General features: G+C 70.4%; 31 protein-coding genes (1 of these 31 cut by a window edge). 21 read left to right on the top strand and 10 right to left on the bottom strand.

Annotated features, from left to right (window positions below):
- The 9 genes from D4740_RS12970 to D4740_RS11880 all read left to right on the top strand — a co-directional run.
- A partial coding sequence (locus tag D4740_RS12970) for a hypothetical protein (RefSeq protein WP_182911414.1) occupies positions 1-285 on the top strand: 285 nt, incomplete at its 5' end.
- A gap of 12 nt (positions 286-297) precedes the next feature.
- Complete coding sequence (locus tag D4740_RS12965; protein ID WP_182911413.1) at positions 298-960, top strand: hypothetical protein; 663 nt, start codon at positions 298-300, stop codon at positions 958-960.
- Between the two features lie 14 nt (positions 961-974).
- Complete coding sequence (locus D4740_RS11910; RefSeq protein WP_147392918.1) at positions 975-1,535, top strand: hypothetical protein; 561 nt, start codon at positions 975-977, stop codon at positions 1,533-1,535.
- A 68-nt stretch (positions 1,536-1,603) separates the two neighbouring features.
- Complete coding sequence (locus tag D4740_RS11905) at positions 1,604-3,247, top strand: hypothetical protein (RefSeq protein WP_119837098.1); 1,644 nt, start codon at positions 1,604-1,606, stop codon at positions 3,245-3,247.
- A 117-nt stretch (positions 3,248-3,364) separates the two neighbouring features.
- Positions 3,365-4,345: a hypothetical protein gene (locus tag D4740_RS11900; protein WP_147392917.1), complete on the top strand. Its 981-nt coding sequence runs from the start codon at positions 3,365-3,367 to the stop codon at positions 4,343-4,345.
- The gene (locus D4740_RS11895) at positions 4,345-4,950 is read left to right on the top strand and encodes a YdeI family protein (RefSeq protein WP_119837096.1); all 606 of its coding nucleotides are present in this window, start codon (positions 4,345-4,347) and stop codon (positions 4,948-4,950) included. The genes D4740_RS11900 and D4740_RS11895 overlap by 1 nt, the downstream gene beginning before the upstream one ends.
- A 403-nt stretch (positions 4,951-5,353) precedes the next feature.
- The gene (locus D4740_RS11890) at positions 5,354-5,782 is read left to right on the top strand and encodes a hypothetical protein (RefSeq protein WP_119836218.1); all 429 of its coding nucleotides are present in this window, start codon (positions 5,354-5,356) and stop codon (positions 5,780-5,782) included.
- A gap of 319 nt (positions 5,783-6,101) precedes the next feature.
- Positions 6,102-6,593: an MAE_28990/MAE_18760 family HEPN-like nuclease gene (locus D4740_RS11885; RefSeq protein ID WP_259390742.1), complete on the top strand. Its 492-nt coding sequence runs from the start codon at positions 6,102-6,104 to the stop codon at positions 6,591-6,593.
- Positions 6,590-7,669: a DNA cytosine methyltransferase gene (locus D4740_RS11880; protein WP_119836220.1), complete on the top strand. Its 1,080-nt coding sequence runs from the start codon at positions 6,590-6,592 to the stop codon at positions 7,667-7,669. Before D4740_RS11885 ends, D4740_RS11880 begins: the two co-directional genes overlap by 4 nt.
- Before the next feature lie 143 nt (positions 7,670-7,812).
- Here D4740_RS11880 and D4740_RS11875 read toward each other — a convergent pair whose 3' ends face one another.
- On the bottom strand, positions 7,813-8,877 hold the full coding sequence (locus D4740_RS11875; protein ID WP_119836221.1) for a hypothetical protein: 1,065 nt from the start codon (positions 8,875-8,877) through the stop codon (positions 7,813-7,815).
- Positions 8,878-9,095: 218 nt separating this feature from the next.
- The gene (locus D4740_RS11870) at positions 9,096-9,668 is read right to left on the bottom strand and encodes a hypothetical protein (protein WP_147392863.1); all 573 of its coding nucleotides are present in this window, start codon (positions 9,666-9,668) and stop codon (positions 9,096-9,098) included.
- Between the two features lie 436 nt (positions 9,669-10,104).
- On the opposite strand from D4740_RS11870, the gene D4740_RS11865 reads away from it, so the two are divergent.
- The 11 genes from D4740_RS11865 (at position 10,105) to D4740_RS11815 (ending at position 25,811) form a co-directional block, all read left to right on the top strand.
- Positions 10,105-11,292, top strand: coding sequence for a thiamine ABC transporter substrate-binding protein (locus tag D4740_RS11865; protein WP_310732074.1), 1,188 nt, complete (start codon positions 10,105-10,107; stop codon positions 11,290-11,292).
- On the top strand, positions 11,289-13,124 hold the full coding sequence (locus D4740_RS11860) for an iron ABC transporter permease (protein ID WP_259390708.1): 1,836 nt from the start codon (positions 11,289-11,291) through the stop codon (positions 13,122-13,124). Before D4740_RS11865 ends, D4740_RS11860 begins: the two co-directional genes overlap by 4 nt.
- 2 nt (positions 13,125-13,126) lie before the next feature.
- Positions 13,127-14,434 (top strand): ABC transporter ATP-binding protein, encoded by a 1,308-nt coding sequence (locus D4740_RS11855; RefSeq protein ID WP_243106869.1) that lies wholly within the window; start codon positions 13,127-13,129, stop codon positions 14,432-14,434.
- 270 nt (positions 14,435-14,704) lie between these two features.
- On the top strand, positions 14,705-15,838 hold the full coding sequence (locus D4740_RS11850) for a hypothetical protein (protein ID WP_119836223.1): 1,134 nt from the start codon (positions 14,705-14,707) through the stop codon (positions 15,836-15,838).
- A 70-nt stretch (positions 15,839-15,908) separates the two neighbouring features.
- Entirely contained in the window at positions 15,909-16,628 is a 720-nt protein-coding gene (locus tag D4740_RS11845; RefSeq protein ID WP_119836224.1) for a DUF6620 family protein, read from the top strand.
- A 229-nt stretch (positions 16,629-16,857) separates the two neighbouring features.
- Positions 16,858-18,654, top strand: a complete 1,797-nt coding sequence (locus D4740_RS11840) for an HSP90 family protein (RefSeq protein ID WP_119836225.1) — start codon at positions 16,858-16,860, stop codon at positions 18,652-18,654.
- Between the two features lie 60 nt (positions 18,655-18,714).
- Entirely contained in the window at positions 18,715-21,936 is a 3,222-nt protein-coding gene (locus D4740_RS11835; protein ID WP_119836226.1) for a hypothetical protein, read from the top strand.
- A 103-nt stretch (positions 21,937-22,039) separates the two neighbouring features.
- Positions 22,040-22,903, top strand: coding sequence for a glutathione S-transferase C-terminal domain-containing protein (locus D4740_RS11830; RefSeq protein ID WP_119836227.1), 864 nt, complete (start codon positions 22,040-22,042; stop codon positions 22,901-22,903).
- Positions 22,904-23,201: 298 nt separating this feature from the next.
- Positions 23,202-24,563: a hypothetical protein gene (locus D4740_RS11825; protein WP_147392864.1), complete on the top strand. Its 1,362-nt coding sequence runs from the start codon at positions 23,202-23,204 to the stop codon at positions 24,561-24,563.
- A gap of 2 nt (positions 24,564-24,565) precedes the next feature.
- Positions 24,566-25,330, top strand: a complete 765-nt coding sequence (locus D4740_RS11820; protein WP_147392865.1) for a hypothetical protein — start codon at positions 24,566-24,568, stop codon at positions 25,328-25,330.
- Positions 25,331-25,334: 4 nt separating this feature from the next.
- Positions 25,335-25,811, top strand: a complete 477-nt coding sequence (locus D4740_RS11815) for a hypothetical protein (protein ID WP_119836230.1) — start codon at positions 25,335-25,337, stop codon at positions 25,809-25,811.
- Positions 25,812-25,991: 180 nt separating this feature from the next.
- Here D4740_RS11815 and D4740_RS11810 read toward each other — a convergent pair whose 3' ends face one another.
- The 4 genes from D4740_RS11810 to D4740_RS11795 all read right to left on the bottom strand — a co-directional run bounded on the left by D4740_RS11810 (position 25,992) and on the right by D4740_RS11795 (position 35,040).
- The gene (locus D4740_RS11810) at positions 25,992-26,969 is read right to left on the bottom strand and encodes a hypothetical protein (protein ID WP_259390710.1); all 978 of its coding nucleotides are present in this window, start codon (positions 26,967-26,969) and stop codon (positions 25,992-25,994) included.
- 252 nt (positions 26,970-27,221) lie between these two features.
- A complete protein-coding gene (locus D4740_RS11805; RefSeq protein ID WP_119836231.1) occupies positions 27,222-28,568 on the bottom strand; it encodes a DUF4921 family protein in 1,347 nt (448 codons plus the stop codon).
- A gap of 385 nt (positions 28,569-28,953) precedes the next feature.
- Complete coding sequence (locus tag D4740_RS11800) at positions 28,954-29,610, bottom strand: GPP34 family phosphoprotein (protein WP_119836232.1); 657 nt, start codon at positions 29,608-29,610, stop codon at positions 28,954-28,956.
- 285 nt (positions 29,611-29,895) lie between these two features.
- Positions 29,896-35,040, bottom strand: a complete 5,145-nt coding sequence (locus tag D4740_RS11795) for a DUF3418 domain-containing protein (protein WP_119836233.1) — start codon at positions 35,038-35,040, stop codon at positions 29,896-29,898.
- A 270-nt stretch (positions 35,041-35,310) separates the two neighbouring features.
- Between D4740_RS11795 and D4740_RS11790 the strand changes: the two genes are divergently transcribed.
- Positions 35,311-37,107 (top strand): ATP-binding protein, encoded by a 1,797-nt coding sequence (locus D4740_RS11790; protein ID WP_119836413.1) that lies wholly within the window; start codon positions 35,311-35,313, stop codon positions 37,105-37,107.
- A gap of 593 nt (positions 37,108-37,700) precedes the next feature.
- On the opposite strand, the gene D4740_RS12960 is transcribed toward D4740_RS11790, so the two are convergent.
- From D4740_RS12960 to D4740_RS11775, 4 genes are all read right to left on the bottom strand, one after another.
- The gene (locus D4740_RS12960; protein WP_162933759.1) at positions 37,701-37,865 is read right to left on the bottom strand and encodes a hypothetical protein; all 165 of its coding nucleotides are present in this window, start codon (positions 37,863-37,865) and stop codon (positions 37,701-37,703) included.
- A gap of 82 nt (positions 37,866-37,947) precedes the next feature.
- Positions 37,948-39,984 (bottom strand): BglG family transcription antiterminator, encoded by a 2,037-nt coding sequence (locus D4740_RS11785; protein ID WP_119836234.1) that lies wholly within the window; start codon positions 39,982-39,984, stop codon positions 37,948-37,950.
- A gap of 8 nt (positions 39,985-39,992) precedes the next feature.
- Positions 39,993-40,649: an AAA family ATPase gene (locus D4740_RS12955; RefSeq protein ID WP_119836235.1), complete on the bottom strand. Its 657-nt coding sequence runs from the start codon at positions 40,647-40,649 to the stop codon at positions 39,993-39,995.
- On the bottom strand, positions 40,636-40,922 hold the final stretch of the coding sequence (locus D4740_RS11775; RefSeq protein WP_119836236.1) for a class II fructose-bisphosphate aldolase. Its footprint extends 565 nt past the window's final position; only the last 287 of its 852 coding nucleotides appear in the window; its start codon lies off the right edge, out of view — the gene reads right to left on this strand; its stop codon occupies positions 40,636-40,638. Before D4740_RS11775 ends, D4740_RS12955 begins: the two co-directional genes overlap by 14 nt.

Genomic DNA, 40,922 nt, shown 5'->3' with positions numbered 1-40,922 from the left:
GGGGGGCCGGAGGACATCAACGTGGTGCCTATGCGCAGCAGCCTCAACCAGGGGACTGAGGGGATGTACCCGTACAGCTACAAGAAGCTCGAGGACGACATCGCCGCCAGCCGGGGCGCCTACGAGAGCATCGACATCCGGATCGAGTACGACGGCCCACCAGAGGCTCCTTCGGGCACGTCCCTGAAGGGCGTGCCCAAGACCGACCGGGTACCTGTGAAGTTTGAGGCCTGGTGGACCGATGCGAGCGGTGCAAGACAACGGCAGCCGTTTGAGAACTTCTAGGCCTGGAAGGGTGTGATCAGTGTGGGTGTGCGTGACATGAGCGCGGCGGAGGTCTTTGCCCGGGCTGAGGGGCTGCTGGCGGGGTGGCTACGTGAGGAGGGCGGCTCCCGCCTCGACAGTGAGATGGTAGGCATTGGGCTCGTCCAGCGCGGCACTATATGGATGACTGTTGACGGTGAGGCCAGGAGCGTTCAGCCGGAGTCCAGCGAGGTGACGTTTGCTGTGGATGACCTGCGTCGTGCGCAGGCTGTGCCTGGCCTGGGTGCGTGGACGTGGTGCCGGCTGTGGATGGTGGCGGGTGAGTGGGTGCTGCACCAGGAGTGTGACTGGATGCGCGAGCCGGTGCTCGACCCTCCTGGTGGTGGGCGGCCCGGCCCGGGTATCTGTGCCCTGGAGCTGGAGCGCTACCCCCGGGATGCGGAGAACGTCCCGGACTGGATGGCGGAGGGTGTGGCGGCCAACGAGAGACGCAAGGCTGCCAACGCGCGTCGTCGTGAGGCCAGGCGCGCCAAGAAGGAGAAGGAGCGTGAGCGCCAGGCGGCCAAGGCCCAGGCCGCTGAGGCCACCGACCGGCAGGGCGGGCAGGAGGCTGCCCAGTCCGCCGTCCAGGATGCTGCCCGGGGTGTGCCCGGTGCCGGGCAGGCCGGGGAGCCGTCCGGGGGCGAGCCGGAGTAAAGGGGGATGCTGCTGTGCGTTCGCGTGACATGGGGCCGGAGGAGGCGTTTGCCCGGGCTGAGGAGTTGCTGGCGAAGTGGCTGCGTGAGGAGGGGGGCTCCCGTCTCGAGATCGAGACTATTGGTATCGGGCTCGTCCAGAGGGACAAGATGTGGATGACTGTTGACGGGGAGGTCAAGAGAGTGCTGCCTGAGTCGAGTGAGACGGGGTTTGCTGTGGACCACCTGCGTGAGAAGCAGGTGGTTGCTGGGTGGGGTGCGTGGACGTGGTGCCGGCTGTGGATGGTGGCGGGTGAGTGGGTGCTGCACCAGGAGTGTGACTGGATGCGCGAGCCGGTGCTCGAGCGGCCCCCTATCGGGGAGGACGAGTACTCGATCGAGCTGGACCTCTATCCCCGGGATGCGGAGAACATTCCTGTGTGGCTGGCAGAGCGGGTGGCGGCCAACGAGAGGCGCAAGGCCGCTAACGCCCGTCGTCGTGAGGCCAGGCGCGCCAAGAAGGAGAAGGAGCGCCAGGCAGCCCAGGCCCAGGCCGCTGAGGCCACCGACCAGCAGGGCGGGTGGGAGACCACCTAGGCCATTAGTTTTTCTTCGCGTCAGGAAATAGACCGTGACAAGACAGAGAACAACCAGAAAGGACAGCCGTGACCCAGCACCCGGACCACCCCGCTGCGTCTGACTCCGCAGCGGCCAGCAGCCCGCAGCACCCGCCGCAGGAGGAGGCGGACATGGTTCTCCTGGAGGTGGAGCCCGGCGTGGCCGTGCTCGTGGCGCAGGCGGTGCCGCAGGGCTGGACGGTCGAGGTCTTCGGCCTGGGGGAGCACTCTGCCCGCCAGATCGTCCAGGCCCTGGACGACGCCGTGGGCGGGGCAGGCCTGGTGGCCCCGGGGGCCTCCACCCAGGGGCTGGTCCGGCTCTCGCCGGAGACGCTTGCCAGCCTTGCCGCCCTGCCCGCCCGGGCACAGGGTGGCAGCCTAGGAGTCCTCGACCAGGCGCGCGCTCAGGCGAGCCCGCAGACGAGCGGGGACGCCCTCCGGGTCTGCTGGCTGCCTGCGGGCAGCGCGCAGGCAGCCGACCTGCTTCAGGGACTCGGCCGCGCCCAGCCGCTGCTGAGGCTCAGCGCCCACATGACCTTCATCGTGCAGGCTCTTGAGGAGGGCGCGGGCCTGGTGCGCTCCGCGTTTGAGACCCGCTACGAGGACCACTGGCCCGCGATCAGCGACATGCGTGAGACCCTCCTGGGGATCATTGCCCGCTCCCGTGAGACCGGGGTCATCCCCAGGCTGTCCACCGTCGGCGCCATCGCCCCGGACAGAGTGGTCAACGACGAGCATGCCTTCTTTGCCCGCCGCGTCTACAAGCACCGGGAGCACCTGGACACTTACAGTGCCGCCCGCTGGGAGTACCTGAGGGGCAACATCGAGCAGATAGTTGCCGACTACCAGGGCTATCTCACGATGGAGACCATCGACAGCGGGAGGTGGATACTGAGCCCGGGCAGGTTCGCCACGATGACCAGCCGGCCTCCTGACATCGAGAAGACCATGACCTACCAGTCCGTCAACATGCCGGCCAGGTACCAGGAGAAGCTAGGCCACGTGGCCGAGGTCCTCACGATGATCGACGCCCAGCGCCACCTGTGCGCGGAGGTCACCGGTCGGTCCTGGCCCCCGCACGCCCCCGAGCAGCTGGGCGGCGCCACCCTTGATGAGACGGTTGCGGCGATGAGGCGCCACGTGGACCGCCTGCGCGGCAGGTCCGCGGAGGAGCCGCTGGCCGTGGCACCGGCGCTCCAGGTGGTCGGGCAGGAGGTGCCCGGCCAGGCCCTGGCAGCGCTGCGCTGGCTGCTGCCCGCCCCGGAGCCCCTCATCGCCCTGGCCGAGGTGGACCGGGGCAGCCTGACCGGAGCGGCCCAGGGCCTGCGGCCTGGCCCCGACGGGGGGCCGGCGGTGCAGGCGAGCACCTACCTGGGCGTCACCTCCACCCGACTCTTCCTCTCTTCGGTGCCTGCGCTGGTGGAGGAGGGCAGGATCGAGCTCAGCCTCCCTCTTGCCGACCTGCGCTACGTCCGGTTCAGGATGGTGGATCGCAGGGCCGTCATGGACATCACCATGAAGGAGGAGGACCTCAGCATCGGCTTCGCACAGTCGGCTGTCTCCTCCGGCTTCACCACCGGCCTCGCCCACCGGGTGGCGGACATCCTGATGACGGCGGCGAGCATCCCCGAGGAGGAGCAGCGCAGTGACCCGCTGTTCACCAGGGCAACCAGCCGTGAGCGCCGGGAGTGACGCTCCCGGTCGTGGCGGCACCCGCGAGTGACCTGCCGTGAACGGCGGGAATGACGGGCCGGGCGGCAGGCCCGGCCCGGCTGATCGAGCTGATGAGGAACCCGAGGAAAGACCATCATGACTCAGAACCCTCAACATCCCCACGACCCTGAGGCGTCAGGACCCCAGGAGCCCGGGACCGCAGGTTACGGGGCGGCTTATGGCGACACTGCTGGGCAGCAGCCCGCCTACCCGGGCGGCTACGGCACCGTAGCGCCGTCGGCACAGGGAGATGGCGACGGCTTTGCACTACCGTCAGTGCAAGCGAGCGGCTACGGTGCCCCTCCTGAGGGACTGCCTCCCGGCATGGGGCCGACGTCGGCTCCCGGCGGTGGAGGCATGGGCTTCCAGCCCTCGTCCCTCCCGCTGTACCCCCGTGTCCAGGTGGGGCCAGCATGGCGGTGGGCGTGGTCGCGGGTGTCGAGTAATCCCGCTGTCTTTGGCGGTGGTCCGCTGTTCCTGGTGGTTTTCTACCTCCTGATGGCGGCTTGCGTCTTTCCGCTGAGCACGGTGGTGGAGAACGCGTCAGATACTGTGGCCTGGGTTCTCCTGGTGCCGCTTTTCGCGGCGGTGCTGGCATTCCTGCTGGGGCTTATGACCGTCACGGTAGGCGCGTACCACGCGTGCCTGGTCGCGGCTCGCGGGGAGCGTGCGCGGCTGCGGGACTTCCTGGTCTTCCCCAACCGCTGGCGTACCATGGCCGTCTATCTTGTTGCCACTGTTCTTACTCTTGCCGGGTTGCTGGTTATCATCGGTACGCCGATCGTGGCCTACTTCTGCCTCTTTGCGATCTTTGTCTCCCTGGACCAGGGGACGCCCGTGTTCCGGTCTATCTCGCGATCCTTCTCGATGATGCGTCACGGCGCGAGTGGCGACATGGTGCCCCTGTTCCTGGTGATTCTGGTTCAAAATATGGTCGGCGCCTTTACTACAATTGGTAGTATTTTCACTGTTCCCGTGGGGATTCTCATGGCCGCCTACGCCTACGTGCGCCTGAGCGCGTCCAGCCCCGGCCAGCCCGCGTACGGCCAGCCGGGCCACTGGCAGGAGGGCTCCTGATGACTGTCACTAGTGAGGTCGTGGACGGCGTTCCGGTCGTGCGTGCCAGGAGCCTGCAGGAGTGGCGCGACTGGCTGGAGGAGAACGGCCGGCGTACCTCGAGGGTCTGGCTCATCGTCTACAAGAAGGGCGCCTCCCAGGCCAGCGTGCGCTTCCGTGACGCCGTCGAGCACGCGCTGTGCTTCGGCTGGGTCGACAGCAAGGCCGTGAGGCGCGACCGCGACAGCTGCTACCTGAAGTTCCACCAGCGCAGCCCCAGGAGCAGCTGGGGGCGGGCCAGCCGGGAGCGTGCCGAGCGCCTGACCAGGGCTGGGTACATGCGCCCGGAGGGCCAGAAGGTCATCGACGAGGCGAAGGCCTCCGGGAGGTGGGACGAGCACGCCGACGCCCAGAACCTGGTCGTCCCCGAGGACCTGCGGGCCGCGCTGGAGGCGGACAAGCAGGCGCTGGCCCGCTTCTCGGCCTTCCCCCCGTCCTCACGACGACTCATCCTGCAGTGGATATCCAGCGCAAAGAAGCTGGAGACACGTCAGCGCCGGATCACCAGGACCGTCGAGCTGGCGGCACACAACATCCGCGCCAACCACCCCAGCCATAGGTCGTGAGGCGGTGTCATCCCAGCGTGCGTTGTGCCATCCTGGCTCACGTGGATCGGGCTGAGGCGAACGACGTCGTAGGGGCCTGGAGCTGTGTCAGCCAGGAGCGACAGAATTCGGCGGCGCTTGCATCGCGTGAGACAGGCTGTCACCGTTCTAGCGCGGCTCACATCGCCATAACGCATATACCCGTCGTCCTCCCTCCGCCTCCCCCGCGCCCTGGTGTCCGTCACGCCGGGGCGGGACCGCCGACCTCTGAGCTCACATGCCAGGACAGGCGGGACGTATCCGGGAGATATTTCTGCGTTACCCGCCGGTGCTGCCTCTGGCTTGTAGGCTTGGGGACACAGGTTCCCAAGCGCCGCGGCAGAGGCGGTTTGAGCCCGGTGCGCCCGGGCGGATAGGAGATCTCATGCCCGAGTGGTCCTTTGAAGCCCAGATGGAGGCTGTTGACAGCCTGCAGACCCACCTGGCCGAGTTTATGCGCTCCGCAGGCGTGAGCGAGGTGGTGGTCGAGGTCCAGTGCGTGGGCACGCGAGCCGCCGCCCGCACCCGCGCTCTGCGCCCAGGAGGCGACTGGGAGGAGAACGTGGTCCCTGGCCCGATCGTGGAGGAGTCAGTGCGCCTGCGCTCGCCCATGGCCCGCCCCGGAGGAGGCGCGTGGACATGGGCGTCGCTGACCATGAGCAGCCGTGACTACCAGCTGGCCTCCGACTTCGACTACGACCACCAGCCCCAGCTCACCCCCCCCGTCACCGCGGACGACTGTGCCGAGGAGCTGCGTCTCTTCCCCCGTGACCCCCGGGCCACCCCCGACTGGCTGGCTCAGGGACGGCGTTGACAGTCTGGCCCAGGAGCGACGTTCTGACAAAGGGGCCTGGTCCAGGGGGCGACGCTGGCGGTCCCCGACCGTAGCGCATGATGGGGGTCACCCGGTTGCCGCCAGGTGACCCCCCGAGGCTGGCGGCTCAGATGAACTATCTGCCGAGGGTCTCAGGCGGACTCGGGCGGCCGGGTAGTTCCCTCCGCTTTGTCCAGGCTGCGATCCCATCGTGTCGTGTCGACAATACACAGCCCAGATCCAGGGTGTAGAAGGCGTCGGTATCTCCTGGTACTCTCCCGGAAACGGGCTTAGGGATCACCAGCCCGCCGTGTCGACGATGGCGCTCTCGCCACGATATCCTCAAGGCAGGCCTGTGCAGCCTGTCGGAAACGACCTCGGCCCTAAGAGACGGCTGGAGGCTGCTCTCGGCATGTGCGAACAGCTCCTGGACCAGGTGCCGGTCAAGGGCTTCAAGATCGACCCTGGTGGAGGAGGGAACTGGGATGACGTCTCTATCAAGGAGCTCTGCGAGCGCGTCGGTTGCAGGTTGGTGATCTCCCGGGATGTATCTCAGGCAGCCAAGCGCCATATCAGAGACAATATGGGTGCGTTGAAGCTTGTCAAGGACCGCCGTAACAGGCTGGCGCACGGCTCGCTGTCCTTTGTCGAGTGCTGTGGGGAAACCGTGACAGTCGGTGAGCTCAAGGAGGTTGCCGACGCGGTCAGTGACTACCTGCGAGAAGCCGTCGGCTGCTTCGATAGCTTCATCGCGCGTGAGATCGTAGGCAAGAGGAGACGGGAAAGAAGACGGGAGGTGCGAGTTTCGTGAGAAAGGAGGTCGGCACCCTCTCGATCCGTGCTGTTGATCTGTTCTGTGGAGTCGGTGGACTCACCCACGGCCTCGCCCGGGCTGGCATAGACGTCGTAGCCGGGATCGATATTGATCCCGCATGCAGGTATCCCTATGAGGCTAACAATGAGGCGAGGTTCGTTGAAGGCGACGTGAATGACCTTGAGGCGTCAGAGGTAGAGCGGCTCGTCGGTGGAGCTGATGTCAGCCTGATTGCCGGGTGCGCGCCCTGCCAGCCGTTCTCGACATACAGCCGCTCTGGCCGCAGCAAGAGGCGCGGTAGCGACTGGCAGCTTGTTGAGACGTTTGGCAGGCTGGTGCGAGAGGTCCAGCCTGACCTCGTGACGATGGAGAATGTGCCGCAGCTGCTGGACCATCCGGTATTTAGCCGGTTCGTGGAGGACCTGAGTGGCTACTCGGTCGGGTGGTCCGTAGTCCAGGCCGCTCGTATTGGTGTCCCGCAGACAAGAAAGCGTCTTGTCCTGGTCGCCTCACGACTCGGCGACGTCGGCCTTCCCCTCTCGCAGGAGGGGAAGGAAGCAAGGACTGTGCGTCAGGCTATCGGGGGACTCCGCCCCATCAGGGCTGGCGAGTCGGACCCCGAGGACCGGCTGCACGTAGCCTCTCGGCTGAGCAGGGTGAACCTGGAGCGGATACGTCATTCGAAGCCGGGGGGGACGTGGCGTGACTGGCCCGAGGACCTCCGAGCCGCGTGTCACCGCAAGACCAGTGGTGCGACCTACCCGAGCGTGTACGGACGCATGTCCTGGGATGAGGCGAGTCCGACCATCACTACTCAGTGCTTCGGATACGGCAACGGGCGTTTCGGGCATCCCGAGCAGGATCGGGCCATCTCACTTCGCGAGGCCGCGATCTTGCAGACCTTCCCGCCGAAGTACAAGTTTGTGCGGCCCGATGAGCCTGTCCGGTTCAACGTCCTGGGCCGCCTCATAGGTAACGCTGTTCCCGTGCGCCTGGGAGAGGCGGTGGGGCAGACGCTGGTGGCGCATGCCGCACAGTTCACTCGTCCAAACCACGCCGTGGAGGCGCACTGAGGGCGGCTGCGTCAGCGAGGGGCTCGTATGGCGTCAGGCTGGGAGCGGAACCGTGGCACGCGGCTTAACGACCGGGCGGCACATCAAGGTCCGTTCGTAAGCACCAGGTGTCTCACGGCTCACAGCTAGTAGCCCGCGATGCCCTAGCCCAGGGGGTAGCCGAGATCGGCGCCGTCGGGCAGCGGGGTGATGCTGGCAAACCTGCGGGCGGCCTGCACCCCGGTAGTCAGGCTGCACTCCGGGCTGCCCGCCAGGGCCAGCAGTGCCTCCTCGGTCAGGTCGGCTCCCTGGCTAACAGCACGGCGCAGGGCGTGCCTGCGGCAGGTGTCGAAGGCCTCCTCGACGTCACGGGCCAGGGCGCGTGCCTCCTGCCTCGGTCTGTGGTGGATCCGAAAGTCGTGCGCCATGTCCATCAGCTTCTGCAGGACAGGCCCGGGAATGTCCGGGACGCGTGCGAGGACCTCACGGACACCTTCCACGGTCATCAGCGGGTCCGCGGCCAGCGGGTCATCGGCGGGAGGCTCCTCAGGGCCAAGGCCGGGGCCAGTGCCGGGGCCGCCGCCAAAGAAGAACTCGTTGACGACCTCGTCCGTCAGTGCCCGCAGGCGCGCCTCCCTCTCATCGGTGGGAGGCTTTCTAGGGCTGAGGTCCACCCCGAAGAAGTAGTCGGAGAAGGAGTCGTCAGCGTACTGCTGCAGGCACTCATCACCCGCTGCCAGCATCTCCAGTCCGCTCAGCTCGACACCAGCGTCGTCGGTGTCAGGTTCCCACCACTGCTGCCCGTCGTAGAGCGCGGCAACAGTCCACCACTGGACGTGCCGGGTCTGTCTGTCCTGTGGTCTCCAAGGCAGGAGCCGGGCAGCCCACTCCGGCAGGCCCCGGCGCGGGTCCTCCTCGCCGGAGTAGCCGAAGGACACGTCCCGGTCGAAGCCCGCCAGCAGTGCCCGGCCACCAGTGAGCTGGATCAACTGCGCCCAGGAGCCGCCGCCGTCACTGTAGTACCACCCGTGGGGCTGCGCTCCGGTGTAGTGCGGAGGGACCAGCACGGTGTCCCCAGGCTCCCCGGTGTCCCCGGCGCGGGGGCCGCCGACCCTGTTGAGGGAGGCGTTCATGAGGGCTGCGTCCACCGCGATATGGCGGGTCATGGTCTCGACGTCGGGCAGGTCGCGGGTTCTCAGGCCAGGGCTGCTGGAGGCGTCGGTGCTCACCCCTCCAACCGTAGCAAGACGTGCCGCTGTCGCGGACGCCACCCCTACCACCCGCTACCATGGTCCCTGCGACAGGGGAGCGCCCTGTCACCGACTAGTGGAGCGCATGGGGTTGCTTCCTAGACGGGGTCATGTCATACTCTGTGTGCCGCTGCATTACGGTGCGGAGCGGAAGTAGACGCCGGGCGCCTGTGAGGTCATAGGGCCCGGCGTTCGCGCTACCTGGTGGGCTGCATCGTCTCCAGCCGGACGGAAGCAGCCAGCAGGTTCCAGTTTGTGGTTTTCCCTGTCCTCGCGTCGCCGTAAGCACCAAGAACCTGGTCAGGTACCCACAGATGCGGTTCTTCATCACCGTAGGCGTGCTGCAGGCTGAAGCGTGTGGAGATCATCCCGCTTTGACGAGCGATAGCGACAGTGGCTTGATCCTTGTCGTCCTGCTTCCGTTGCCTGTGCTCAAGCACCAACCTCCCGACATCGTAGTCACAGGCAAGAATTGTCACTAGCGTCATGAGCGCCTGCTGGCGTGCCTGCTCTTCGTGAGCACCATGCACCAAGGGAGAGGCGAGGACAATCAGATGGCGGGCAGAGGAGGAGCCGATGACGCGACACGCCTCTTTCCTGACGTGGGGCACGGAGTCCCGCCAGTGGAGCTTGGGTCCTCGCGCGAGTTTCTTCAGGGGGCTGATCGGGTCCGGGAGGGCGTCGTCATGAAGATAGGCGCCGAGCAAGTACATCGACTCGGGTACACCTGTGCGACGGATGCTCTCATCGCCGTAAGCCGTCACCGTCACGGATGAACAATAGCCGAACGGGCGGTGTTCTTCAGCGTCTGCGTCTCCAAGCCAGAACAGCCTGCCTACACCCACCACACGGCCCCGCCACCACCCGCTACCATGGACCCTGCGACAGGGGAGCGCCCCGCCGCCAGGCAGCCCGGGTCCGGCCAGCGTGCCAACCACCACGGCCAACCCGGCCCCGTCAGCGGCAGCGGCGCTGAGAGTGCGGGCACCCGCAGACCCTCGAACCTGCTCCGGCTAGCACCGGCGAAGGAAGTCGAGACATCTCCCTGGGCAGTGCGCGCAGCACCGTGGCCAGCGTGCCGCCTGCCCAGGCCCTCCGGACCACCATCCTGGAGGCACAGCCATGACAACCATGACAACAACACAGACACCCCAGAGCAGCCGACTCCGGCCGTGCGCTCACGCCCAGCCGTGCAGCCGTTCCCAGGTGCGCACTGGCCCCCGGCTGCTGGTTCCGCAGCCACTGACCCGGCTGGGGCCGGGACGCTCCCGTTCCCGCCTCAGCCCCGCCCCCACCTGCGCCGCCCGCCTCAGCCCCACCCCTTCCCGCCGCAGCCTTCTCACCGCCGGGGGCGCCGGGGCGCTGGCGGCCACGCTGTCGGCCGCCCTGGCCGCCTGCTCAGGCGGGGACCCCGGCGGCGCAGCCTCCGGCAGCACCGTCACTGTGGTCACCCACGACTCCTTCAGCCTCTCCGAGGACCTCCTCGCCGCCTTCGAGGCCGACACCGGCTACACGCTGACCACCCTGCCCTCCGGTGACACCGGCGAGCTGGTCAACCGGCTTGTTCTCACCAAGGACGCCCCCCTGGGCGACGCCGTCTACGGCATCGACAACACCTACGCCTCCCGAGCCCTGGCCGAGGGCGTCATCGACACCACCGCCGTCCCCGCCCTGCCCCCGGGGGCCGACGGCTACGTCGTCGAGGACACCCCTGCCCTGGCCCCCGTCGACGTCGGCGACGTCTGCCTCAACATCGACACCGCCTACTTCGCCGACCGCGACCTCGCTGCACCGAGCACCTTTGAGGACCTCGCCGACAGCGACTACGCCCCCCTCCTGGTGGCCATCGACCCCTCCACCTCCTCCACCGGCCTGGCCTGGATGCTGGCCACCGTCGGCCACTTCGGCACCGGTGCCGGCTCCGGCTTCGCCAGCTACTGGAAGACGCTGGTCGAGGGCGGGACCCGCATCGACGCCGGGTGGTCCGACGCCTACTACACCGACTTCACCGCAGGCGGCGGCCAGGGCTCCTACCCGGTCGTGGTGTCCTACTCCTCCTCGCCCGCCTACACCCTCACCGACGACGGCTCGGCCACCACCACCGCGGCCCTGCCTGCCACCGCCTTCCGCCAGGTGGAGTACGCCGGGGTGCTCACCGGGGCCGCCAACCCGGAAGGAGGCCGGGCCTTCGTGGAGTGGATGCTCTCCCGGGCGGTCCAGGAGGACATCCCCGGCCAGATGTACATGTACCCCGTGGATGCCGAGGCCTCCCTGCCCCCCGAGCTGGAGTCCTTCGGGCCGCTGGCTCCCGACCCCGTCACTGTCAGCCCCCAGGACATCACCGCCCACCGGGAGGAGTGGCTGAGCGCCTGGAGCGAGGCTGTCGGCGCGTGAGCCCGGCAGCAGGCGGGGTGCCCGAGCGCCCGGGGAACAGCGAGCCCGACAGCCTTGCCCCGGTCACGCGACGGGGCGGGCACGGGCGTACCGGTGAGCCCGGGCACCCCAGGTCCGGCGGTCACGTCGGCCGGGCAGGAGCGCCCCTGTCCCGGGCCGGCCCGCCCGGCCCGAGGCCCAGCTGGGCGGAGCGCCTGGGCTGGACCCTGGCGCTCGCCCTGCCTCTGGGCCTGCTCGCCCTCCTGTTCGCCTGGCCGGTGGCCACCCTGGTGGCGCGCGGCCTGGCCCCCGAGGGCGTGCCCGACCCCGGTGGTGTCGCCGAGGTCCTTACCCGGGAGCGCACCTGGCGGGTCCTGCGACAGACCCTGGTCCAGGCCGCCCTGGCCACCACCGCCTGCGTGGTCCTGGGCGTGCCCGGGGCGCTGGTCCTCTACCGACGCCGCTTCCCTGGGCGGGGCCTGCTGCGCGCCGTGGTCACCGTCCCCTTCGTGCTGCCCACCGTCGTGGTGGGCACCGCCTTCCACGCGCTGGTCACCACCGGCGGCCCCCTGGAGGCGCTGGGCCTGGACGGGACGACGACGGCGGTGGTCGCCGCCCTGGCCTTCTTCAACTACGGCCTGGTGGTACGCACTGTGGGCACCATGTGGTCCCGGCTGGACCCCCGCGCCGTGGAGGCCGCCCGGGCGCTGGGGGCCTCACCGGCCCGTGCCCTGGCTACCGTCACCCTGCCCGCCCTGGCTCCTGCCGTGGCCTCCTCCGCCTCGCTGACCTTCCTGTTCAGCGCCACTGCCTACGGGGTGGTCCTGGTGCTGGGCGGCCCGAGCACGGGCACCGTCGAGACCGAGATCTATGTGCTCACCACCCAGTACCTCGACCTGCGGGCGGCGGCCGTCCTGTCCATGCTCCAGCTCGGTGTCGTCGCTGCGGCCCTGTGGGTGGCCGAGCGTGCCCGACGGGCCACCCAGGTGCGCCTGCGCACGCGTACCGAGGTGAGGCCCACCCGCCTGAGCCCTGCCGACCTGCCCGCCCTCCTGGTCACCGCTGCCACCGTCGCCGGGTTGCTGGTGGCCCCCATGGCGGTCCTGGTGACGCGCTCCCTACAGCGCGACGGCGCCTGGACCCTGGCCAACTATGCCGACCTGGCCACCACCGGGGGGCGCAACGCGTTGGTGGTCACCGTGTGGCAGGCGGCCGCAGCCTCCGTGCGGGTGGCCGTGGTCGCCGCCATCATCGCCCTGGTGGTGGGGGTGGCTGTCAGCCTGCTCCTGTCCCGACGGCCCCGGGGGCGCTGGCTCGCCCGGGCGCTGGTCGTCCTGGACGCCGTCTTCATGCTGCCTCTGGGGGTCTCCGCGGTCACCGTGGGCTTCGGCTTCCTCATCACCCTGAGCCGCCCGCCCCTGTCCCTGACTCGCTCCTGGTGGGTGCTGCCCCTGGCCCAGGCGGTGGTGGCCGTCCCCCTGGTGGTGCGCACTCTCCTGCCGTCCCTGCGCGCTGTCGACCCCCGCCAGCGCCAGGCCGCCGCCGCCCTGGGAGCCGGGCCGGGCCGAGTGCTGCTGAGCGTGGACGGCCCCCAGGCGCTGCGCTCGGGCGGGCTGGCCGCAGGTCTGGCCCTGGCGACCTCCCTGGGCGAGTTCGGGGCGACGTCGTTCCTGGCCCGCCCCCAGGAGCCCACCTTGCCGGTGGTGGTCTACCGCCTCATCTCCAGCCCGGGGGCGCAGAACCAGGGGATGGCCCTGGCCGCCGGGGTCGTGCTCGCCGTGGGGGCGGGACTGGTCATGCTGGGATGCGAGGCGCTGGCGCGCGTGGCTGAGCTGAGAGGACAGGAGCGATGACCATGACCAGGACGATCATGACCAGGAGGATCATGACCAGCATGAGTCCCGGGACCAGCAGCAACGGTACGGCCGGTACGACTAGCGGTGCGCCCGGGACCAGTGGCGCCGCCACAGGTGAGGCCGCCGGTACAGCCAGCACGGCCGGCCCGGGCGCCAGGGGCCTGTCCGTACGCGGCCTCGCCGTGACCTATGGGGGGCGCACTGCTACCGGTGCCGTCAGCGGCCTCGACCTTGACGTGGCCCCCGGGGAGGTCGTCGCGCTCCTGGGTCCCTCCGGCTGTGGCAAGTCCTCGCTGCTGCGCGCCGTGGCAGGCCTGGAGGACCTGGCCGCCGGGGAGGTCCGCTGGGACGGTGAGGACGTGGTGGGCCTGCCTGTCCACCGGCGCGGGTTCGGGCTGATGTTCCAGGACGGGCAGCTCTTTGAGCACCGCGACGTGGCCGGGAACGTCGCCTACGGGCTGAGGCGGCTCCCGCGGGGCCAACGTGCCCAGAGGGTGGAGGAGATGCTGGCGCTCGTGGGGCTGTCCGGCCTGGGGCGGCGCCGGGTGGCGACGCTGTCGGGCGGCCAGGCCCAGCGTGTGGCCCTGGCCCGCTCACTGGCCCCCTCCCCACGGCTCCTCCTGCTGGACGAGCCCCTGTCCTCCCTGGACCGTGCCCTGCGTGACCAGCTGGCCGCAGACCTGCGCTCCATCCTGCGTGCCCAGGGAACCACCGCCCTCTATGTCACCCACGACCAGGACGAGGCGATGACTGTGGCTGACCGTGTCGGTGTCATGGGTTCGGGCCGCCTCCTGCGGCTGGACACCCCCGAGAGGCTGTGGGCGCACCCGGGCAGCGACGAGGTCGCCAGGTTCCTCGGCTTCGGGCCGTTCCTGGCCGCGGGGGCGGGGGGCGGGTCCTGCCTCGCCCTGGCGCCCGGGGCGCTGCGGGCACAGGAGTCCGGGGAGACTCTGAGGGTCTCACCAGGCACAGGCTCCGGGCAGGTCGGTGCCGGGGAGTCGGCAGCCACCGGGAAGGCAGGGGAGCAGACGGGAGCACCGGGTCTGAGGACGCAGCCGCCGGTCAGGCTGGTCGGCGCCACCCTGGGCTCGAGGGTGCGCCGGGGCAGGTGGGAGGTGGAGGTCCTCCTCGGGCCCGGCCAGGTGGTCACTCTGGGTGCCGACCGGTTCGTGACCACGGGGCGCGAGCGGGTTGCCGTCGTGGCCAGGGCTGCCAGTCAGCCAGGTGAGCCGGTGATCGCGCTGCTCGACCTGACAAGGACCGCGCTCCTGCCTCGGTACGCAGGGGGCGGGGAGCCGGCCTCATGACGGTGGGCCTGGCGGTGGACGCCGCGATCCTGTGCGAGGGGCGGGGACGTGGGCGGCTGCCGGACTGTGACGGGCAGGCGGGTCAGTGAGAGGTAAGTGAGAGGTAGCAGCATCCCGTAGCCTTGTGCCGGTGGGTGCTGCCGGGACACGGCGGCCCCGCCTCTGGCCACCTGTCCACCACCGCCCGTCTCTCTTCTGCCTTTCCGTTCTGTCTTCTCCGTCTTTCTCGTCTTTTGCCTGTCGTCACCTTCCCAGCGCAAGGAGGCAGTTGTGCCCACCTATGCCCACTACCGCAGCCAGCTGGAGGCGCTGACTGAGCGCCTGCGGGTCTACCTGGACCGCCTGGAGGCGCGCGCTCGCGAGTACACCGCCCAGGCCGCCTCCGTGACCGCCGGGCTCCAGGTGAGCGACCCCGGGGCCGCACAGGAGCACCGTGCAGAGGTCCGTCGCACCGTCATGTACCTCCACACCAAGGCGCAGCGCACCTTCGACCAGCATCTTGCTCCCTTTGGCAGGATCGACGACGACCACCTCACCCCGCAGGAGCGCGCTGCCCTGGAGAACCTCCTGGAGACGGCCAGGGCTATGGTGGGCGACTTTCGGACCCGGCTGGAGCGTGTCGTGGACGGGGCGCCCACCCGGTCCCGGCCAGGCCTGGAGGACCAGGCTACCGACCAGATCCCGGCGTACCAGCCCCCTGAACAGCCCCGGCAGGACCTTGCTCAGCAGGACCTGCCCTACCACGACGTGCCCCAGTCCGCGGGGTGGGACAGGGCGGTCGAGGACTGGAGGCTGGCCCAGGCCTCCTTCACCTGTCAGCGGTGCGGCACCCGCGTGCCTCTTCCCGAGCTCTACCACGTGGCGGTCTACCTCACCTGCCCGGGTTGCGGCTCCCGGGTCGTCTTCCAGCCCTCCCCCGCCATGCAGGCGGCACCGGAGTGGGCGGAGGAGCTGGCGCAGGAGCAGGCTGCCCCGCAGAGACGCCGCTATGAGGAGCAGACCGCCCAGGAGTCGGCCCCGGGGATGAGGCTGGTCCACGACGTGTACTACCGGCTGGCCTGGTTCCACGCGCTCTCCAGCATGCTGCCCTTCTACGCCAGGACCAGGAGGCAGGCTTTCCTGGGCGAGCTGGGCTCCTGCTACCAGCCGCAGAGCAGCCCGCAGAGTTCCCGCTACGCCGAGATGGAGTACGTCAACATCATCGGCTCCTTCGGGGACTACGCAGCCGTGCTCCGCCAGCAGGGGCTCGCCGCTCACCTGGAGCTGCTGCTCGCTGTGGTGCGCTCGGTCATGCGCCCCGGGGACGCCCTGGCTCACAGCGTGCTGGAGGGCACCTACACCGAGGCCGCCTACCAGCAGCGTGCCGACGCGGCCCTGCGGCTGCCCGACGCCCTGCCGCGTTGACCGGCGTGACCGGAGGCTGACCCGCCCCTGTCCTGGACCTGCCCGACGACCCCTCCGAGAGGACTCCACCATGTCCGGATACAGCGCCGAGAGCTACTACCGCCTGGACCTGCCCCACGGCTTCAGCCGTCCCATGAACGTGGGGATACCGGGGGAGGAGATGGTCCACCTGCACTATCCGCAGGTGCCCGCGAACCTGCCCCCGGGCGCTGCCGAGTACGCTCAGGCCTGGTGGCAGACCTGGAGCCCCCTGCTCGACGGGCACATCGACGTCGCTCGTGCCGCTGAGGCGGGCAACATCCCCCAGGCCGAGCAGCTGCTCTACAACTGGGAGCAGTCCGTCCTGCGGGCCAGTGCCGACGCGCACCAGATGGGTGACTTCCAGGGAGGGCGCACCCTGGTGATCGGCTCCGACGAGATCGAGGGACGCTTTGCCGACGTCGTCGACGCGCTGCGGGAGTTCATGCGGGTCCGTGCTGCTGGTGGGGACGACTCGGAGGCTGTCGGTACCGCCCACCTGGCTATCGGTGACCTCCACATCGACCTCAACCGCTTCGTGGCGCTCTTCCTGGCCAGCCCTACCGTCACGGTGACCGCCCAGGTCGAGGAGGCGGATCCGGCCGACCTGGCCGCAGAGGCGGAGCCGGTCGGCCAGCTCGACGCGTCCAGGCGCGTGCCCAGCGACGTACCGGACGCTTTCAATGACACGCCCCGGGACACGCCCCGGGACACGCCCTGGGACACGCCCTGGGACACGCCCCGGGACATTGCCGCTGACATCGAGTTCTGAGACGCCTGGCCCGTCCCGGAGCGGACGGGCCGCCCGCGTTGTGATGAGGCTTCCAGCAAGCTGACGGACACTGGGCGACGGACCTGGCCGGACCCGGCTAGGCTCGGCAGCCGAGGCCGCCTGGCCAGGCGGGCGGTCCGTGACGCCCTGGCACCGCCGTTCCAGGGCGGACCTGCACGGCACGGGAGACGCGACGCGGGGACCAGACAGGAAGGAGCTCTCTGAGCCGATGGCAGCATTCCAGGTTGACCTGCGCGGGATGGTGGACCTCCTCTCGCGCAACCTCTACTCGGGCCCCCGTGTCTATGTCCGCGAGCTGCTCCAGAACACGGTGGACGCCATCGCGGCCCGGCGCGCCCTGGACCCGGGCTGCCCCGCCGAGGTCACCCTCACTGTCGCCGACGGAGGCCTGACCTGCCACGACACCGGTGTCGGGCTGACGCTGGAGGAGGCCGGAGAACTCCTGTCAACCATCGGTACCTCCTCCAAGCGTGACGAGCTGGGGCTGGCGCGTGGCGACTACCTGGGCCAGTTCGGTATCGGCATGCTGTCGTGCTTTATGGTCTCCAGCGAGATCCTGGTGCGCTCCCGGTCCGCCCGTGCCCCGGACAGCCCCACTGTGACCTGGACGGGCAGCACCGACGGGACCTACGAGGTGCGCGCCCTGGACCCTGGCGACCCCACCAGCCTGGACCATCCGGGCACCAGCGTCACGCTGACCGGCCTGCCCGGCGAGCCGTGGCTGGAGTCGGCCACGGTGCGTGCCCTGGTGGACGAGTTCGGCTCCCTGCTCCCGGTCGAGGTCCAGGTACGCAGTGGTGGGGGGACCCTCACCCGCCACGCCCGCCAGGCCGCCCCGTGGGAACTGACCCGCCAGGAGCAGGAGGACTGGTGCCGTGAGCACCTGGGGGTCGACCCCTTCGACGTCATCGATCTGAAGGTGCCTGCCGCCGGGCTGCGTGGGATCGCGGTAGTGGTGACTGCGGCCCACCCCACGGCCGGCGCCCACCACACCGCCTATGTCAGGCGCATGCTCGTCTCGCGCCACGCGGAGGGGCTGGCCCCGGAGTGGGCCTACTTCGTGCGGGTGGTGGCCGATGCCTCCCACCTGCGCCTGACCGCCTCGCGCGAGCAGCTCGTGGACGACGACCTGCGCTGCCACACCCAAGAGGCAGTCGGCCAGGCGGTGCGCGCCTGGCTGGAGCGCCTGGCGCGTACCGACCCCGGGGGCTTCGCCGAGTTCATGGCCGCCCACGCCGTGGGGCTGCGCAGCGTCGCCGTCAGCGACGGCGCCATGCTGGAGCTGGTGGTGTCCTACGCGCCGATGGAGACGACCCTGGGGCCGAGGACTCTCTCCCAGCTGGCCTCCAGCGGGCAGAGAGTCCGGTTTACCCGGACCGTGGACCAGTACCGGGCGCTGGCGGACGTAGCCGCTGCCCAGGGCATCGTCCTGGTCAACGCGGGCTACGCCTATGAGGAGGAGGTCGTCTCCGCCTTCCTGGCCCGCGCCGACCTCCTGGGTGCCAGGGCGGACATCGCGCTGGTGGACCCCGGCGAGCTGCTGGAGGCCTTCACCCCCTGCTCCCCGGCGGAGGAGGCGCAGGCCCTCGACGTCCTCGTGCTCGCTTCCCAGGCAATCGACCCCCAGGACTGCGAGGTGGTCATGCGCCGCTTCGAGCCGACCAGCCTGCCGGCCCTCTACCTGCCCGACCCTGACCTGGCCGGCCTTGTGGCCGTGCGCGTCTCCCACCCGGCGGCCTCCGGCGTGTGGTCGCAGGTCCTGGGTGTGGCTGACCCGCTCGCAGGCACCCGCGTGCCCCGCCTCGTCCTCAACCGGGCCAACCCGCTGATCGTCCGGCTGGTGACAGCAGGGGCGGATGACGCCGTCGTCGTGCAGATGCTGCGCGGCCTCTATATCCAGTGCCTCCTCCAGGGCAGGCAGACCCTGGGACCCAGGGAGCGCTCGTGGGCCGCCGAGACGCTCGGTGCCCTGCTGGACGCAGCCCTGCCGGGGCCGCAGCCATGACGCCGCGACGCCGCCGCTCCTGACGCCGCCTCCTGCGCTCCTGACCGGAAGGAACCACCCATGACCACACGTGAAGACATCCGTGAGCGCCTCGCCTACGCCGACGCCCTGAGACGCGACCCCCGGGCCTCCGCGCTGGTCGCCGAGGCCGTCACCTGGGCAGACGCCCTGGGCGAGGAGGATCTTCAGGTCGTGGCGCGCCTGGCTCTGACCGACGGCTACCTGCACGGCAACGAGGAGTGGAAGGCGCTGGAACCCTTTGTGCGCAACCTCGCGCGCTACCAGGAGCGCCCGGACCTGTTCGACGCCGACCAGGCCCGCAGGCTGCGTCGGCACTTCACGCGGGTGGTTGCCGTGGCCGCCGCCAACCCGAGGGTGGCCAAGGGCCAGGTGCGCCAGCTGGAGGCCAGCCTGGAGGAGCTCTACCGCAGCGAGGGCGCCTCCATGCACGTGGTCCACGGTGTGCGGGCCACGGTGGCCGGATTGCTGGGACTGGAGGAGGAGGCCGCTGAGGAGCTAGCCGCGTGGAGGGCCACGCCCCGTGACGACAGCTCTGACTGCGAGGGCTGCGACCCCGCGCGCCAGGTGGCCTTCGCCTACCGGACGGAGAGGTGGGAGCTGGCGGTCGCCACAGCGGTGCCTGTGCTGCGCGGGGAGGTCGGTTGCGGTCTTCAGGCCCGTACGGTGCAGTCACGAGTGCTCCTGCCCCTGCTGGCCTCCGGGCGCCCCGGGGCGGCCTGGAACACCCACCTACGCTCCTACCGAGGGCTGCGGCGGGATCCGGGTGCCCTGCTGGCCGTGGGACATCATCTGGAGTACCTGGCGCTGGCAGGCAGGTGGGAGCGGGGTATGGAGGTCCTGCGTCGGCACGTGGGTTGGCTGGACCAGGCGGAGTCGGCCCACGTGCTGCTGGCCGCCCTGTGCGGGATGAGCCTGGTGCTCAGGGAGGTCGAGCGCGCCGGGGCCGGGGAGGAGGCACTGGGTGTGGTCGTGCCCGCTGAGGCCCTGTGGTGCCCCCACCCTGCCATGGGGACGGGCACCCCCGTGTCCCAGGCCTACGCCGGGCTGTCCGCCTGGGCCCGTCGGCTGGCGGCAGCCTACGATCGTCGCAACGGCAACACGACAGTCTCCGACCACCTGGAGCGCAGCCTCATCCGTGCCCCTCTCACCGAGGGTGCCGCTGACGGTCATGCTGACCGTCACGCTTATGGGGGCGGCGCTGACAGCGGCACTGTGGGCGGGGCTGACGGCCGTGCAGCGGGGAGGCTGGGGAGTCCGGGGAGCCTCGGCCTGCTGCGGGTGCCCGAGCCCCTGCCTGAGCCCGCACCCACCGACCTGTCGCCCGTCGAGGCCGGCGACGACGCTGATGTCGCCTCCGCCCTAGGGATCATCCCTCCCGGCTCGGGACAGGAGGCGGCGCTCGGCACCCCGGCGCCCGGCACTACGGATGTGGCCGCCTCCCGTGGGCCGCAGCCCGTGCAGGCCCGGGGGGACGAGCCCGGGGAGGAGTCGGCAGAGCAGGGTCAGCCCCTCCCGCCGACGGACCTGGCTCCTCCGGAGCCGGTGCGCGACGGCCAGGACGCCGTGCGCCGCTATGCCGAGCTGCGCAGGGTCGTGGGCTCCTCCTCCCTGGACCACTGGTTCGTGGTGGACCAGGTCGCCACCCGCGACCTCCTGCCCCCCGACCTGGTCGTGGAGGGGCTGGAGGCGCAGACAGGGCTGCTGCGGGCGGCAGCCCTGACCTGCCGTGGGGACATGGACGAGGCCGTCACGCAGCGCCTGCGGGTGCGCCCCCGGCTCCAGGCGGACTACGGGCCGCTGGGGGCCTGCTACATCGACCTGCTGAACCTGGACAACGAGATCACCGCTGACAGCATCGCCGATCGGGACCAGGCCGGTGAGCGTGAACAGCGCCTGGAGCGGGCCACGCGGCTGACCAGCCGGATCGCGGCGACGGTCGAGAGGCTCACCGGTGGTGGTTCGCGCACCAGTGGCAGACACGCTGCCCCAGGCGGTCCCTCTCCCGTCGGTGCCGTGGAGGAGCACGGGCACACAGGGCCGGGAAGCCCAGGCAGGGGCAGTGCGGGCGACCTCCTGGTGCTGGCTGCCGACGCCCTCATGGCGGGCGCCTCGGTCCTGACGGACCTGGAGGCCCGGGAGGAGGCGCTGCACGCCTTGGAGGCGGCTGCCGTCGCGGCCGCAGCGCTACCTGCTGACCGCCACGCCGAGAGGATCGAGGACATCCTGGACATGGCCCGTGCGGAGGTGCTGGCCGAGTGCGGCGACGCCGACACCGGAGGACGGCTGGCGGAGGAGGTCCTGCGCCGTCATGAGCGGGTCTCCCCGGTGCTGGCTGTTCGGGGACGGCGCACCCTGGGGGTCGCCGCGATGCGGACGGGGCGGCTCCCCGAGGCGGTCACGCACTTCCGTGAGCAGACCAGCGTCATGATGTCTGCCGGGATCGCCATGTACACGGTGACCTCCCTGCTGTCGCTGGGGACGGCGCTAGGTGCCTGTGAGCGCTACCTGGAGAGCGCCGAGGTCCTGGAGACGGCCTTGTCCCTGGCTGACAGGGCCGGTGCAGGCAGCCTGGTGGCCTATCTGCACCGGGAGCTGGCCCAGACGACTACGGCGCTGGGCGAGTACCACGACGTGGTGGACCACTCTCTGGCAGCCGCACAGGTCCTAGAGGCTCAGGGGCGGCAGGCAGCGGCTGGCGAGCACCTCGCCTGCGCGGCCGCGGCCGCCGCGAGCACCGGTGACAGCACCTGGGCGGCAGCCCTGTTCCAGCGGGCCGCCGCCACCAAGGACTCCAGCACAGACTCGGAGCGGGCAGAGCGGGGCAGGCTCCTGCGTCGGGCGGCGCGGGCGCTGGTGGACGACAGCCCCCTGTCCACGGCCCGCTCCCGCCTGGAGGAGGCCCTCGCCCTCATGCAGGAGGCCAGGGGGCTTGTTGAGGACGTGCCTGACACCGTCGGATACCCCGCCGCCTGGGAGCTGGGCGACTGGCACGACGACATGGCGTGGATCCTGTGGCGCACCGGTGAGAGCGGCCCTGCCCTGGAGCACTGCGAGAAGGCCTTCTCCGGCTACATGGTCTCCCACGACCGTGAGTCGGCCGCCCGGCCGCTGTGCCTTCTCGCCCGCCTGCACGCCCAGCGTGGCGAGAAGGGGGAGGCCCTGGCTGCGTGCGCGCGGGTGCGTGATCTCCTGGCTCACCCCCGCTGGGACGGTCACGACGCCCTGGGGCTCGTGGACAGTATCGAGGCCAGTCTGGGCTGAGCCTGTCGGTTCGCCACCTGAGAATATGGGGCCTGCCGGGGCTGGTCGGGGGATGATTGACTCCTGAGCACGACCGAGCCCCATCTTGACCCAGGAGGCGCACATGGGCCTGGCAGTATCCCACCGATTTACTGACGACGACCTTCCTGTGGAAGCAGGTCGTTACCGCCTGGTCGCCTCAGGGAGCTGCCCGTGGTGCCGCCGGGTGCTCATCGCCCGTCGCCTGCTGGGGCTGACAGAGGCGATCCCGGTGTCGTGGACCTACGGCAGAGGTGAGGACGGCTACTGGGAGCTGACCGGCCCGGACGGCGCCCCCGGGGAGGACCCTGTCCTGGGCGCTCGGTCGCTGGCGGAGGTCTATGCCACCACCCCCGGCTACGAGCCGCCTCCCACGGTCCCCGCCCTGGTGGACACCACGACCGGGCAGGTCGTCAGCGACGACTCCGGCTCCCTCCTGTTCGACCTGGCCACAGCCTGGTGGGACCTGCACCGCGACGGCGCCCCCGACCTCTACCCCCTGGGGCGGCGCAACTCCACCGACGCCTGGGACCGGTGGGTCGGTGAGCACGTCAACCGAGGGCACGCCGTGGCCACCCACTCCCAGGACGAGGCGGCGGCGGCCGAGGCCGCCAACGGGGTCCTGGTGGCCTTCGACGTCATCGACACCCTGCTGGCCCGGGCAACAGGGATGGAGGCCTCCCGGGAGGCTGGGCTGACTATGCTGGACGGCCCGCCCCTGTCCTCGCTGGTCTCCATCGGCCAGTTCCTGTGCGGGGACGCCCCCACGGGCAGTGACATCCGCCTGTTCACCACGGTGCAGGACTACGAGTACCGCGGACGGCAGGGCTACCCGGACGGGGAGGCCCCGCCGATCTCCTTCTGGCCTGCCCTGGCCCGCTGGTTCCGGGCGCTGGAGGGACGTGCCGGATGGGTCGGCCCTGAGGAGCGCAGCGCCCTGGGACTGTGAGGCAGCTGGGCTGGGGGCTCTGTCCCTAGAGTCCCTGGCCGCCGTATGCGGGGAACACATTCACGTTCAGGGGGGATTAGCTCTGCCCCTGAGTCCCTGACCGCCGTCCTGGTTCCCGCCCTCTTCCTGTTCTTCTTGCGCCTCCCTCCTGCGCTATTCGCCCCGCCTTGGTCTTCCGTGGCTCGCCAGGGCGGTCGTCAGGTCGCTCGTTGGGGCGATCGCCCCTGTGACAGGCTCGCTGCTCCTGCTGAGATGGTGGGCGGACCCCGGCAGGCGGGGGCGGGAAGGAAGAGCAGCAGTGAGCAGGAGCACACGTCATCGCGAGTCCGGTCAGGCGACTGTGGAGTACGTCGGGGCTGTTCTCATCGTGGTCGCGCTGCTCCTGGCGGTGGTTATCGCCGTCTCCCCGGCAGCCCGCCAGATCGGCTGCGAGCTGGTCTCCACGGTGAGCCGGGCGGTGGGAGGCCCGGAGCTGGAGTGCGGGGAGGCCAGCACCGAGGCCGAGGAGACCCACGAGCCGGATGGGCCGTGCAAGCTCTCTGAGTCGTCACGCAGCAGAAGCGTGAGCGTGTCGGTGTTCGCGACCGCTGACGGGACCGGGACGATCACGGTGGTGGAGATGAGCGACGGGACCTACCAGGTCTCCGCCACCAACACGGCCAACATCTCTATCGGGGAGGGCAAGGGAACTGACTACGGCCTTGAGGTGACGGTTGACGGCAACACCTACGGGGGTGGTGCCAGCGCTGGTATCGGTGCGGGGCTGAAGGGGGAGGCTACCGCGACCTACACCGTCAACTCCGCTGAGGAGGCCGAGCAGCTGCGGGCCTACCTGCAGCAGGCGGAGGAGGAGCAGGCTGTCTCGGCCGTCTCTGGTGTGGGCGGTTTTCTGTACTCCGCCTACAACTACGTCACGGACAGGAACGGTGCTCGCAGCTACACCCCGCCGGAGCCGACCTCCGTCACCTACGCCGGCGGGGTGACCACGAGTGCCAGTACCAGTGCCACCGGTGGTTCCACGCACGTGGAGGCGGGCGTCAACCAGGCCAACATGCTGGGAGTCACCACCTCCCCCGGCGACGGGACGACGACCGTGTACTACAGTGCCAAGGTGGACGGCTCGGTCCAGGGGAACAACGGCGTGCCCGGGATCAACCAGAGCGAGGGAGAGGCCTCCGGTGAGCAGGAGGCGGTCGTGGCGGTCACCTTTGACAAGGACGGGGAGCCGATCGAGACCTCGATGCAGCTGATGTACGCAGGGAACGCGGAGGCGTCGGCAACAAACCCCTTCGGCGACGACTGGACCACGGCTCCGGCCTCCGGTGGACGCATCTATGAGGCGACGATCGACCTGACCGGTCCGGACGCCGAGCAGGGCTGGGCGCTGGCCCGGGCGGTGGGGGCCGCGGGAGCGTCCTCCAACCCCATCGGGGCGCACTTCGCCCTGGCCGACTACATTGCCCAGGCGAGGGAGAACGGGACCGTCACCGCGCAGGACGTGGAGACTGAGGGACAGACCGACTTCGGGCTCAGTGCGAACTTCAAGCCGGGCGGGATCGGCTTCGGCTTCGGGTACTCTGACGAGAGCTCCTCCACCACGTACTCTAACGGCCGGTACCTGGAGGGTGACGAGTGGCTGCCGTGGGAAGGGTGCGAGTGACCATGACGACTGTGACGAGCCTGATGACGGCTGTGGCGACTATGGGGAGGCGCGCTCTGCCACGTCGGCCCAGGGGCGGCCCCCTGGCTCTCCCGCGTCGCTCGGCCCTGGCCCTGCCAGGTGCGCTGCTGGTGGCGGGCCAGGCGGGGTGCGCCCGGCAGGACGCGGAGCAGCAGGAGGGGGACCAGCAGGCGGCTGCGGCGACAGCGACCCCGGTGGAGTGGCGCAACCCCAACCAGGTGCGGCTGGAGCCGGAGTACGCGTCGCGGAATATTAAGCAGGTGACCCAGGAGGGGCAGGCCGTGACCCAGGACGGTCTCACCCTCACCGCCCCCGAGGGAACTACTGTGGAGAAGGGGGAGTCCAGCGGCGGCCAGGAGCAGACGACCATCCTCTTCCCTGACCTGGAGGGGGACCCCTCACCCGACGTCCACACCTTCTACGCCCCGGACCTGGGGCGCTCCCTGCTAGCGGAGAGCCAGTACCAGGAGATCTCCCTGCTGGCGGTCCAGCGCGGCACTAACCCGTACGTGGTCCGTAGCCGTGAGCAGTGGCCGGGTACGGAGGAGGCCTACTACATGACCTGGTACCACGTGGACACCCAGCGGGGATGGACCTCGCAGAGCCCTGGTGAGTGCGCGTCCCTGTGGATCAGTGACGGGGCTACGGGGATGTGGGCGGTGCTGGCGGTGGCCGGACCGGGGCAGCTGCTGTCCGGGTCCAGCCCGGTCATGGACACCCTTCTTAGCGCGAGGATCGGGGAGTGAGCAGATGAGCGGTGGTCGTGTCCGGTGGGGCAACGTCGTGGTGACGGGGCTCGTGGGCGTGGTCGTCTACCTGGTGGTGTTCGTGGCGCTGGCTGTGGCGCGTCCGGCCGGGGAGGCCCTGGGCCTGTTCGACGCGGGGCCGCTGAGGCCGTTCTACCTCGTTGAGGTGCTGCGTGCCGCTGTGGTGAGCCTGGTGGGGCTCGTGGCGCTGCGCAACAGGCAGGAGGGGCGCGGGCGAGGCAGGGACGGCGTCCCGGTCCCCGGCCCCTGGGACCCCGTAGGAGTGTCCGAGGGCGCCGCCCCGTCCTTCTTCCTGGTCCACGCGCTGCTCTATGCGGCGATAGCGGTCGTCGTCATCTGTGGCGGTGATCTCGTGCTGTCGGGCCTGAGTGCTGACACGCTTCTGGAGGCTGCGGCGCTGGTCGCGGGTAGTCTGCTGGCCGTCCCCCTGGTACGGGGGCTGGGAGCGCGCCGCGTGTGACCGGCGGTGTCCTCCACCCCTAGGAGACAAGAACGTCATAGGACAACAGAAAATCTTGTTGTCCTATGACGTTCTTGGTGTCATTCTTGGTGCCAGGCCTCGCGGTGCCCAGTCCCCGACTGGCTGCCCGGTGGGCCTGAGCCCGCCCCGGTCAGCCCTTGCGCGCAGCCCGCGGCCGCCCTAGCCGAGGGTGACGAAGACCTTGTCGTCCAGTATCCCCGGCTGGACCGCCAGCACGCCGTCCTGGGCCGAGTCGGAGGGCACGGCGATGGCCTCGTTCCCGGTGACGCTGCCGCCGCTGTACAGGGTGGTCAGGGTGTCGATCGCGTCCGGGGCCACGGCCAGCGTGTCGAGGGTGGTCATCGTCGTCCCGTCGGCGGAGACATAGCTGACGGTGGACATGGGAGTGCCCCCGTTCGGGTCGTCTCCCAGGTAGGTGATGGTGTAGTTGACCAGAATGTACTGGTAGCCCTCAGGAGGCGCCTCGTTGAACGGGTTCTCCGCCATCACGGTGTCGGTGGCGTCGAGTTCCACTGAGTTCACGACCACCTTCCACTCGCTGTTGCTGATTTCAGTGCCTAGGGGGAGCGGGTCCTCCCGGGTCCCGGGCTGGTCTGCTGCGGAGGAGCCCTGCTGGTCAGCGCCCGTGTCGCTGTCGGAGTCGGAGGTAGTGTCGGAGGCGGCCTCGGCGTCGGAGCCTGGGGAGGAGGTGGTCACTGGCCCGCCGTCGAGCGCCTCGCCCAGGCTGCCGGCGGCCAGCCCCAGGAACACCACCGCGCCGACAGCTGTCCCCACGATGGACAGGACAATGGCGACAATTGCCTGCCAGAGGGTCTCTCCCCTGCGGAACAGGGCCACAAGTCCGAGGACGAACGACACGGGGAGCAGCACCCAGCCGATAATGAGCGCCCCCGGGACGCAGGCAAAGATGAACCCGACGACCGCGCAGACCAGGGCAATGATTCCAATTGTATTGCGCCGCTTTTGCGCGGGCGCGTAAGGGGGTGTTCCGGGAGGGGATCCAGGGGCGCTAAAAGGTGTTCCCTGGGGTGTCCCGGAGGCAGGTTCCCCGGGTGTGCCGGGAGCCGCTGCGGGGGAGGCGTTAAAAGGCGAGCCAGCAGGTGTGGGAGGGTCGGGATAGTGGTTGGGGATTGTCATGGGTACTCCTATTTCGTGTGACAGGGATGGCGTGGAGGAACGCCGCCCGCCATCGTACCCATTTTTCTCTGAGGCTCTATATTCTTGTCTATATCGTGATTTCGGGTCCTGCTATCAAAGGAGTGGCATCAGGGACAGTGGGGTGGTGTGGTGTCGTGCCAGGTGCGGTGGCTCCAGGCGTGCCGCGCCACTGCCGTCTGCGAGCTGCTGCGACCCTGCCTGGACACCCTTGGCACGCTCCGACGGGCAGGCTTAGGCCCGGGCGGCCAGGACCGGGTTGTACAGGAGCCGGTTGGGAGAGGTGGGGCACTCATGGCCGACGTCCATCGGGGCGATGCGCCCGCTAGCACGCAGGTCCTCCAGGCGCACCACCACGCGGTCGCGCAGCCGCCACGGGTCGATCGTGTTGAGGTAGATCTTGGTGCCGCCCTCGAAGCCCGCCAGGGTGGAGACCCGCCACTTCAGGGTCACGTGCCAGGGCATGGGCTGGTCGACGTCGGCGGGCTTGTGGTGCCACTCCTCGTTGCAGGGCACGTGCACGCCGGTGGCCGCGTGCAGGGCGTGGACCAGGTCGGACACGGCGTCGACCTCCTGGGTGCCCATGAGCCAGGGCTCGGTGGTGGGGGAGGTGGAGTACACCTCCAGGGTGGGGTAGCGGTGCCCGAAGCCGGCGAAGGCCACCGCGTGCTCGTTGCTGGCCACCAGCAGGCCCCGGTAGGCGGCGTAGTCCACCGCCATCTCGTTGTACAGGTTGGGGTTGGCCCGCACCCGGGTCAGCTCCAGCTCGGAGCTGACCCCACGCTCGTCGATGCTGACCAGCTGCTTGTGCAGGTGGTCAAAGCTCGCTCCCGCCGGGCGCAGCCAGTTCTGGAACACCGCGACGTAGCGCACCCACCGGTTGGCCGCGTACAGGTCCCGCATGGAGTCCACCGCCAGGCGCGTGTAGGCGCGGTGCTCCTCTACGCTCAGCGTGCCTGAGCTGGCCAGGCCGGAGGTGTCCACGGCGTCGTCGGTGTAGTGGCGCCGGGCGATAATGACGTCGTGGCCCCCGGCGAAGAAGCCGATCATGTGCCGCATCCGCTCGGCGTCGCCCATCGTCTCCCACTGGGTGGTAGTACCTCCCGCCGCCCGCAGCTTGGCGCGCAGCACCCCCATGACGTGCTCGCGGCCCACCGGGTCAGCCAGGTAGGTGCCCATGCGCTCCCGGGCGGCCTCGGGGATCTCGTAGCCGTGGTTGGCGTGCCAGTAGTCGTAGGAGAGGATCTCAAAGAGGTTGGGCACGCGGCGGAACTCCGCCACGGTGTCGTCCAGCTGGGAGGCCAGAAGGGCGTCGTGCTGGACGAAGCCACCGGCGGGGTCGCGCACCACGCGCGACTTCTCCGGTGGGGTGTCCGTATAGCGCCGTGAGCAGAAGGTGCAGGCCCGGGTGCGGTCGGCGTCGGTGAGAGGACGGACCTTGTCCACCGGCTGGGAGATCGGACGATTGCCCCGGCCGGGTACTGTCCACACCTGCGTGCCGGTGAAGGGGCTGATCTGCTTGACGGTGCCGTCGGCCATGCGGGTCAGGGGCTCGGGTGCGGGGGAGTACGGCGTCAGCATAGGCACCATTGTGACGCCTCGGACCGACGGGGGCAGGTCGGCCGCTCTCTGTGGTGGGGTTGTATGGAGCTGCACATCTTCAGGGTCTGGTTTGGTGGTGTGGGGCGGGTGGGTTGGCGGGATTGCGCGGCTGGTGGCTGGTCTGGTGGGGTGAAGATGTGCAGGAGAGACGGTGGTGCACATCTTCGGGTCGGGGAGGGGGGGCGAGGCGGGGTCGGTCCTGGCGGGTGCTTCCTTGGGATGGCGCGGGCGGGCTCGTCGGAGCCGTGCGTGGTCCCCGCTGAAGATGTGCAGCCCGCCAGTCCCGCCGGCCCCGCCAGCCAGCCGGTGGCCGCAGCGTGGTCCAGAGGGCCTGTGCAGCCCCTGGCCCTGGGCGGGGATGTGCTCAGGAGGTGACCACTGTCGGGACGATGACGGCAGTTATGAGCGCAGCGTCGACCGCCTCAACGGCGCGCGACACGGCGTCCCCGGCCGGGTCCCCCTTGGCCAGCTCGGTGATCCTGCGCTTGAGGTCCCGCCCGCTCATGCCGGTGTACTGGCGGGGCAGGACCGTTGACGCGTGGCCCAGGCCCTGGAGGACAGCCAGCAGCGTACGGTCGGCCTGGGTGGGGACTGCCTGGCCGTGCAGCACGGCGTAGAGGCGCTGGCGCAGAGCCTGCTCCGGTCCGGGGTTGAGTGTGGGGTAGATGGTCTGCATCCCCAGGAAGCCTCCCTTGGCCACTGAGATGGTGCCGGCCGAGGCCAGTGAGCTCACAATGCCGGGGCGAGGGTCAAGCCGTGTCCACGACATGAGGGAGGACACCCGCTTGCCGTCCTTGGCGGGCAGGGCCGCCAGGGCGTGGTCCATGGCAGGGTGGCCGGTGGGCGTGGTGTCCAGGAGGCGGAAGCGGGGATCCGTGCCCCCTTCGACCGTGAGCCGCTGGTGGAGGGCGAGGTCAGCCAGGAGGGCACCTCGCAGCCCGTAGTCTTCGTTTCCTCCCCACACCTCGGGGGTCCCGGAGTCCTTGGTCAGCAGCAGGAACAGCTCTTCGCAGATCAGCATGAGCCCAGGGTACGAAGAGGCTCAGGTGATAGGTATCCACTGGTGGGCGGACCCGCTGTCCCCTAATGTCCTCCGGAAGGAGGAGTGACCCGGCACCTCGGCCGCGGCCCGGAGGACGTCCATCAGCGTCCCCTGCCCCCTCCAAACCGGCCGCTGCACATCTTCAGGCTCCTCGCGGGCAGCGCTGGCACGTAGATCGCTTGTGCCGCGGCTAGCGCTACGCCTGCTTGGTGCCCGGGGACTGATGAAGATATGCAGCAAAGCGGGGGCGGCGGGCTGTGGCACTCACCCGATCCCCGACACCAGCCGGGAGATGCGCTTGAGGCTCACCTTCCGGGCGGTGCCCAGGGTCTGGGCGAACAGGCTGACCCGCAGCTCCTCGACCATCCAGCGGGCCTCCTCCAGCACCGCCTGACGCTGCGGGTCCGCGGGCAGGGACGCCGCCCGGGTGCGGGCCTGCTCCACGACGTCCAAGGCCTGGCTCACCTGGAAGGCCAGGGCCGCGTCCTGGGAGGCGGCCGAGGGTGAGGACGCCGCCCGCTTCACCCGCATCGCCAGCGCCTTCAGGTAACGGGGCAGGTGGGCCAGCTGGCTGGCTGGGGTGGCGGTGACGAACCTGTCACCGGTCAGCCCGGCCGCCTGGCTGCGCACCTCCTGCAGCGTGGACAGCAGCGACAGGGAGGTGTGCCGCGCCACTACCCGCTCCACCTCCTGGGCCGCGCTCACAGCCTGCGCCACCTGCGAGGCCACCCGGTAGACCTCGTCCTCCAGCTCCTCGCGCGCCACGGCGACCAGCCGCTCAAACACCGCCCGCTCACGGACCTGGGCCAGTGGCGTCCCCGAGGACTCCTCCCAGCGCCCGGCTACCAGACGTGCCGCCGCCAGCTGGACGTCAGCCACGAGGGCCTCGGTGGAGGGGTAGGGGCTGGCGGCCAGGACCAGGGACTGGGTGGCGTCCCACCGGCTGGTCACCCGCCCGGTGGGCAGTGCCGTGCGCGCCAGGGCCAGGGCGGTGACCCCGGCGCCGTGGGCGCCCGCCTGCGCGGCGGCGTCGGGCAGGACCCGCAGGTCTGCGGCTTGGTGTCCGCGCGCTACCAGCGCCGGGTACCCACGCACCACCAGGCCCGCCCGGCCGGTGGACTCCACTGTGCCCGGGATCGTCGAGGCCTGCGGCCCCTCCAGCCCGGGCACGCCCTGCGGCCAGTCCGTGAGCCCCTCACGCTCGGCCAGTCCCGAGGTCAGGGGGTCGGCTGCTGGCGCGAGGGTGGTGGCTAGTGGGCTCGCGGGACCGGTCGCTACGGCAGCCTCAGTGGTGGCAGTCGAGGTGCTGGCATCAGAGGCAGAGGTTGCTGTGGATTCAGTGGCTGCGGTGCCAGGCCCCAGGGCCGTCTGCGCGCCAGCGGTCCCCCGGTCGCCAGCACCCCGACGACCACGCCCCTTCCGGGGGCGCCCAGAGCCCCGGGCGCTCCGGGCACCTTTGGCCCCTCCGGAGCCCGGGCCCGCCCCGGCGCGCTGACGGGCGCGGGCCTCGGCCATGGCCTGGGCCACCGCCCCGCGCACCACGGAGCGCACTGCCGCCTCGGTGCTTCTGGACAGCTCCTTCTGCAGGGCCACCAGGTCCTTGCCCTGCCCCAGGACCTCGTCGCGGTCGTCCAGCACCACGAAGGTCATGCGCAGGTGGTCGGGCAGCCGCTCGTGCGCCTCCTGCCAGTCGTCCCGGGTAAGAGCGACCTCCCGCAGGTCGGCGACGACCTCGGTAAACGCCTCCTGGAAGGACGTCCCCGGCGCGCTGGCACCCTCCGGTGCCGGGAACCGGCGGGACACCTCAGCCCACACCTGGGCACCGACGTCCGGGGCGGGCACCAGCTGTCGGCGCACCCGCTTGGGCAGGGCGCGGATCGTGGCTACGCACAGCTCGGGCCGCAGCCCCGGGACCAGCCAGTCGAATCCCTGCGGCCCCAGCCGCCCCAGGACCTCCACCGGCACCTGCACGCTGACCCCGTCGGCCTCGCTACCGGGGTCGAAGGCGTAGTCCAGGGGCAGTGTCAGGTCATCCTGGACCCAGGTGTCGGGGTAGCCGGACATGTCATGGTCGTCCCGATCGCCGGGCAGCAGCAGCTCGCGGGTGAAGTCCAGCAGGTCCGGTTCCAGGCGCCGCTGGTCCTTCCACCAGGCGTCGAAGGCCGCTGCTGAGGTCACCTCCTGTGGCACGCGCTCGTCGTAGAAGTCGTAGAGCACCTCGTCGTCGGCCAGTAGCCCGTGGACACGGCGCCGCTGCTCCAGCCCGCGCAGGTCCTCGACCAGCTCCCGGTTGCGCTCCACGAAGGCGTGGCGGGCGTGCCAGCCGCCCTCCACCAGGCCGCAGCGCAGGAACATCTCCCGGGCCAGCTCCCGGGCCTGCCGGGTTCCCACCGAGACCAGGGTGGCCGGACGGTCGGCTGCCAGGGTCATCCCGTAAAGCATGGTGCGCTGGTGGACCATGGCCGCGCCACGCCGGGTGGACCAGTACGCATCCCCGTAGACCCGGCGCAGCAGCCCGGCACGGTCGGCGGCCTCCTCCACCCAGTCGGGCTCCACCCTGGCCACGGTGCGGGCGAACAACCGGGAGGTCTCCACCAGCTCGGCGGTCATGACCCAGTCGTAGGTCTTGCGCCGCAGCCCGGAGCCGGGCCAGATGGTGAAGCGGGTGCCCCGGGCGCCGGAGTACTCCCGACGGCGCTCGTCCCACCCGCCCACGTTGGACAGCAGCCCCACTAGCAGCGAGCGGTGGACAGCCTCGGCGTCGGGGGTGTCCGCGCTGCGACCCAGGGCGACCACGGCGGCAGCCACGTCCCCGTGGGGCGCCTGGGAGCCGTGGTGTCCACGCTCCAGCGCGTCCCCCGCCGCCCGGATCGCCGTGGGCGTAGGCAGCTCCACGGGGGCGGCGTCCAGCCCCAGGGGACGGGCCAGCTGGCGCAGCTGGGCGTGGACGTCCTGCCACTCGCGCACCCGCAGGTAGTGGAGGAACTCGGCGCGGCACATGCGGCGGAAGGCTGAGCCGGACAGCTCGCGTGCCTGGGTGCGCAGGTAGCGCCACAGGTTGAGGTAGGTGAGGAAGTCGCTGGTGGGGTCGGCGAAGCGCCGGTGCGCGGCGTCGGAGGCCTCCTGCTTGTCCGCCGGGCGCTCGCGGACGTCCTGGATGGACAGGGCGGCCACGATGACCATGACCTCCCCGGCGCACCCGCGCTCCCCGGCCTCCAGGAGCATGCGGCCCAGGCGAGGGTCGATGGGCAGGCGGGCCAGGCGGCGCCCCACCGAGGTCAGCCGGGGGCCCTGGGCCGCATCGGAGGCAGGGACAGCGCCCCTGCCGCTGCCGGGTGCGTGAGGAGGGGCAGTGCGCCTGCGGGCGCTCCCGCCCGCGTCGTCGGGTACGACGGCCCCGATCTCGGTGAGCAGCTGGAGGCCGTCGCGGACCTGCCTGGGGTCAGGGGCGTCGAGGAAGGGGAAGTCCTGGACCGAGCCCAGTCCCAGGGCCGCCATCTGCAGGATGACGCTGGCCAGGGAGGTGCGTAGGATCTCCGGCTCGGTGTAGCGCGGGCGGGAGTCGTAGTCCTCGCGGGAGTACAGGCGCACGGCGATGCCGTCGGCCAGGCGCCCGCACCTGCCTGAGCGCTGGTCGGCGCTGGCCTGGCTGACCGGCTCGATGGGCAGGCGCTGCACCTTGGTGCGGTTGGAGTAGCGGGAGATGCGGGCCACGCCCGGGTCGACGACGTAGCGGATGCCGGGGACGGTCAGGGAGGTCTCGGCCACGTTGGTGGCCAGGACGACCCGCTGGCAGGAGTGGGCCTCGAAGACCCGGTGCTGCTCGGCCGCGCTCAGGCGGGAGTACAGGGGGACGACCTCCACGGCCCCGGGCGTGCGGGCCCGCCCGTCGGGGGTGTAGCGCGGACCCAGGTGGTCGATGAGGGCCGCCTCGGTGTCGCGGATGTCGCGCTCCCCGGCCAGGAACACCAGGATGTCGCCCGGGGGCTCAGCCATGAGCTCGTCAACGGCGTCGAGGATCCCGGTGACCTGGTCGCGGTCCTCCTCCCGGGTACGCTGACCGCCTCCGGAGCGGGCAGCGCGCGAGCCGGGGCGACCTCCTCCCCGGGAGCCGGTGCCGCCCACCCGGCCCTGACCGGGCGACGAGGAGCGCACTGCCTCTCGGCGAGCGCGGGCGGCGGCCCGCACGGCCGGGTCCGGGGAGGTCAGGGCGTCCAGCTCGGCCTCGGTCAGCTCTCCCGGCCCCGCAGTAGGTGTCCCGCGCGGGGCGTGGGTCCCGGCAGGGGCGGGGGAGGCCCCGGCGAGGTCCCCGGAGCCCCCGGTACCCGAGGCATTCTCAGGCACGGAGTCGTGGTCCTCGGTCACGCCCTCGGTCACGTCCTCGGCCGTCAGGGGGCGGTAGCGGACCTCGACCGGGTAGGTGCGCCCCGACACCTCAATGACCGGGACGCGCTCCGTGGCTGACTGGTTGCCTGACTGGCTGTCCCTGCCCCTGTCTGAGCGTCCGTCCGTGGTCGGCCGGCTGCCTGCTCCGGTGGCGTCGGTGGTGCTGGTGTCGGCGGTGCCGCTGGAGCCGGGGCGCGTGGTGGTCACGGGCAGGTAGCGGGCGAAGTGCTGGGCGAAGCGTGCGGAGTCGATGGTGGCGGAGGTGATGATGACCTTGAGGTCGGGGCGGCTGGGCAGCAGCCGGGCCAGGTAGCCCAGGATGAAGTCGATGTTGAGGCTGCGCTCGTGGGCCTCGTCCACGATGATGGTGTCGTAGCGCTCCAGCATGGGGTCGGACTGGATCTCCGCCAGGAGGATGCCGTCGGTCATGAGCTTGACCAGGGTGGTGGGACCGGTCTCCTCGGTGAATCGGACCTGGTAGCCGACCACGCCGTCACGTCCAATGGGTGTGCTCAGCTCGGTGGCGATCCGCTCGGCCACAGAGCGGGCGGCGATGCGGCGCGGCTGGGTGTGGCCGATCATCCCGGTCACGCCCCGGCCCAGCTCCAGGCAGATCTTGGGCAGCTGGGTGGTCTTGCCCGAGCCGGTCTCCCCGGCGACGACGACGACCTGGTGGTCGCGCACGGCTGCGGCGATCTCCTCGCGGCGGGCGCTGACCGGCAGCTCCTCAGGGTAGACGAGGGCGGGGACGCTGGCGGCGCGCGCGGCGAGCTGGTCGGGGGTGAAGCCTGGCCAGGGGCGGTGGGGGCCGGAGGACCTGGCGGAGCCGCGCCCGCGGCGGCGGCCTGACCTGTTCGGGCGGCCAGGCCTGCGGCCCGGCTGTCCGGCGCCTGGCTGCCCGACGGCTCCGCTGCCCGGTCGGTCACCATGGCCCCGTGGCTGTGCTGTCTCCTGAGCCTGCCGACCAGTCCGGCCCTGCCGACCCGGTGCCGTGCGGTGCGGCGTGTCCTCTCCCTGTGCCATAGGAGGCCATTGTCGCTCACTCACGGCTCGTGTGTTGTCAGCCGGGGTCTCCCACCGAGTCAGGCGAGACCCCATTTTTCATGAATGTTTCTCGTGTTGTCAGTGTGGTGGCTGAGGTTCTCAGTGAGCTGCAGTGAGCTCGTCAGTGTAGAAAGTGAGGCCCTCAGTGGATTACAGTGAGGCCGTCAGTGTAGAAAGTGAGGCCCTCAGTGGACGACAGTGAGGCCGTCAGTGTAGAAAGTGAGGCCCTCAGTGGACGACACTGAGCCTGTGACTGATGAGGAGCTGACTGAGCGGGTCGCCCAGGTGCGGGCGCACGGCAGCGATGACGCCCGCACCGAGGTCAAGTCGGCCGCTGGCGGGCTGCCCAAGAGCCTGTGGGAGACGGTGTCGGCCTTCGCGAACACTGACGGTGGCACCATCATCCTCGGTCTGGACGAGCGCGAGGGCTTCGCACCCGCTGAGGGGTTTGACGCGGACAGGATCATGGACGCGCTCGTGGCAGGCCTGCAGCAGGACCCGAAGGTCAGGCCGGTCCAGGAAGGGGCGTATCGCATTGAGCGCGCTGTTGTCGACGGTGCCCCCGTTGTCGTCCTGGAGGTGGACTCCCTGCGTGAGTATCCTGGTGCCCACCTGCCCTGCCACGTTGTCGCCCGGGGGGTCGCGCAGGGGAGCTACAAGCGGGTGGATGACCAGGACCGGCGCCTGACCACCTACGAGATCTACATGCTCCAGACCTCCCGCCAGCCGCAGGGGACCGACCGGGCGGTCGTCCCCGGTGCTGCCCTTGAAGACCTGTCACCAGAGCTGGTGCAGCGCATGCTGGCTCGGCTCCGGGCCACCGGCTCCCACGCGCTGGACGGCCTGGCGGGTGACGACGTCCGGGGCGCCCTGAGACGCCTGGGCGCGCTGGACGTCGACGACGCCCCGACCCTGGCCGGGTTCCTCTGCCTGGCCACCTACCCCCAGCAGCGCCTTTCGAAGTTGACGGTTGACGTCGCCGTCCACCCTGAGACCACCAAGTCGCACCGTGGCGACGTCAGGTTCGTGGACCGCAGGACCTGTGACGGGCACCTTCCCGTGGCGGTTGAGGACGCGGTCAACGCCGTGGCGCGCCACCTGGGGCGCAGTCGCCGGGTAGAGGGCATGGCCGGGGTGGACGTCCTGGAGATCCCCGAGGAGGTGCTGCGGGAGGCGATCACCAACGCGGTCACCCACCGCGACTACAGCCGGGACGCCCTGGGGCGCCAGGTCGCCGTTGACGTCTACCCCGACCGGGTAGAGGTCATCAGCCCAGGTGGCTTCTACGGGACCCGGACCGCGCAGAACGTCGGAGAAGGACGTTCCGACTCCCGTAACCCGGACCTGGCCCGCCTGCTCACGCTGGTGCCTCGCGCAGACGGTGCCGGGGTGCTGTGCGAGAACCAGGGCTCCGGAGTGCCGCGCATGATCGCGGCCATGCGTGACAGCGGCCTTCCGGCCCCCGACTACTCCGGGTCCGACCTGGGTCAGGTGGTGGTCCGGCTCAGCCGGTTCGGGCTGCTTGACGAAAAGGTAGCCGCCTGGCTGGACACGCTGCCTGGCGCGCCCTTCTCCAGCCGCGAGAAGGCCGCCCTGGCCCTGGCCCGCCGTGACGGGCACGTGAGCGTCACGGACCTGCGCGGCACTCTTGGACATGACTCTGACGACGCCCGCCAGCTGCTGGCTGCCCTGGCGAAGAGAGGGTCCCTTGCCGGCCTGGGGGACGGCCCCTACGTTGTGGCGCCCGGCGACCAGGAGGCCGTACCCGGCTACACGTCACCGGGGGATGCCTCCCACCCGGCGGCCGTTGACCGGGAGGCAGAGGAGGCCGGCACGCCCAGGGTGACCGGCGTGCGAGCCGAGGTCCTGTCCCTGCTTGACGCGGACCAGCCCAGGACCGTCCACGACCTTGCCCAGCAGACCGGCAAGACCCCGGGGACGCTCAGACCCGTGCTCAGGAAGCTCGTGGCTGACGGGCACGCCGTGGCCACTGCCCCGCCGACCAGCCGCAGGCGCGCCTACCTGCGTGCCGGGGGTATGACCTGACGCGGTCGGGTATGACGCCAGCCGCTGGTCTGGTGCCTGCGGCTGGCAGCCTGCGCCCCAGGAGCGAACGGCACGCTCCTCAGGCACATCCGGGCCAGCAGAGGTGACATCTTGCGCCCCAGGAGCGAACGGCACGCTCACCTTTCCCCGTGCTTATGCGGATTAGCGGAATGACACCGTTTCGCCAGACTGGGTGGAAGGGCCTGGAAGGCTCCCATGTGCAACGAGATCCTTGATGCACATGGGAGTGCCGTACGTCGGTCACACCCTAGGCCGAGATCCGCGGAATCGCGCGGTCCTCGTCTCTTGTCCGAAAAGGTGAGCGTGCAACCGGTCCCGCGGCCAGCCCCCACTGGCCCGCGATCGCACCGCCAGGCGGGCGTGTCAAAGACCTCAGCTGGTGAGCCTCGGGTCGCTGCCGTCCAGGACGGTGCCGAAGTCGCAGTCCTCCTTAACGCGACGGTGGCAGGCGGCGGCGGTCCCGGCGTCAAGGCCGAAGCCCCCTGGGCGCCCGGTCCCACGTGCCGCGTGCCACCTGCGCCACCCGGGTCACCAGGCGCAGGACCTCGCCCCGGGCCAGCCCCCAGTCCATGTCAAGCAGTTGCTCCAGGCTGCGCCCGGCCGAGCGCGAAGCCGTGCTCCAGCCACTCTGACGCGTAGGAGAACTGTCGTATCCGGGCTGAGACCAGCAGGTCCAGGGACCCGACGCGCCGGATTGCTCCGTCCTCCCCGGTCCGGCAGACCTCCAGGTGCTCCACGCTTCCTTCGGTTCCTCCTGTCGGAGCAGGCCGTGGCGGGTCATGGCGCTGGGGCCGACGCACCTTGCGGCCGGGGACCGGCCTACACCACCTCCAGCACTGTCTGGACAAGCTCGTCGTAGGAGGTGGACGCGGCCAGCCGGGTCACCACCTCCTTGTCGAGGAGGGCGTGGACCAGGTTGTCGAACACGTCGCCGAAGGTGGTGCGACTGTCCTCGGACAGGCACAGCAGGGCGACCAGCCTCACGGGGGTCCCGTCCCAGTCCACGGGCTGACGTGCCAGGCACACCATGACGGCGGACCTGGCCGCCGTCATCTCGATGGTGTGGGGGAGGGCCGCCCCGGAGGCAAAGGCCGTGCTTGACAGCCGCTCACGCTCCATGACCTGCTCCAGGAACCCCTCGCCCGCCGCCGCACGGGAGACCAGGGCCTGTGCCATGACCGGAAGCACGTCGTCTCGCTGGCCCCCGCCCTCGACCCGCAGAAACAGGCTCGGGTCCATGACAGCAGCCAGCCAGGAGGCCACCTCAAGGCGCCTGCGCCCAGCAGCGACGTCGGCGACCGCGGAGCGGACCCGCTCCAGGTCCTCATGAGAGGGCAGGACCCCGGTGCGTACCACGGCGGGCCTGGGCTGGCGTCGTCGGGGGCGTGCCGAAAGCCGGGAGAACGGTCGGGCCGTGCCAGCGACAACCACCAGGTCGGTGCCTCTTCCGCGCACGGTCCTGGACGCCCCGACCGGCCACCCGGCCCCGGAGCCGTCGTTCCCGGCGTCGGTACTGCCGGCACCTGCCTCGTCTGCCCCGTCCACCTCATCCAGGTCAGCCACCACTCGTCCCACCCTGCCTCTGCCTGCCAGAACCCCCTCCACCGCCTGGCGGAAGACGTCCCCGGCGTCGTAGTAGCGGGGGAGGACCAGCGTGACATCCACCTGGTCGTCACGCTCGTGCATGGACAGCAGTCGTCCGCCCACGTGGAAGGCGAGGAACCCGATCTCGTCCTCAGCCACCTCCACCCCTGTACTGCGCTCAACCTGCTGGGCGATGAACACGGCGAGCTCGTGGACCAGTGGGTGGGTGTTCTTCACCGACTGCCCGGCAGGGACCGGGACCGCCGTGTGCTGGCAGGCGCGGTCGACCAGGCGGCGCACGTGCAGGGCGAGGAAGGAGATGAACCGCTCGTCGCTGAGGTCGATGAGGTAGTTGTCATTGACCCTGCTCACGATGTCGGAGACGAGCCTGACGTAGCGGGGCTCCAGGAACGCCTGCACCTCAGGCCGGGGGCGCCCCTCGGGGTGGGCGGGTGCCGCCTTCTCCAGGAGGAGCAGAGCCAGGTAGGTGATCTCCTGGTCGGGCAGGTGAATGCCGAACTGCTCCTCCACGAGCGTGGCCACCGCCTGGGACATGGGGCGCAGCACCGCCTGGCCGCTGGCACCGGACAGCCAGGTGATCGTGTGGCCGGCGCGTACGCGCTCCACCATGACGGCGATGTGGGCCACGAGCTCGTCGGCCGTGCGGTCGTTGACCACCAGGTCGACGTCGCCCAGCACCGAGATCATCCGCTGTCTCAGACCGGGCAGGGTGGGCTCGTCCAGCTGGCGGGCCACTTCCTCAACGTCGATGACCTGACGGCGGCTGGCCGCCGCCTTGGTGAGGAGGCCGCGCATGAGGCGGCGCTGGGCTACCTCCTCGCCCTCCATGCGCACCGTCTCACCGGTGCGGGTGATGCGCAGGCCGGAGTGGGCCAGGAGCACCCGGGCGCGGGTCAGGTCGGACTCGATGGTGGACTCCGAGACGCAGAGCTCCTCCGCCAGCCCGAACACGCTGAGGCCGCTACTGGTGGTCATGAGCAGACGCAGCAGGTGGGCGAGCCGCTCGACGGGCCCGTCACCTGGACGGGGGGCGCGCCGCCCCGTGGCTCCCGCGCGCTCCCAGGCCTCGGTGTCCAGGCTGTAGCCCGCTCTGGTGGAGGTCACGACGTTGCCGTAGCGGCGGTTGGCGGCAGAGACGTAGTTGCGCACGGTGCGTGTGGACACACCTAGGCGGCGCGCGATCCGGGCCGCAGGCACGCGGAGGCCGGGAGAGTCCTCCAGGATGGGGATGATGTCGTTGAACCGTGCCACGGGCCTCGCTACCCCCTCAGCTGCTCCTCCACCCAGGCCAGCACAGCCGGGTAGCTCACGGCATCAAGGTCGCTGACATCGACCTCCAGCGTCTGCCCGAGCGTGAAGGAGGAGTAGCCGCGCTCGGCACAGCGGCGGGCTAGTTCTTCCCGGGACACCAGCGCGTCGGCCTCGGTCCGGTCGAACAGGACCTGCCCCGGACGGTAGGAGGTCAGCAGATGGCCCGGATGCCGGGAGGTCTCTAGGTCGCGGTGCCGTTGGCGCTCGTAGAGGACGTCGGTGTCGGCCACGAGACGTACGGTCAGGGGGGTGAACCCGTGCTGGCAGCACAGGCGTGACAGCAGGTCGTGCTGCCTGGTGCTGAAAGGGTAGTCGGAGACCACCACACGGCTGTGGCCCATGGCCGCCCCCACAGCCCGCTCGTACTCCTTCAGCGCCTCCCGGTCCAGCAAGGCCTTCTCCTGCGGCCCGGAGAAGCCTAGGCGGTCCCACAGGCCCTCCTTGACCTGGTCCAGCGACACCTGCTGGCAGCGCTCGCCCGGGGCCAGGACATGGTCCTCCAGGTGGCGCAGGACCAGGCGGGCCATCCAGCTCTTGCCGGTGCCCGGGGGGCCTGCCACGAGGATAAGCGTGCCCCCGGCCTGGCTGGCCTCACTGCGGCTCACGGGTCTCACCCAGGAACAGGCTGATCTTGCGGGCGACGATATCGCGGACGACGTCGTTGCACGGCTCGATGTTGCGGCGAAGGGAGGTGCTGACCTCGGTGGCTGCGAACTGCTCCTGGGCCTGGCGGGTCCAGCCCACGAGGAGCTCGGTGCCGACGTTGAACTTGCGCACCCCGTTGGCGCTTAGGGAGGGGTAGTCGGCCTCGTCCACGCCGGTACCGCCGTGGATGACCAGGGGGAGGTCCACAGCCTGGTGGATCCGGGAGAGAAGGT

Source organism: Actinomyces sp. 2119 (genome assembly GCF_003591215.1).
In the GTDB taxonomy this organism is placed as follows: Bacteria; Actinomycetota; Actinomycetes; order Actinomycetales; family Actinomycetaceae; genus Actinomyces; species Actinomyces lilanjuaniae.
The sequence above is the reverse complement of the archived record's forward strand: the minus strand, read 5'-3'. Positions and strand labels throughout refer to the sequence as shown.

What these genes read in the sequence shown, in the direction of transcription:
- D4740_RS11900 (WP_147392917.1), top strand. Translation starts at nt 3,365, where the DNA reads ATGACTCAGAACCCTCAACATCCCCACGACCCTGAGGCGTCAGGACCC.
- D4740_RS11895 (WP_119837096.1), top strand. Translation starts at nt 4,345, where the DNA reads ATGACTGTCACTAGTGAGGTCGTGGACGGCGTTCCGGTCGTGCGTGCC.
- D4740_RS11890 (WP_119836218.1), top strand. Translation starts at nt 5,354, where the DNA reads ATGCCCGAGTGGTCCTTTGAAGCCCAGATGGAGGCTGTTGACAGCCTG.
- D4740_RS11885 (WP_259390742.1), top strand. Translation starts at nt 6,102, where the DNA reads ATGGCGCTCTCGCCACGATATCCTCAAGGCAGGCCTGTGCAGCCTGTC.
- D4740_RS11855 (WP_243106869.1), top strand. Translation starts at nt 13,127, where the DNA reads ATGACCAGGACGATCATGACCAGGAGGATCATGACCAGCATGAGTCCC.
- D4740_RS11845 (WP_119836224.1), top strand. Translation starts at nt 15,909, where the DNA reads ATGTCCGGATACAGCGCCGAGAGCTACTACCGCCTGGACCTGCCCCAC.
- D4740_RS11840 (WP_119836225.1), top strand. Translation starts at nt 16,858, where the DNA reads ATGGCAGCATTCCAGGTTGACCTGCGCGGGATGGTGGACCTCCTCTCG.
- D4740_RS11835 (WP_119836226.1), top strand. Translation starts at nt 18,715, where the DNA reads ATGACCACACGTGAAGACATCCGTGAGCGCCTCGCCTACGCCGACGCC.
- D4740_RS11830 (WP_119836227.1), top strand. Translation starts at nt 22,040, where the DNA reads ATGGGCCTGGCAGTATCCCACCGATTTACTGACGACGACCTTCCTGTG.
- D4740_RS11820 (WP_147392865.1), top strand. Translation starts at nt 24,566, where the DNA reads ATGACGACTGTGACGAGCCTGATGACGGCTGTGGCGACTATGGGGAGG.
- D4740_RS11815 (WP_119836230.1), top strand. Translation starts at nt 25,335, where the DNA reads ATGAGCGGTGGTCGTGTCCGGTGGGGCAACGTCGTGGTGACGGGGCTC.
- D4740_RS11810 (WP_259390710.1), bottom strand. Translation starts at nt 26,969, where the DNA reads ATGACAATCCCCAACCACTATCCCGACCCTCCCACACCTGCTGGCTCG.
- D4740_RS11805 (WP_119836231.1), bottom strand. Translation starts at nt 28,568, where the DNA reads ATGCTGACGCCGTACTCCCCCGCACCCGAGCCCCTGACCCGCATGGCC.
- D4740_RS11800 (WP_119836232.1), bottom strand. Translation starts at nt 29,610, where the DNA reads ATGCTGATCTGCGAAGAGCTGTTCCTGCTGCTGACCAAGGACTCCGGG.
- D4740_RS11795 (WP_119836233.1), bottom strand. Translation starts at nt 35,040, where the DNA reads ATGGCACAGGGAGAGGACACGCCGCACCGCACGGCACCGGGTCGGCAG.